At 69.7% G+C, this 56,279-nt stretch carries 51 protein-coding genes and 1 tRNA gene (2 of these 52 cut by a window edge); 33 read left to right on the top strand and 19 right to left on the bottom strand.

The genetic code is table 11. From position 1 onward, the window contains the following. The 6 genes from O9280_RS09225 to O9280_RS09250 form a co-directional block, all read left to right on the top strand. A protein-coding gene (locus O9280_RS09225) for a bifunctional (p)ppGpp synthetase/guanosine-3',5'-bis(diphosphate) 3'-pyrophosphohydrolase (protein WP_298341506.1) crosses the window boundary here: on the top strand, positions 1–953 show its end. Its footprint begins 1,213 nt before the window's first position; 953 of the gene's 2,166 nt are visible here — the last part of the coding sequence; the start codon falls outside the window, past its left edge; the stop codon is at positions 951–953. 29 nt (positions 954–982) lie between these two features. Further along, positions 983–1,366, top strand: a complete 384-nt coding sequence (locus O9280_RS09230) for a RidA family protein (RefSeq protein WP_298341509.1) — start codon at positions 983–985, stop codon at positions 1,364–1,366. A 3-nt stretch (positions 1,367–1,369) separates the two neighbouring features. Next, positions 1,370–3,478, top strand: coding sequence for an ATP-dependent DNA helicase RecG (recG, locus tag O9280_RS09235; RefSeq protein ID WP_298341512.1), 2,109 nt, complete (start codon positions 1,370–1,372; stop codon positions 3,476–3,478). Between the two features lie 64 nt (positions 3,479–3,542). Further along, a complete protein-coding gene (locus O9280_RS09240; protein WP_298341515.1) occupies positions 3,543–4,475 on the top strand; it encodes a nucleoside hydrolase in 933 nt (310 codons plus the stop codon). A 100-nt stretch (positions 4,476–4,575) separates the two neighbouring features. Next, positions 4,576–4,821 carry a type B 50S ribosomal protein L31 gene (locus O9280_RS09245; protein ID WP_298341517.1) on the top strand — a complete coding sequence of 82 codons (246 nt, stop codon included), beginning with the start codon at positions 4,576–4,578 and terminating at the stop codon, positions 4,819–4,821. Positions 4,822–5,042: 221 nt separating this feature from the next. Next, a complete protein-coding gene (locus tag O9280_RS09250; RefSeq protein WP_298341519.1) occupies positions 5,043–6,332 on the top strand; it encodes a citrate synthase in 1,290 nt (429 codons plus the stop codon). Positions 6,333–6,425: 93 nt separating this feature from the next. On the opposite strand, the gene O9280_RS09255 is transcribed toward O9280_RS09250, so the two are convergent. Next, positions 6,426–8,903, bottom strand: coding sequence for a penicillin-binding protein 1A (locus tag O9280_RS09255; protein ID WP_298341525.1), 2,478 nt, complete (start codon positions 8,901–8,903; stop codon positions 6,426–6,428). Positions 8,904–9,087: 184 nt separating this feature from the next. Here O9280_RS09255 and O9280_RS09260 point away from each other — a divergent pair, with 184 nt between their 5' ends. From O9280_RS09260 to tkt, 9 genes are all read left to right on the top strand, one after another. Then, positions 9,088–10,146 carry a pilus assembly protein PilM gene (locus tag O9280_RS09260; protein ID WP_298341527.1) on the top strand — a complete coding sequence of 353 codons (1,059 nt, stop codon included), beginning with the start codon at positions 9,088–9,090 and terminating at the stop codon, positions 10,144–10,146. After that, the gene (locus O9280_RS09265) at positions 10,146–10,823 is read left to right on the top strand and encodes a PilN domain-containing protein (protein ID WP_298341530.1); all 678 of its coding nucleotides are present in this window, start codon (positions 10,146–10,148) and stop codon (positions 10,821–10,823) included. Before O9280_RS09260 ends, O9280_RS09265 begins: the two co-directional genes overlap by 1 nt. Before the next feature lie 10 nt (positions 10,824–10,833). Continuing rightward, complete coding sequence (gene pilO, locus O9280_RS09270) at positions 10,834–11,547, top strand: type 4a pilus biogenesis protein PilO (RefSeq protein ID WP_298341533.1); 714 nt, start codon at positions 10,834–10,836, stop codon at positions 11,545–11,547. Next, the gene (locus tag O9280_RS09275; protein WP_343228742.1) at positions 11,544–12,053 is read left to right on the top strand and encodes a pilus assembly protein PilP; all 510 of its coding nucleotides are present in this window, start codon (positions 11,544–11,546) and stop codon (positions 12,051–12,053) included. Before pilO ends, O9280_RS09275 begins: the two co-directional genes overlap by 4 nt. A gap of 41 nt (positions 12,054–12,094) precedes the next feature. Then, positions 12,095–14,326, top strand: a complete 2,232-nt coding sequence (pilQ, locus tag O9280_RS09280; RefSeq protein WP_298341536.1) for a type IV pilus secretin PilQ — start codon at positions 12,095–12,097, stop codon at positions 14,324–14,326. Positions 14,327–14,434: 108 nt separating this feature from the next. Next, positions 14,435–15,601, top strand: a complete 1,167-nt coding sequence (locus O9280_RS09285) for an EAL domain-containing protein (RefSeq protein ID WP_298341538.1) — start codon at positions 14,435–14,437, stop codon at positions 15,599–15,601. 48 nt (positions 15,602–15,649) lie between these two features. Beyond that, positions 15,650–17,215 (top strand): alanine/glycine:cation symporter family protein, encoded by a 1,566-nt coding sequence (locus tag O9280_RS09290; RefSeq protein WP_298341541.1) that lies wholly within the window; start codon positions 15,650–15,652, stop codon positions 17,213–17,215. A 43-nt stretch (positions 17,216–17,258) separates the two neighbouring features. Continuing rightward, a complete protein-coding gene (locus O9280_RS09295; protein WP_298341544.1) occupies positions 17,259–18,563 on the top strand; it encodes a dicarboxylate/amino acid:cation symporter in 1,305 nt (434 codons plus the stop codon). Between the two features lie 128 nt (positions 18,564–18,691). Then, positions 18,692–20,695, top strand: a complete 2,004-nt coding sequence (tkt, locus tag O9280_RS09300) for a transketolase (protein ID WP_298341547.1) — start codon at positions 18,692–18,694, stop codon at positions 20,693–20,695. On the opposite strand, the gene O9280_RS09305 is transcribed toward tkt, so the two are convergent. From O9280_RS09305 to O9280_RS09315, 3 genes are all read right to left on the bottom strand, one after another. Beyond that, positions 20,696–22,696 (bottom strand): acetyl-CoA hydrolase/transferase C-terminal domain-containing protein, encoded by a 2,001-nt coding sequence (locus O9280_RS09305; RefSeq protein WP_298341550.1) that lies wholly within the window; start codon positions 22,694–22,696, stop codon positions 20,696–20,698. 67 nt (positions 22,697–22,763) lie between these two features. Further along, the gene (locus O9280_RS09310) at positions 22,764–23,384 is read right to left on the bottom strand and encodes an OmpW family outer membrane protein (protein ID WP_298341553.1); all 621 of its coding nucleotides are present in this window, start codon (positions 23,382–23,384) and stop codon (positions 22,764–22,766) included. A gap of 79 nt (positions 23,385–23,463) precedes the next feature. Beyond that, a complete protein-coding gene (locus O9280_RS09315) occupies positions 23,464–24,321 on the bottom strand; it encodes a S1/P1 nuclease (RefSeq protein ID WP_298341557.1) in 858 nt (285 codons plus the stop codon). 81 nt (positions 24,322–24,402) lie between these two features. Here O9280_RS09315 and gap point away from each other — a divergent pair, with 81 nt between their 5' ends. Beyond that, positions 24,403–25,416, top strand: a complete 1,014-nt coding sequence (gap, locus tag O9280_RS09320; protein WP_298341559.1) for a type I glyceraldehyde-3-phosphate dehydrogenase — start codon at positions 24,403–24,405, stop codon at positions 25,414–25,416. A 109-nt stretch (positions 25,417–25,525) separates the two neighbouring features. Continuing rightward, positions 25,526–26,035, top strand: coding sequence for a hypothetical protein (locus tag O9280_RS09325; RefSeq protein WP_298341562.1), 510 nt, complete (start codon positions 25,526–25,528; stop codon positions 26,033–26,035). 6 nt (positions 26,036–26,041) lie between these two features. Here the strand turns inward: O9280_RS09325 and O9280_RS09330 are convergent, their stop codons facing one another. Beyond that, on the bottom strand, positions 26,042–27,322 hold the full coding sequence (locus tag O9280_RS09330; protein ID WP_298341564.1) for an NAD(P)/FAD-dependent oxidoreductase: 1,281 nt from the start codon (positions 27,320–27,322) through the stop codon (positions 26,042–26,044). Then, positions 27,312–28,292 (bottom strand): L-threonylcarbamoyladenylate synthase, encoded by a 981-nt coding sequence (locus O9280_RS09335; protein ID WP_298341567.1) that lies wholly within the window; start codon positions 28,290–28,292, stop codon positions 27,312–27,314. The genes O9280_RS09330 and O9280_RS09335 overlap by 11 nt, the downstream gene beginning before the upstream one ends. A 67-nt stretch (positions 28,293–28,359) precedes the next feature. Here O9280_RS09335 and O9280_RS09340 point away from each other — a divergent pair, with 67 nt between their 5' ends. Then, positions 28,360–29,535 carry a phosphoglycerate kinase gene (locus tag O9280_RS09340; protein ID WP_298341569.1) on the top strand — a complete coding sequence of 392 codons (1,176 nt, stop codon included), beginning with the start codon at positions 28,360–28,362 and terminating at the stop codon, positions 29,533–29,535. Between the two features lie 321 nt (positions 29,536–29,856). On the opposite strand, the gene O9280_RS09345 is transcribed toward O9280_RS09340, so the two are convergent. Next, positions 29,857–30,396, bottom strand: a complete 540-nt coding sequence (locus O9280_RS09345) for a hypothetical protein (RefSeq protein ID WP_298341572.1) — start codon at positions 30,394–30,396, stop codon at positions 29,857–29,859. A gap of 59 nt (positions 30,397–30,455) precedes the next feature. Between O9280_RS09345 and pyk the strand changes: the two genes are divergently transcribed. The 8 genes from pyk (at position 30,456) to O9280_RS09385 (ending at position 42,096) form a co-directional block, all read left to right on the top strand. After that, complete coding sequence (gene pyk / locus O9280_RS09350) at positions 30,456–31,922, top strand: pyruvate kinase (RefSeq protein WP_298341575.1); 1,467 nt, start codon at positions 30,456–30,458, stop codon at positions 31,920–31,922. Between the two features lie 135 nt (positions 31,923–32,057). After that, complete coding sequence (locus O9280_RS09355) at positions 32,058–33,062, top strand: class I fructose-bisphosphate aldolase (RefSeq protein ID WP_298341578.1); 1,005 nt, start codon at positions 32,058–32,060, stop codon at positions 33,060–33,062. Between the two features lie 229 nt (positions 33,063–33,291). Beyond that, positions 33,292–34,731: an ATP-binding protein gene (locus O9280_RS09360; protein WP_298341581.1), complete on the top strand. Its 1,440-nt coding sequence runs from the start codon at positions 33,292–33,294 to the stop codon at positions 34,729–34,731. A 128-nt stretch (positions 34,732–34,859) separates the two neighbouring features. Continuing rightward, positions 34,860–35,942 carry an efflux RND transporter periplasmic adaptor subunit gene (locus O9280_RS09365; RefSeq protein ID WP_298341584.1) on the top strand — a complete coding sequence of 361 codons (1,083 nt, stop codon included), beginning with the start codon at positions 34,860–34,862 and terminating at the stop codon, positions 35,940–35,942. An 11-nt stretch (positions 35,943–35,953) separates the two neighbouring features. After that, complete coding sequence (locus O9280_RS09370; protein WP_298341587.1) at positions 35,954–39,121, top strand: efflux RND transporter permease subunit; 3,168 nt, start codon at positions 35,954–35,956, stop codon at positions 39,119–39,121. Continuing rightward, positions 39,118–39,954 carry a TrmH family RNA methyltransferase gene (locus O9280_RS09375; protein ID WP_298341592.1) on the top strand — a complete coding sequence of 279 codons (837 nt, stop codon included), beginning with the start codon at positions 39,118–39,120 and terminating at the stop codon, positions 39,952–39,954. Before O9280_RS09370 ends, O9280_RS09375 begins: the two co-directional genes overlap by 4 nt. A gap of 52 nt (positions 39,955–40,006) precedes the next feature. Then, the gene (locus tag O9280_RS09380) at positions 40,007–41,236 is read left to right on the top strand and encodes a hypothetical protein (RefSeq protein ID WP_298341594.1); all 1,230 of its coding nucleotides are present in this window, start codon (positions 40,007–40,009) and stop codon (positions 41,234–41,236) included. Between the two features lie 8 nt (positions 41,237–41,244). Beyond that, the gene (locus tag O9280_RS09385; RefSeq protein WP_298341595.1) at positions 41,245–42,096 is read left to right on the top strand and encodes a class I SAM-dependent methyltransferase; all 852 of its coding nucleotides are present in this window, start codon (positions 41,245–41,247) and stop codon (positions 42,094–42,096) included. 15 nt (positions 42,097–42,111) lie between these two features. Here O9280_RS09385 and O9280_RS09390 read toward each other — a convergent pair whose 3' ends face one another. The 4 genes from O9280_RS09390 to O9280_RS09405 form a co-directional block, all read right to left on the bottom strand. After that, positions 42,112–43,623 (bottom strand): M20/M25/M40 family metallo-hydrolase, encoded by a 1,512-nt coding sequence (locus O9280_RS09390; protein ID WP_298341598.1) that lies wholly within the window; start codon positions 43,621–43,623, stop codon positions 42,112–42,114. Between the two features lie 71 nt (positions 43,624–43,694). Beyond that, on the bottom strand, positions 43,695–44,108 hold the full coding sequence (gene mscL, locus O9280_RS09395) for a large-conductance mechanosensitive channel protein MscL (protein ID WP_298341600.1): 414 nt from the start codon (positions 44,106–44,108) through the stop codon (positions 43,695–43,697). A gap of 71 nt (positions 44,109–44,179) precedes the next feature. Continuing rightward, entirely contained in the window at positions 44,180–44,872 is a 693-nt protein-coding gene (locus O9280_RS09400; protein WP_298341604.1) for a fumarylacetoacetate hydrolase family protein, read from the bottom strand. Further along, positions 44,869–45,126: a hypothetical protein gene (locus O9280_RS09405; RefSeq protein ID WP_297867508.1), complete on the bottom strand. Its 258-nt coding sequence runs from the start codon at positions 45,124–45,126 to the stop codon at positions 44,869–44,871. Before O9280_RS09405 ends, O9280_RS09400 begins: the two co-directional genes overlap by 4 nt. 45 nt (positions 45,127–45,171) lie before the next feature. Here O9280_RS09405 and O9280_RS09410 point away from each other — a divergent pair, with 45 nt between their 5' ends. Next, complete coding sequence (locus O9280_RS09410; protein ID WP_298341605.1) at positions 45,172–45,522, top strand: Rieske (2Fe-2S) protein; 351 nt, start codon at positions 45,172–45,174, stop codon at positions 45,520–45,522. On the opposite strand, the gene O9280_RS09415 is transcribed toward O9280_RS09410, so the two are convergent. The 5 genes from O9280_RS09415 to thiS all read right to left on the bottom strand — a co-directional run bounded on the left by O9280_RS09415 (position 45,476) and on the right by thiS (position 49,668). Beyond that, positions 45,476–45,982, bottom strand: coding sequence for a hypothetical protein (locus O9280_RS09415; protein ID WP_298341607.1), 507 nt, complete (start codon positions 45,980–45,982; stop codon positions 45,476–45,478). The two genes, O9280_RS09410 and O9280_RS09415, sit on opposite strands and share 47 nt — an antisense overlap. Before the next feature lie 70 nt (positions 45,983–46,052). Continuing rightward, complete coding sequence (locus tag O9280_RS09420; RefSeq protein WP_298341610.1) at positions 46,053–47,906, bottom strand: SLC13 family permease; 1,854 nt, start codon at positions 47,904–47,906, stop codon at positions 46,053–46,055. A gap of 12 nt (positions 47,907–47,918) precedes the next feature. Further along, complete coding sequence (gene trmB / locus O9280_RS09425) at positions 47,919–48,635, bottom strand: tRNA (guanosine(46)-N7)-methyltransferase TrmB (RefSeq protein WP_298341613.1); 717 nt, start codon at positions 48,633–48,635, stop codon at positions 47,919–47,921. A gap of 5 nt (positions 48,636–48,640) precedes the next feature. Then, positions 48,641–49,450 (bottom strand): thiazole synthase, encoded by an 810-nt coding sequence (locus tag O9280_RS09430; protein ID WP_297867513.1) that lies wholly within the window; start codon positions 49,448–49,450, stop codon positions 48,641–48,643. A 17-nt stretch (positions 49,451–49,467) separates the two neighbouring features. Beyond that, positions 49,468–49,668, bottom strand: coding sequence for a sulfur carrier protein ThiS (gene thiS, locus O9280_RS09435; protein WP_298341616.1), 201 nt, complete (start codon positions 49,666–49,668; stop codon positions 49,468–49,470). Positions 49,669–49,721: 53 nt separating this feature from the next. Between thiS and O9280_RS09440 the strand changes: the two genes are divergently transcribed. The 5 genes from O9280_RS09440 (at position 49,722) to O9280_RS09460 (ending at position 53,430) form a co-directional block, all read left to right on the top strand. Then, positions 49,722–49,795, top strand: a tRNA-Gly gene (locus O9280_RS09440). Positions 49,796–49,815: 20 nt separating this feature from the next. Further along, entirely contained in the window at positions 49,816–50,292 is a 477-nt protein-coding gene (locus O9280_RS09445) for a RimK/LysX family protein (RefSeq protein ID WP_298341619.1), read from the top strand. Continuing rightward, positions 50,261–51,178 (top strand): 30S ribosomal protein S6--L-glutamate ligase, encoded by a 918-nt coding sequence (rimK, locus tag O9280_RS09450; protein WP_298341621.1) that lies wholly within the window; start codon positions 50,261–50,263, stop codon positions 51,176–51,178. The genes O9280_RS09445 and rimK overlap by 32 nt, the downstream gene beginning before the upstream one ends. Positions 51,179–51,440: 262 nt before the next feature. After that, positions 51,441–52,127, top strand: a complete 687-nt coding sequence (locus O9280_RS09455) for a response regulator transcription factor (protein WP_297867517.1) — start codon at positions 51,441–51,443, stop codon at positions 52,125–52,127. A 10-nt stretch (positions 52,128–52,137) separates the two neighbouring features. Further along, positions 52,138–53,430, top strand: coding sequence for a HAMP domain-containing sensor histidine kinase (locus O9280_RS09460; RefSeq protein WP_298341624.1), 1,293 nt, complete (start codon positions 52,138–52,140; stop codon positions 53,428–53,430). 39 nt (positions 53,431–53,469) lie between these two features. Here O9280_RS09460 and O9280_RS09465 read toward each other — a convergent pair whose 3' ends face one another. The 3 genes from O9280_RS09465 to metF all read right to left on the bottom strand — a co-directional run bounded on the left by O9280_RS09465 (position 53,470) and on the right by metF (position 55,882). Next, on the bottom strand, positions 53,470–54,387 hold the full coding sequence (locus O9280_RS09465) for a branched-chain amino acid transaminase (protein WP_298341627.1): 918 nt from the start codon (positions 54,385–54,387) through the stop codon (positions 53,470–53,472). 97 nt (positions 54,388–54,484) lie between these two features. Then, positions 54,485–55,048: a hypothetical protein gene (locus O9280_RS09470; RefSeq protein WP_298341630.1), complete on the bottom strand. Its 564-nt coding sequence runs from the start codon at positions 55,046–55,048 to the stop codon at positions 54,485–54,487. A 12-nt stretch (positions 55,049–55,060) separates the two neighbouring features. Next, positions 55,061–55,882: a methylenetetrahydrofolate reductase [NAD(P)H] gene (gene metF, locus O9280_RS09475; RefSeq protein ID WP_298341633.1), complete on the bottom strand. Its 822-nt coding sequence runs from the start codon at positions 55,880–55,882 to the stop codon at positions 55,061–55,063. Positions 55,883–56,045: 163 nt separating this feature from the next. Here metF and O9280_RS09480 point away from each other — a divergent pair, with 163 nt between their 5' ends. Then, a protein-coding gene (locus O9280_RS09480; protein WP_298341636.1) for a diguanylate cyclase crosses the window boundary here: on the top strand, positions 56,046–56,279 show its start. It continues 882 nt past the right edge of the window; 234 of the gene's 1,116 nt are visible here — the first part of the coding sequence; its start codon is at positions 56,046–56,048; the stop codon falls past the right edge of the window.

Consider the following 56,279-nt stretch of genomic DNA (forward strand, 5'->3'; position numbering starts at 1 on the left):
TCCCGGCCGAGGTGTACCTGTTCACGCCGAAGGGCGACATCCTCGCCCTGCCGCGCAACGCCACGGCGCTGGATTTCGCCTATGCGGTGCACACGAGCATCGGTGACCGGGCGGTGACCGCGCGCGTCGACAAGAAGATGGTGCCGCTGCACACGCGCCTGCAGAGCGGCCAGAACGTCGAGATCGTCACCGCACCGTCGGCAGCGCCGCGGCCGCAGTGGCTGGAGTTCGTCGTCACGTCGAAGGCGCGCACCGCAATCCGCTCGAACCTCAAGAAGCTGCAGCACGAGGACGCCGTGAGCCTCGGCCACCGCATGCTCGACCGCGCGCTGGAGGGCCTCGAGAGCTCGCTCGAACGGGTGTCGGGCAAGCGCATCGAGAAGTACCTGGCGGAGCACCGCTACCCGCGCCTCGAGGCCTTGCTGGCCGACATCGCCCTCGGCAACCGCATGCCCGCGCAGGTGGCGCAGTCGCTGGTGGCCGCGAAGGCGGGCGCATCGGCACCGGCCAGTCCGGAACGCCTGCTGATCAACGGCAGCGAACGCGGCGTGCTGACTTTCGCCACCTGCTGTCATCCGCTCCCCGGCGATCCGATCATGGGCTACCTCTCGGCCGGCAAGGGGATTGTTGTTCATCGTCGTGACTGTCCGAACGTCGAGGCCTTCGCGCGCACGCCCGAGCGCTGCCTCGTCATGGACTGGGACCGCGACGTCAAGGGTGATTTCCTCGTCGCCGTACGGGTCGAGGTGGACAACCGCCCCGGCGCGCTGGCGCAGGTCGCCGCGGCGATCGCCGAAAGCGACTCGAACATCGATTCGGTCGAGTACCGCGAGCGCGACGTCAACCTGTCGATCATGGAATTCGGCATCGAGGTGCGCGATGTCGACCACCTCGCCGAAGTGATGCGGCGCGTGCGCCGCCTGCAGGTCGTGCACGTGGTGCGCCGGCTGTAAGCTACGGGCCTCCTTCGACGAGGCCCGCCATGTCCCTCACGCCGATCACCAGCCCGAACGCCCCCGCCGCCATCGGCCCGTATTCGCAGGCCGTGCGCGCCGGCAATACGGTGTACCTGTCGGGCCAGATTCCGCTCGATCCGAAGACGATGGATCTGGTCGGCGGCGACATCGCCGTGCAGACGCGCCGTGTGTTCGACAACCTGCGCGCCGTCTGCCAGGCCGCGGGCGGCGACCTCGACAAGCTGGTCCGCATCGGCATCTATCTCACCGACCTCTCGCACTTCGCCACCGTCAACGCGGTGATGGCCGAGTACTTCCAGGCCCCGTATCCGGCGCGCTCGACCATCCAGGTCGCCGGCCTGCCGAAGGGTGCGGAAGTCGAAGTCGACGGCATCCTGATCCTCGACTGACCGATGCCGCGCACGGCCGCGCCGGCGCCCGCGCTGGCAGGAGGCGACGCGCCGGTGACGCGGCTGCCCGGCGTCGGCCCGGCGGTGGCCGCAAAGCTGGCCGAGCGCGGCATCCAGACGCTGCAGGACCTCTGGTTCCTGCTGCCGCTGCGCTACGAGGACCGCACGCGGCTGACGCCGCTCCGCGATCTGCGCCCGGGCCCCGCGCTGCAGGCGGAAGGCCGCGTTCGCCATGTCGAACGCCTGTTCCGCGGGCGGCCCATGCTGAAGGTGACGCTTGGCGACGACGAGGGCTCGCTGCTGGGCCTGCGCTTCTTCCACTTCCGCAGCCAGCAGGTGCAGGCCTTCCAGCCCGGGCGCCGCGTGCGCGTGTTCGGCGAAGTGCGGCCCGGCCAGAACGGCTGGGAAATCATCCACCCCAGCTATCGCGTGCTCGGCGACGACGAAGGCGCCGCCTTGAGCGATCGCCTCGACCCGGTCTATCCGCTGGTCGAAGGCCTCGGCCCGGGCTCGATGGCGAAGCTGGTGCGGCTGGCGCTCGACCAGCTGCCCGATGCGGCGGCGCTGGAACTGGTGCCGGTGGCGGCCTGGGCCGGGCTCGCCCTGCCTGGCCTTCGCGAAGCGCTGCTCACCGTGCATCGGCCGCCGGTCGATGCGGATGTCGGCGCATTGATGTCGGGCACGCACCCGGCGCAGCAGCGGCTCGCTTTCGAAGAACTGCTCGCGCATGGGCTCAGCCTGCGGCGCCAACGCATCGCGCTTCGCGAGCATGGGGCGTTTCCGCTGCCCGCGGCACGCGCTCCGGTCGATGCCCTTCGCGCCACGCTGCCGTTCGCGCTGACGGGCGCGCAGCAGCGCGTGCTGTCCGAGGTCGAGCGCGATCTCGCCGAGGGCGCGCCCATGCTGCGCCTGGTGCAGGGCGATGTCGGCAGCGGCAAGACCGTCGTGGCCGCGCTGGCCGCCATGCAGGCCGTCGCGGCGGGCCGGCAGGTGGCGCTGATGGCGCCGACCGAGTTGCTGGCGGAGCAGCATCTGCAGAACTTCCAGCGCTGGCTCGAGCCGCACGGCGTGCGCGTCAGCTGGCTGGCCGGCAAGGTCACCGGCAAGGCGCGCCGGGAGGCGCTGGCCGCGATCGCGGATGGCACGGCCCAGGTCGTGGTGGGCACGCACGCATTGATGCAGGGCGGCGTCGCCTTCGCGAAGCTCGGCCTCGTGATCGTCGACGAGCAGCACCGTTTTGGCGTGCACCAGCGCCTCGCCCTGCGCGACAAGGGCCTCGAGGGCGAGCGCGTGCCGCACCAGCTGGTGATGACGGCCACGCCGATCCCGCGCACGCTGGCGATGACCGCCTACGCCGACCTCGATCTTTCGGTCATCGACGAGCTGCCTCCGGGTCGCACGCCGGTCACCACGGTGGCCGTTGCGGCCGAGCGGCGCCCCGAGCTGGTGGAGCGCGTGCGCAAAGCCTGCGCCGACGGGCGGCAGGCCTACTGGGTCTGCCCGCTGATCGAGGACAGCGAGGAGATCGAGGCGCAGGCCGCGCAGACCACCTTCGAGCAGCTCTCCGAGGCGCTTCCGGAGCTGCGCGTGGCCCTTCTCCACGGGCGCATGAAGCCCGTCGAGAAGCAGGACACGATGCGTCGCTTCAAGGCCGGTGAGCTGCAGTTGCTTGTCGCCACCACCGTGATCGAGGTCGGCGTCGACGTGCCCAACGCCAGCCTGATGGTGATCGAGAACGCCGAGCGCCTCGGCCTCGCCCAGCTGCACCAGCTGCGCGGCCGGGTGGGGCGGGGCAGTGCTGCGTCGAGCTGCGTGCTGCTTTACCAGTCGCCGCTGGGCGTGATCGCCCGCGAGCGCCTCGACGTGATGCGCAGGAGCAACGACGGGTTCGTCATCGCCGAGAAGGACCTCGAACTGCGCGGGCCGGGCGAGTTGCTCGGCACCCGCCAGACCGGCCTGGCCGCGTTCCGCATTGCCGATCTCGCCCGTGACGCGCCCCTGCTGCCGCAGGTGGCCGCGCTCGCCGATGCGCTGCTGGCCGAATCGCCGGATATCGCCGAAGCGGTCATCGCGCGCTGGGTCGGCAGCGCCGCGCGCTACGCCTCGGCCTGATGTGCCTTGCCGCCGGCCGCGGCACACTGCCGGCCCGTTGACCGCCGCCTCGAGCGCCTTCCCAATGTCCGCCACCGACCGCATTCCGCTGCTGATCGACACCGACCCCGGCGTGGACGATGCCTGGGCGCTGTTGATGGCGTTCGCCAGCCCCGACCACGAGGTGCTCGGCTTGACGATCACCGCCGGCAACGTGGGCCTCGAACACACCGTTCGCAATGCACTCAAGCTCTGCGAAGTCGCCGGCGTCGATGTCCCGGTGCATCCGGGCTGCGCCGTGCCGCTGGTGTTCCCCGCCGAAGATGCCGCTTACGTGCACGGGCGCGACGGCTTCGGCGACACCGCTTACCTCGCGCCGACGCGCGTGGCCGAAGCCGAGCACGCCGCGCTGGCGATGATCCGCTTCAGCCATTCGCACCCCGGCTTGCTGCTCGTCTGCCTCGGGCCGCTGACGAACCTCGCGCTGGCCCTGCGCCTCGATCCGACCCTGCCTTCGCGCATCGGCCGTCTCGTCGTGATGGGCGGCGCCGTGACGGGGCAGGGCAACACCTCGGTGATCGCCGAGTTCAACATCGCCTTCGACCCGGAGGCGGCGCACGTCGTCTTCGAGGCCTTCCCGGCCTTTGATCTGGTCGATTGGGAAGCTGTGCTTCGCCATGGCCTTCCGCATGTCGAGGTCGAACAGTGGCTCGACGCCCCGGCGCCGAAGGCCGCTTTCTACAAGGCCATCTCCCAGCGCACGCGGGAATGGTCGGAAGGGCGGCGCGGCACGCACTGGCATTCGGCCGACGGGCTGGCCATGGCCGCCGCCCTCGAACCCGAGGCCGCGACCGGCTGGCACCGTCACGCCCTCGAGGTCGAAACCGGCGGGCGACTGGCGCGCGGCGCGACCATCGTCGACTGGGCGGACCGCTCCGGGCGTCCGGCCAAGGCGCGAATCCTCGCCGGCTTGCGGCCCGAGCGGTTCCGGCATTGGCTCCGCCTCGCCCTGGCCTGAGCCGTCCGCCTGAACGAGTCGCACCCTGAGACTTGCCCCGGCCCGCCCGACGCCGCTACACTCCCCCTCTTTCCTCGTTTCGACGCTTCTGGGACCCGCTATGAAAGATGGCATTCACCCGAACTACCAGCCGGTCGTGTTCCAGGACGTGACCTCCAGCTTCTCGTTCCTCACCCGCTCCACGCTCGCCTCCAAGGAGACGATCAAGTGGGAAGACGGCGAGACCTACCCGCTGATCAAGATCGAAATCTCCTCGGCTTCGCACCCGTTCTACACGGGCAAGAGCAAGCAGATCCTCGATACCGCCGGCCGCGTCGACCGCTTCCGCAAGCGCTACGGCAAGTAAGCCGCCGTCCGCGCCCTGCGCGCGGTCGCGTCACCCCGAAGGCCGGCTCTGCCGGCCTTCGTCGTTTCCGGGCTACGACTTTGGTCGAAGGCCTTCGCGTGCCCCGCACACCGTCTCCGGGCCCTATGCGATACTTGTGAAGACCGGGACGCGCCGCGTCCAACCCGTTTTCATGCGGCGCGCCGCCGTCCGGCCCGCGCCCCGCCCCAAGGAGTGCGAACGTGACCGAACCCACCAGCGTGACCCTGACCGCCGGCGACAAGACCGTGTCCCTGCCGGTGCACCGCGGCAGCCTCGGCGCCCCCTGCGTCGACATCGGCAAGCTGGCCAAGGACACCGGCCACTTCACTTACGACCCCGGCTTCATGGCCACGGCCAGCTGCCGCAGCTCGGTGACCTACATCGACGGCGACGAGGGCGTGCTGCTCTACCGCGGCTACCCGATCGAGCAGCTCGCCAAGCATTCGAGCTTCCTCGAAGTCGCCTACCTGCTGATGCACGGCAACCTGCCGACCCGCCAGCAGTTCGATGGCTTCGAGCACGAAGTCACGCACCACACGATGATGCACGAGGCGCTGAAGACCTTCCTCGGAGGCTTCCGCCACGACGCGCATCCGATGGCTATGCTCTGCGCCATGGTCGGTTCGCTCTCGGCCTTCTACCACGACACCCTCGACCTCGAAGACCCGGAGCAGCGCCGCCTCGCCGCCGTGCGCCTGATCGCCAAGGTCCCGACGATCGCCGCCGCCTGCTACCGCCAGTCGATCGGCTGGCCGATCCGCTACCCGCGCAACAACCTCGAGTACACGACGCGCTTCCTGCACATGATGTTCGAGGTGCCGAGCGAGCCGCTGCAGCTCAAGCCGGTGGCCGCGAAGGCGCTCGACCTGCTGTTCATCCTGCACGCCGACCACGAGCAGAACGCCTCGACCTCGACCGTCCGTCTGGTCGGTTCGACGGGTGCCAACCCCTATGCCTGCGTCGCCGCTGGCATCGCCGCCCTCTGGGGGCCGGCGCACGGTGGTGCGAACGAAGCGGTCCTCAAGATGCTCGAGGAGATCGGCCGTCCGGAAGACGTCGCCAAGGCCGTCGAGAAGGCGAAGGACAAGAACTCGGGCTTCCGCCTGATGGGCTTCGGCCACCGCGTTTACAAGAACTTCGACCCGCGCGCCACGATCATCCGCGAGATGTGCCACAAGGTGCTCGCCGAGCTCGGTGTCGACGACCCGATGCTCGAGGTCGCGATGCGCCTCGAGGAGGCCGCACTGAAGGACGAGTACTTCGTGCAGCGCAAGCTCTACCCGAACGTCGACTTCTACTCCGGCCTGATCTACAAGGCCTTGGGCATCCCGACCGAGATGTTCACGGTGATGTTCGCCTTGGCTCGCACCTCGGGCTGGGTGAGCCACTGGTTGGAGCAGCAGGTCGATCCGGAAGCGAAGATCGGTCGTCCGCGCCAGATCTACACCGGCGCCACGCCGCGCGACTACGTCGCCTTCGACAAGCGCTGAATCCCGTCGCGCGGCCCCGCGCCGCGCCCCGGCGGAAACGACCAAGCCCCGCGATCGCGGGGCTTCGTCGTTCCAGCCTTCGGCGCGCCTTGCTCAGAACACGTCGAAGGCTTCTTCCTGCACCTCGCCGGTTTCGACGCCGAAGCCACTCGCCATCATCCGGTCGTAGTCTTCGGTCTTGACGTAGTCGGTGCGCCCGCCGGGCGTGCCATCCGGCAGCAGGCCGCCGGTCGCCGGGTTGATCGTCACCGTCAGCAGGCCCGCCGGCGGTGCCGGGTTGGCCACGGGGACATCCGTGAGCGCGGCGCCCATGTAGCCGATCCAGATCGGCAGCGCCGCGCGGCCGCCGTACTCGCCGCGGCCCAGCGGGGTGAAATCGTCCTTGCCCACCCACACGGTCGTCGCCAGGTCGCCACCGAGGCCGGAGAACCAGGCGTCGCGGTGGTCGTTGGTGGAGCCGGTCTTGCCGCCGATGTCGGCGCGGCCCAGCACCTTCGCCGCGGTGCCGGTACCGCGGTTCACCACGTCGAGCAGCAGCGAACGCACCAGGAAGGCCGTGCGCGGGTCGATGGCCCGCGCGGCCGTGGCCTGCTCCGGCGGGCCGGGCACGTCGTGGCGGGCGTCAGCGTCGGCGGTCGCGGCCGTGGCGTCCGTGGCCACCGTCGCCGGCGCGGCCGCCGGGGCCACCGCGCCGAAGTTGAAGCCATCGACCACGGCGGGCTGCGCCGCGGTGCCGCCCGTGGGTCCGGCGCAGGTCGGGCAGGCGCGGGCCGGATGGTGTTCCATCACGACCACGCCGTTGCGGTCCTCGACGCGGGCGATGAACCAGGGGTCGATGCGGTAGCCCCCATTGCCGAAGGTCGCGTAGCCGCGCGCCACCGACATCACCGTCAGCGACGAGGTGCCGAGCGACATCGACAGGTTGGGCGGCAGGCTTTCCGGCGCGAAGCCGAACTGGGTGATGTAGCGCTGGGCGAACTGCACGCCGATGGCGTCGAGCAGGCGCACCGACACGAGGTTGCGCGATTGCACCATGGCTTCGCGCAGACGCATCGGGCCTGCGAAGTCTTCCTTGTCGTTCTGCGGGCGCCAGACGTTGCCCGCGCGGTCGCGGAACACCACGGGCGCGTCCATCACGATCGTCGCCGGCGTGTAGCCGCGCTCGAAGGCCGCCGAGTACACGAAGGGCTTGAAGCTCGAGCCCGGCTGGCGCTGGGCCTGCGTGGCGCGATTGAACTTGTTCTGCGAGAAGCTGAAGCCGCCCACCAGGGCGCGCAGCGCGCCGGTCTCGGCTTCCAGCGACACCAGAGCCGCCTGCGCTTGCGGCAACTGCACGAGCTGCGGCTGGCCGTCCTTGTCGAGGCGGAAGCGCACGACGTCGCCGGGCTTCAGCACCTGGGCCGGCGTGCGGCCGGTCCAGCGCAGCCCAGCGGCGGGGAGGTCCAGCGCGGCCTCATCGGCGGTGCGCAGCACCGCGCGGGCTGCGTCCACTTCCTGCACCACCGCGCGCTGCAGGTCGGGGATCGTCGGGAAGCGGGCCAAGGCGCCGCGCAGGCCCGCGGCGTCGAGAATGGCGAAGTCCTCGATGCGCCCTTCGGCACCCCGCCAGCCGTGTCGCTGGTCGTACTCGATCAGGCCGTTGCGCACCGAGGCGACCGCGGCGTTCTGGTCGGCCGACTTCAGCGTGGTCACCACCTTGTAGCCGCCGGTCAGGGCGTCGGCGCCGAAGCGCTCTTCCATGGCCTGCCGGACCATCTCGGCCACGTAGGGCGCGTCGACCTCCACCGGCGGCTCATGCGGCTTGGCGTTGTTGGGCTCCGCCAGCGCGGCCTCGTACTCGGCCCGGTCGATGATCCCCAGCTCGAGCATCCGCGGCAGCACGTAGTAGTTCCGGCGCTCCATCGCACGGGCCGGGTTGCTGATCGGGTTGGCGCTGGACGGGAACTTCGGAATGCCGGCGAGCGTGGCGGCCTCGGCGATGCTCAGTTCGTCCAGCGACTTGCCGTAGTAGTACTCGGCCGCGGCGGCCACGCCGTAGGCGCGGTTTCCGAAGAAGATCTTGTTCAGGTAGAGCTCGAGGATCTCGTCCTTGGTCAGCTCCTGCTCCATCTTGATGGCCAGCAGCATCTCCCGGAACTTGCGGACGTAGCTGTATTCGTTGCTCAGGTAGAAGTCGCGCGCCACCTGCTGGGTGATGGTGCTGCCCCCGGGCACGCGCGTCCGGTCGGTCGACAGGATCAGCCAGACAGCGCGGAAAATACCATTGAAATCAAGGCCTTGGTGCTCATAGAAGCGGGCGTCCTCGGCGGCGAGGAAGGCCTGCTTGACCCGCTCCGGGATGGTGTCGATCGGGGCCGGGTAGCGTCGCGTCTCACCGTACAGCGCGATCAGCTTCCCATCGGCGGAATGGATCGACAGCGGCAGTTGCAGCTCGATCTGGCGCAGTTCGCGCACGTCCGGCAGTTGGGGCCAGGCGGTCCAGATGACCGCGCCGACGGCGAGGAGGCCCAGCAGGCCGAAGGCCAGACCGGCCAGCAGGAGGCGTCGCAACCAGCGCAACCAAGGGCGCATCAGGGGGTGTCTCAAGGCGGGGAGGGCGGAGTATACCGGGGGGGCGGGACCGCGCCGGGGCAGGGTCCGGCCGGCTTCGGGCAGGGTGGGCCGTTAAGGAGGCGTTGCGGTTGACACAGTTTTCTGTTTTTAATGTTCCGGCGCATTAATCTCACGTAAGCGCCCGTGGGAAGGGGAGAAACCGATGGGTTTGTTCAGTCCATCCAGGGTTCCGCTGGTCGGGATCGACATCAGTTCGACGGCGGTGAAGCTGCTCCAGCTCAGCCAGGTTGGCAACCGTTACCGGGTCGACCACTACGGCGTGGAGGCCCTGCCGCCCAATGCCGTGGTCGAAAAGAACATCGTCGAAGTCGAGGCGGTGGGTGAGGCGATCAAGCGCGCGCTCAACCGTTCGGGCAGCAAGGTCAAGCACGCGTCCGTTGCCGTGTCGGGCGCCGCGGTGATCACCAAGGTGATCAGCATGTCGGCGGACCTCGACGACGATGCGATGGAAGACCAGGTGCAGCTCGAGGCCGCCAACTACATCCCCTTCCCGATCGACGAAGTCAGCCTTGATTTCGAAGTCCTGGGCCCGGTGCCGTCCAGCCCGGAGAACGTGCACGTCATCCTCGCCGCGTCGCGCACCGAGAACGTCGAGCTGCGCCAGCAGGCCCTGGAGCTCGGCGGATTGACGGCGAAAGTCGTCGACGTCGAGGTCTTCGCCCTCGAAAACGCCTTCAAGCTCGTCGCCGACCAGCTCGGCGTCGGCAAGGACGCGATCGTCGCCCTCGTCGACATCGGGTCGACGATGACCACGCTGAACGTGATCCGCAACGGCCGCAGCATCTACGCCCGCGAGCAGGTCTTCGGCGGCAAGCAGCTCACCGACGAGATCATGCGCCGCTACGGCATGAGCTACGAGGAAGCCGGCGCCGCCAAGCGCCAGGGCGGCCTCCCGGAGAGCTACGAGCCGGAAGTGCTCGAGCCGTTCAAGGAAGCGATGGTCCAGCAGGTCAGCCGCCTGCTGCAGTTCTTCTATGCCGGCTCGGAGTTCAACCGCGTCGACCAGGTCGTGCTGGCCGGTGGCTGCGCCTCGATCGCCGGCGTCGACCGCATGGTGGAGGAGCACCTCGGCATCCCGACGGTCATCGCCAATCCGCTGGCCAACATGGGCCTCGGCCCGCGCGTGCAGGCGCACGCGCTGCAGCAGGACGCGCCCTCATTGATGATCGCCTGCGGCCTGGCCCTGAGGAGCTTCGACTGATGGCACGCATCAATCTTTTGCCGTGGCGCGCCGAGCGCCGCAAGCAGCGCCAGAAGGACTTCGCGACGATGCTCGGCGGTGCGCTGATCGCCGGCGTCGCGCTGGTGTTCGCCGGGTCCTCGTACTACGACGGGCAGATCGCAGGGCAGACGGCGCGCAACGACCTCCTCAAGCAGCGCATCGCCGAAGCCGTGGCGCAGAACGAGGAAATCAAGACCGTCGAGGCCCGCAGGGCCAGCCTGCTGCAGCGCAAGGACGTCATCGAGGAATTGCAGGCCGATCGCTCGCAGAACGTCCGGCTCTTCGAAGAGCTGGTGCGCACCATCCCCGACGGCGTGCGTCTGGTCACCATCAAGCAGGTGGGACAGGAGCTGACGCTGGCCGGCCGTTCGCAGTCCGAGTCGCGGGTCAGTGCCTACATGCGCAACCTCGAGGCCAGCGGTCTGATCAACAACCCCCGGCTGAGCATCATCAAGGCCGGCGATGCCACGCAGGCGGCGCCAGCTTCGCCTGCGGATCGCTCGCTGCCCTTCGGTTTCGAGATGACCGTGACCCTCCGCTCGACGAGCGAAGAGGCGGAAGCGGAAGAGGGCGCCACGCCGGATGGCGTCGTGCCGTCCAACGCGCCCTCGGCCGTCCCCAGCAACGTGCCCGCGGCCGCGGCCCAGGCCTCCTGAGGATCCGATCATGGCCAAGAGCAAGTTCAAACTCAGCGACATCAACAACCTCGATTTCAACAACACGGCGGGTTGGCCGCAGGAAGCCAAGATCGGTGCCGGCGTCCTTGCCGCGCTGCTCGTCGCGTTCCTCGGCTGGTACCTGGTGATCCGCGACAAGCAGACCGCGTTGGAAGGCCTCGAGGCCGAAGAGATCACGCTGCGCGGGGATTACGAGAAAGAGGCGGCGAAAGCGGCCAATCTCGAGCCCCTCAAGGCGCAGCTGGAGCAGATGGAGCAGATGCTCAAGCAGATGCTGCGCCAGTTGCCGTCGAAGACGGAGATGCCCGACCTCATCGTCGATATCTCGCAGACGGCGCGCGCCACCGGCATCAACAACGAGCTGTTCCAGCCCGGCGCCGAGGTCTTGAAGGACTTCTATGCCGAGCAGCCCATCACGCTCGAGATGAATGGCACCTACCACCAGTTCGGCCGGTTCGTGAGCGGTGTCGCATCGCTTCCCCGCGTGGTGATCATGACCTTCCACGACATCTCCCTCGCGCCGAAGGAGTCCGCCGCCGGCGCTCCTGCACTTCCGCCGGGCACGCTCGGCCTCAAGGGCACGATCAAGACCTACCGCTACCTCGATGAGAACGAACTCGCGGAGCAGGCGAAGGGCCAGGCGAATCCCGCCCAAGGAGGTGCAGCGACTCCTGTCGCCGCCGCCGCCGGAGGTGCGCCATGAACGCGCGCATTCTGAAGGTCGGTGTTCTCGTCGTCGTGGCCTTGGCCGCGACGGGTTGCGGCCGCAGCACGGCCGATCTCGAGGCCTGGGTGGCGGAAGTGAAGGCCCGCCCGGCGCCGCCGCTCGATCCGCTGCCGCCGCTGCGCACGTTCCCGCCGGTGGAGTACACCGCCGACACGCTTCGTGATCCGTTTTCCGCGCCGGTCGGCAATCGGGATGCCGCTGGCCCGCGGCCGGATCCGAACCGTCGCAAGGAGGCCCTGGAGGCCTTCCCGCTCGACGCGCTGCAGATGGTCGGCACGATCGGCACCGGTGCGGACACGATCGCGCTGGTCCTCGCGCCCGACAAGGTCACGTACCGCGTGCGGGTGAACAACTACCTGGGGCAGAGCGATGGCCGCGTGGCCTCGGTTGCCCCCGAGCGCATCGAGATCGTCGAGCTGGTGTCCGACGGTGCCGGTGGATGGCTCGAACGACAGGCCAGTCTGGCCTTGGATGACAAGTGATGGGGACGCGCATGACTACCTCGACGACTGAAGGCGCACAGATGAGCACGAAGAAAATCGCGGCCCGTGCCGCTCTGGCCGCCTGCCTGCTTTGGACGGCGGCGTTCCCGGCCCTCGCGGCCAACACCTTGAAGGATGTCCGCTACGCGGCCGGCAGCGGCGGCAAGGTGGACATCACCTTCGAATTCGAGCAGCCGGTCGGCGCAGTGAACGCGTTCACCACGGACGTGCCGCCACGCATCGCCATCGACTTCCCGGAGACGGACAACGGCTTCGACGCGCGTCGTCTAGCCGTCGGGTCTGGTGCCGCTTCGGCGGTCTCGGTCGTCGAAGCCGGTGGCCGCACGCGCGCCGTCGTCGACCTGTTCCGCAACGCGGGTTACACGACTCGCAGCAACGGCAACCTGTTGGTCCTGTCCCTCGAACCGGGTGCCGCGGCCTCGTCGGCCACGGCCGTCGCGGCGTCGCCTAACCCGGCCAAGCGACTCGATTCCGGTATCCGCGTCTCCGCGGTGGATTTCCGCCGCGGCGAGGACGGCTCGGGCCGGGTCATCCTGCGCTTCAACCAGGAAGGCGCGCAGGCCAGCCTGCGCCGTGATGGCGACCGCCTCTATGTGGACGTCGAGAATGCCCAGTTGCCGGTCGACCAGGCCCGACGCCTCGATGTCACCGACTTCGCGACGCCGGTCACGCGCCTCGACCCGACGTCGAAGGACGGTGGCACCCAACTCGCCATTACGACGGAAGGCCTGTACGAGACCAGCGCCTATCAGACTGGGAACGAGTACGTGCTGGAAGTGACCCCGAAGGGCTCGGCCACTGCGGCCGTGGGCCAGGTCGGTGCCACTGCCCAGCCGCAGCGCTACGCCGGCAAGCCGGTGACCTTCAACTTCCAGGACGTGCCGGTGCGCACCATCCTGCAGCTGGTCGCCGAAGAATCGGGACTCAACATCGTTGCCGCCGATACTGTCCAGGGCAACCTGACGCTCCGCCTGATCAACGTACCGTGGGACCAAGCCCTCGATGTGGTGCTGCGCGCCAAGTCGCTGGACAAGCGCCGCGACGGCAACGTCGTGTGGGTGGCGCCGCAGGCCGAGATCGCCGCGTTCGAGAAGGCGCGCGAGCAGGCTCGGATCGACCTCGAAGGCAAGTCGGAACTCGTCAACGAGATCATCGCGATCAATTACGCCAACGCCGAGGAAATCGCGACACTCTTGACGGACGGGAGCAAGTCGGGTGGCGGGGGCGGTTCCGCCGGTGGTAGTGAAGAGAGCGGATTCCTGTCGGGTCGGGGTAGCGTCAGCTTCGATACCCGTTCCAATACTCTGTTGATCGCCGATACCGCGAGGAAAGTCGAAGCGATCAAGTCTCTGGTTGCGGTGTTGGACCGCCCCGTCGACCAGGTGCTCATCGAAGCCCGCATCGTCATCGCTCAGGAGAGCTTCGCCCGCGAAGTCGGCGCGCGCTTCGGCCTCAGCGGCCAGGAAAGCGACGTCGTGGTGTCGGGCAGCACGGAGAGCAACCGCAACTACCTGAACGGCGTGGCGAATGCCAATGCAGCCTTGGCGCGCTACCAGTTCGAACTGGATCTCTACAATCAGGCGATCGCGAACGGCGAGACGGCGACGCGTCCCACGTTGCCGAACACGCCACTTCCGACCTTTACCAACATCCTCAGCACGCGTTTCGCCAACAATACGGCGTCGGCGCTGGCCTTCACCATCCTCGGCAACGAGCTCGACCTCGACATCGAGCTGCAGGCACTACAGGAGGAAGGCCGTGGCGAGGTGGTCGCCAACCCGCGCGTCATCACCGCCAACCAGCGCGAGGCGATCATCAAACAGGGCGACGAGATCGGCTACGTGACCATCTCCGGGACCGCCGGCGCTCAGACCGCGACCGTGCAGTTCAAGGAAGCGCTGCTGGAGCTGAAGGTCACGCCGACCATCACCCAGGACAATCGCGTGTTCCTGGCGCTGGGCGTCAAGAAGGACGAAGTCGCCGGCTTCATCGGCGTGCCGGGTGGCGGCAGCGTCCCGCAGATCACCAAGCGTGAGGTGACGACCGCGGTGCTCATCAACAACGGCCAGACGGTCGTGGTGGGTGGCATCTACGAGTTCGAGAAGCGCGAGGACCTGTCGAAGGTGCCCTTCCTCGGCGACATCCCGGGCTTGGGCAACCTCTTCCGCAACAAGTCGCGAGAGAGCGAGAAGGCGGAACTGCTGATCTTCGTCACCCCGCGCATCCTGCAGGTCGCCGGCGCAAGCCGCTGATCGACCGGGCCAGCCGCTCCTCGCCGGGCGGGAAGGGAAAACGGGGCTTCGGCCCCGTTTTTCGTTGTAGGGTGCCGTCGTGGCGCCAAGCGATGACGGAGGCAAGCGATGAGCGCGGAAATCCGACTGCAGCCTGGGGAGGTGCTCTTCCGCGAGGGGGATCCGCCCACCACGGCCTTCATCCTCGACGAGGGCCAGGTGGAGATCCGAGCGACGCAGCGCGGCCGGCAGGTGGTGCTGGCCTTGCTGGGGCCGGGGGCGATCATCGGGGAAATGGCGATCATCGATGCCGCGCCGCGCACGGCGACGGCTGTTGCCCTCTCGACCTGCCGGCTTATCGCCTTGGACCGGACCCGGATCGCCGAACGCATCCAAGCCGCCGACCCGGTGATCCGCGCGCTGTTGCAGGGCACCCTGCAACGTTACCGCGGTGCCTTGGCCGCCCTGCAGGGCGGCACGTCCCGTGCGGCGTCGGTCGAGCAGTCGGACGAGGCGGTGGGCGTCGGCAAGATGCGGCTGGAGTCCCAACTTCGTGCCGCCCTTGAGGTGGGTGGCCTCGATGTCCGCTACCAGCCGCTGCTGGAGGTCGCGTCGGGACGGATCGCCGGTTTCGAGGCCCTGGTACGTTGGACGCACCCGGAGCGCGGCCCGATCTCCCCGGCCGAGTTCGTCGCGCTCGCCGAGGAGACCTCGTTGATCGTACCGGTGGGCGAGTACGTGTTCGACATCGCCTGCGCGGCCGCCCGGGATTTCATCGATGCGGCCGGTCGCCCGCTGTTCGTCGCCGTGAACGTCAGCGCGCGCCAGCTGCGCGAGCCGGGCTTGTTGGAGCGCGTCATCGCGCGGGTGGATGCGGCCGGGTTGCCGCGGGGCAGCATCAAGATCGAGATCACCGAGAGCCAGGCGATGGACCCGGTGCTGATGCAGGGGTTCATCGCGCTCTGCCATGGCCATGGCGTGAAGGTGGCGCTCGATGACTTCGGCACGGGGTATTCGCACCTCACGCAGATGCACCTGCTGCCTTTCGACACCATCAAGATCGACCAGGGCTTCGTCCGCAACATGCTGGACGACACGCGCTCGATGGCGATCGTCGAGACCATCGTGGCGATGGCGAAATCGCTCGATGCCTCCATCGTGGTCGAAGGCATCGAAAGCGAGGCCGAACTGGCCGTGCTCAAGCGCCTCGGATGCGATTACGCGCAGGGTTGGCTGGTGGGCAAGCCGCAGACCCGTGACGAATTACTCACACGTGCTGAGGATTTGTTCACATAGCCGGCTGTTAGCCTCGGCGTTTCGTGTTGGAAGCGGACCGAGGACGGAATGACGACGATGGACGCGGCCTTCGGGCCGGTGGTGGGGCCGGATGCGGCGGCGCTGGGCGGGATCGCCGCCGCCGGCCTCGACGAAACGATCAACCGCGCGGTGGAGCCGATCGCGAACGCGGTCGGTGGCGCGATCTTCTCGCGGGCCTGCGTCGGCGACGGTCTCTCCTTCTCGATGAGCGGGGCCTGCGGTACGGGTGAGACGGCCATCCCGCTGATCGTCGCCTGGCTGCTGCTGGGCGGCGTGGTGTGCACGCTGTACTTCCGCTTCATCAACTTCCGCGGCTTCATGCAGGGTTTCCGCCTGATGCGGGGCCACTACTCGGAGCCCGGAAGCCCCGGCGAGGTCTCGCACTTCCAGGCGCTGACGTCGGCCGTCTCGGGCACGGTCGGCTTGGGCAACATCGCCGGTGTGGCATTGGCAATCACCATCGGCGGCCCGGGTGCCGCCTTCTGGATGATCGTGGCCGGCCTGCTCGGCATGAGCACCAAGTTCGCCGAGTGCACGCTGGGGGTGAAGTACCGCCAGCAGAACCCGGACGGCACCGTCTCCGGCGGTCCGATGTACTACCTGTCGCGGGGCATCGCCGAGCGCTACCGCTCGCTGGGGGGCTTCGGCAAGGCGCTGGCCGCGTTGTTCGCGGTCTGCGCGATGCTCGGCGGCATCGGTGCCGGATCGATGTTCCAGGCCAACCAGGCCTTCGCGCAGTTCCACAAGGTCACCGGGGGCGTGGATGGCCCGCTTGAGGGCATGGGTTGGCTGTTCGGCATCGGCATCGCCACGCTCGCGGGCCTCGTCGTGCTGGGCGGCATCACCCGCATCGGCCGGGTCACCGAGAAGCTGATCCCCGCCATGATCCTCGTGTACCTCGTCGGCTGCGGCGCTGTCCTCGTCGTCCATATCGACGCGCTGCCGGGTGCGATCGGGCTGATCGTTTCCTCCGCCTTCAGTGGCGAGGCGGCGGCCGGTGGCGTGATTGGTGCGCTGCTCGCGGGTTTCCAGCGCGCGGCCTTCTCGAATGAAGCCGGGCTCGGTTCGGCGCCGATCGCGCACTCGGCGGTGAAGACCAAGCACCCGGCCACCGAAGGTCTCGTGGCCTTGTGGGAGCCCTTCATCGACACGGTGATCGTCTGCACGGCGACGGCCTTGATGGTCGTCGTCACCGGTGCGTGGAAGATCGAGGGCATGGAAGGTGTGGCGATCACCTCGACCGCGTTCGCGACGGTGTTCGACTGGTTCCCTTACGTGCTGACCGTGGCGGTGTTCCTGTTCGCGTTCTCGACGATGCTGACCTGGGCCTACTACGGCGCCAAGGCGGCGACCTACCTCACTGGCGAGCGTCGTTGGGTGACGAACACCTACATCCTGCTGTATCTCGCCGCGGCGGTCGTCGCCTGCACGATGGATCTGGCCCAGCTGATCAACCTCTCGGACGGCCTGATCTTCCTGATGGCCATTCCGAACCTGATCGGCGTCTACCTGCTGCTGCCGGTGGTGCGCGAGGAAGTGGATGGCTACTTCGCGAAGCTGAAGTCGGGCGAGATCCGCCCGACGTCGGGCTGAGGCCGCCTCGATGGGTGTCGGCAACGGGAGCGCAGCGGGCGGCATGGCCCTGCACACAAAGATGCTGATCGGCTTCGCCGTCGGCGCCGTCGCGGGTGGGCTGGCGTTTTCGTTCGGGCAGGCGGTCGATGCGGAGGGCGTGCAGCAAACCTTGCCGTGGCTGGCCGCGACGCTGAAGTGGGTCACTCAGCCGATCGGGTCGATCTTCCTCAACCTGCTGTTCATGCTGGTGCTGCCGCTGGTGTTCTCGGCGCTGGTGCTGGGCGTCGTCGAAATCGGCGACCCGAAGGCGCTGGGGCGCATCGGCCTGAAGACGCTGGCCTTCATCCTCGTCGTCACCGGCATCGCCGTGACGATCGGTCTCGTCGCGGTGAACGTGTTCCAGCCGGGCGTGGGCATCGATCCAGCGGTCGGCCAGAAGCTGATCGCCGAATCGTCGACGCAGGCCGCCGGCATCGTCGAACGCGGCGAGGCGGCCTCGGCGATGCAGGTGCTGCTGTCGATCGTGCCGCGCAACCCGCTGCAAGCCGGCGTCGAGGGCAACCTGATCGGCGTGATGTTCTTCGCCCTGCTGTTCGGCATCGCCGCGGCAACGCTGCAGACCGACGGCGTCCGCACCTTCGTTGGCACGCTGCAGGGCGTTTACGACATCACCCTGCTGCTGATCAACAAGGTGATCCAGCTGGCGCCGTATGCCGTCGCCGCGCTGCTGTTCAACCTGATCGCGGTGAAGGGCTTTGCGGCCTTGCTGCCCTTGGCGAAATTCGTCGCCGTTGCGGTTGGCGCTCTCGCCGTGCACATGTTCGTGGTGTTCCCGCTGCTGCTGTGGTTCATCGGCCGGATGAACCCGATCGAGTTCTTCAAGAAGGCCGAGCCGGTGATCCTGACGGCCTTCTCGACCTCCTCAAGTTCGGCCACCTTGCCGAGCACGTTGCGCGTGGCCGAGGAGGTGCTGGGCACGCCGAAGCGCATTGGCCGCTTCGTCTGCACGCTGGGTGCGACGGCCAACATGAACGGCACGGCCTTGTTCGAGGGCGTGGTGGTGCTGTTCCTCGCGCAGTTCTTCGGCATCGAGCTGGGCTTCGGCCAGCAGGTGCTGGTGCTGCTGATGTGCATCCTCGGCGGCATTGGTGCGGCCGGGGTGCCGGGCGGGTCGCTTCCGGTGATCGCATCGATCCTCGTGATGTTCGGCATCCCGCCAGAGGGCATCGCGCTGATCCTCGGTGTCGACCGCTTCATCGACATGTGCCGCACGGCCGTCAACGTCACCGGCGATCTGGTCGGGACCGTCGTGGTGTCGCGCGGCGAACCGGCCGACGCACCGGACACCGCCCCGCAGCCCGCCTGAGGGCGGTACCAGCCTCGATCTGAGCCTTCAAGGGCGACGTCGGCGCCCCGGCGATGGGACAATGGGGGGCCGCGCCTCGTGCTTCGGGGTCGTCGGCCTCCCTTTCCGCCTCCTGCCCAGGCCTGCCGATGACCCGTCCCGCCCGCCGCGACCTCGCGAACGCCGTCCGTTTCCTTGCCATCGACGCGGTCGAGGCCGCCAAGTCGGGCCACCCCGGCATGCCCATGGGCATGGCCGACATCGCCGAGGTGCTGTGGAACGACCACCACACGCACAACCCGGCGAATCCGAAGTGGCCGGACCGCGACCGCTTCGTGCTGTCGAATGGCCACGGCTCGATGCTGCACTACGCTCTGCTGCACCTCGCCGGCTACGACCTGCCGCTCGATGAACTGAAGCGCTTCCGCCAGCTGCATTCGAAGACCGCCGGCCATCCCGAGCGGCACATCACCCCGGGTATCGAGACCACCACCGGCCCGCTGGGGCAGGGCATCGCCAACGCCGTGGGCATGGCGCTGGCCGAGCGCCTGCTGGCGCAGCGCTTCAACCGCGATGGCCACGCCGTCGTCGACCACTTCACCTGGTGCTTCCTCGGCGACGGCTGCCTGATGGAAGGCATCTCGCACGAAGTCTGCTCGCTGGCCGGCACCTGGGGCCTCGGCAAGCTGATCGCCTTCTGGGACGACAACGGCATCTCCATCGACGGCGAGGTGCAGGGCTGGTTCACCGACGACACCGCCAAGCGCTTCGAGGCCTACGGCTGGCAGGTGATCAAGAACGTCGACGGCCATGATCCCGAAGAAATCCAGCAGGCCATCGCGACGGCCAAGGCCGAGACGCAGCGCCCGACGCTGATCTGCTGCCGCACGCACATCGGCTTCGGCTCGCCGAACAAGCAGGGCAAGGAAAGCAGCCACGGCGCGCCGCTGGGCAAGGACGAGGTCGCCCTGACCCGCGAGGCCCTGAAGTGGCCGCATGCGTCGTTCGAGATCCCCGCCGAGATCCGCGGCGCGTGGGACGCGCGCGAGCGCGGCGCCAAGGCCGAAGCGGCGTGGAACGCCCGCTTCGCTGCCTACAAGGCCGCGCACCCGGAACTCGCCGCCGAGTTCGAGCGCCGCATGGCCGGCGAGCTGCCGGCGGATTTCGCGCAGGCCGCCAAGGACTACATCGCCAAGCTGCAGGCCGAAGGCCCGGTCGTGGCCTCGCGCAAGGCCTCGCAGATGGCCATCGAGGTCTTCGCCCCGCGCCTGCCGGAGCTGGTGGGTGGCTCGGCCGACCTCGCGCATTCGAACCTCACGACGTGGAAGGGCCAGAAGGCCGTCACCACCACGGACGCCGACGCCCGCTACGTGCACTACGGCGTGCGCGAATTCGGCATGACGGCGATCGGCTCGGGCCTCGCGCTGCATGGCGGTTTCATCCCGTTCGACGCGACCTTCCTCGTGTTTTCGGACTACGCGCGCAACGCCGTGCGCATGAGCGCCCTGTTGCCGGTGCGTTCGATCCACGTCTACACGCACGACTCGATCGGCCTCGGCGAGGACGGCCCGACGCACCAGCCCATCGAGCACCTCGCCTCGCTGCGCCTGATCCCGAACCATGATGTCTGGCGCCCCGGTGATGCGGTGGAGTCGGCGATGTCGTGGGCCTGCGCGCTGCAGCGCGTCGACGGCCCCTCGAGCCTCGTGTTCTCGCGCCAGAACCTCGCCCACCAGCAGCGCACGGCCGAGCAGGTGGCCGACATCGCGCGCGGCGGCTACGTGCTCAGCGATCCGGCGTCGGCGAAGTTCGACGTGATCCTGGTCGGCACCGGTTCGGAGCTGGAGCTAGCCCGCCTCGCCGCGGTGAAACTGGCCGAGGAGGGCATTGCTGCCCGCGTGGTCTCGATGCCCTGCTTCGAGGCCTTCAAGCGCCAGCCGCTGGAGTACCGGGAGGGCGTGCTGCCGGCGTGGTGTCGCAAGCGCGTGGTGGTGGAAGCCGGCAGCACCGAGCACTGGCGCGCGATCGCCGGCCTCGACGGTGCCGTGATCGGCATCGACCGCTTTGGCGAGTCCGCACCGGGCGACGTGCTGATGAAGTATTTCGGCTTCACCGTCGAGCACGTCGTCGCGGCGGCGAAAGCCCTGCGCTGATCAGCTCGGGCGCGTCGCCCTCAGGGCGGCGCGCAGCAGTTTCCGCTCCAGCGCCTCGCGCCAGGCTTCGCGGCCGTCGTAGTCCATGCGGGCGATGGCCGCGTCTTCGCGGGCGTCGGCGGTCGATTCGTCAAGCCAAAGTGCGCCCCACAGCGCCCGCGCCTTGCCGCTGCGCGTGGCGGTGTCGCGCTTCAGCCGGCCGAGCGCCCGCACGAGGTCCTGTTCTACCGTGGTGAAGTCGCTGCCGATCGGGTACTCGGGCAGCAGGCCTTCGCGACGGAAGGGCGCCAGCGTGGCTTCGATTGCCTCGGGGGTGTTGCGTGCCCATGTGGTCGGATCCGCGCGGTCGAGCTTGCCGGCGGCGACGGCCTTCGCTGCGAGCGCCGGCATGAAGCGCCCATCGCCGATGGCGAGCATCGCGCGGATGCAATCGGCATCGCCTTGGTCGCGCAGGTCGGCGATGCCGTACTCGCTGATCGCGATGTCGCGCAGGTGGCGCGGGATCGTGGTGTGCCCGTAGTGCCAGAGCAGCGAACTGGAGACATCGGCGCCGCTCTCGCGCACGGCGCGGAACAGCAGGACCGAGCGCGCGTCCGGCAGCGCATGGCCCATCGCCACGAAGTTGTATTGCCCGCCCACGCCGGAGACCACGCGGCCGTCGGCGAGGCCATCCGACACGGCGGCGCCCAGCACCGTCTGCATCATCGTCGTGTTGATGAAGCGCGCATGCCGGCGTTGGACGGTGCGCAGCGGCGCGTCGTCGGTGCCGAGCTGGTTGATCTCGCTGATGCGCGTCATGCGCAGCCGGAAGGGGCTGTCGGCGCTGCCGATGCGCTGCAGCCAGCGGTAGAGCTCGCGGCTGCCGAGGAAGAAGCCGCCGTGCAGTGTTTCGCCCTGCGCCTCGCGCAGCGCGAGGTCGGCGGGCGTCGCGGTGCCGGCATCGAGTCGACCCTGCGCCGCGGCATCCGGAACGACGGCGCGTTTCAGCACGCCGGCCTCGGCCAGCACGCGGAAACCGTCCATCACCATTTCGCTGCAGCCGAACAGGCCGCGCTCGAAGGAGGCGAGCCCGCCGTTCTCGCCTACCAGACGCGAGGTCGCGGCCTCAGGCCACAGCGCGTCGACGATCCGCCGGTAGTCGGCGTTGCGCGTCTGCCGCAGCACGAGGGCGTGGGTGAGGGCATCCGACAGCGCGCCGATGCCGATCTGCAGCGTGCCGCTGTCTTTCACCAGCGTGCTGGCGTAAAGCCCGATGGCGAACTCCGCGAGCGACACCGGCTGGCGTGGCACGGCGAAGAGCGGCGGCAGCGGGGCGGGTTCGAGGACGATGTCGAAGAAGCCGGCATCGACCGAGGCGCCGCGTTCGATGTAGGGCAGGTCCGGATGCACCTCGGCCACCATCAGCGGGCGCGGCAAGTCGCGCGCCGCCAGCGCGTCGATCAGGTCGAAGGTGAGGTCGGGATTGCAGGACAGCGAGAGCCGGCCATCCGGGCCGCGCGCCACGGCCTGCACGATGATGTTGCAGCCACGCGCGGCGATGCCGCGCGCCGCGTGCGTGTAGTTGAGGCTGGCGTAGTGCTGCTGCGCTTGCCGCGAGCCGAGCAGGGCGCCGGAGGGCAGGTAGAACTCCTGCACCTCGATATTGGGCGGCAGGGCGTCGCGCTGCTGCGCGAGGAACCACGCCGGGTCCTCGAAATCCGCGCCGAAATGGCGGTCGACGAAGGGGTCAAGGAAGCGGCGTTCCAGCCCGGACCTCGCCCTCGGCCGCGACAGCGATAGGGCGCTGAGGATCGTGAGATGCCGGCTGGCGTCGGTGGCGATGCGCGAACACAGCGCGTTGAGCACGCGGTGCGGCTTGCCGAGTCCGAGGGGCGCGCCGACCACCAGGCGGTGGCCGGCGTGCGTGAGCATGCGCTCGATGGCGCCATCGAGCGCCGCATCAGGGGTGGGCGCTCCCGCGGGAGAGACGCGGGAGGCCCGGTGCAACAAGGGGTCGCTCATGGCTCGCGGTGGCGTCGTCCCGGGAAGGACACAGCGTATCCCGTGCCGGCGTGCCGCGAGCCGTCGATCAGAACGTGGTGCCGAGCATCAGGCTGACGACGAGCGGATCGACGTTCGCCGTGCCGATGCTGGCGCCGTTGAGGCGTGCGTCGGCATCGATGTCGATCCAGCGCACGTCGGCGGTGGCGTGCCAGTTGTCGCTGAAGTTCCACAGCAGGCCGGCCTGGGCGGCGAGGCCCCAGCTGTTGTCGAGGTCGACGCGCGTACCGGCGACCGGGCCGCGCTCCTGTTCATCGAACACCAGCGTGTAGTTCACGCCCGCGCCAACGAACGGGCGCACCGCGGCGTCGCGGCCACCGAAGTAGTACTGCAGGCTCACGGTCGGCGGCAGGTGCTTGAAGTCGACCGAGCGGGCGCCGTTGAGCGTCGCGGTGTGGCTGAAGGGCGCGGCGGCGAGCACTTCGACGGCGACGTTGTCGGTGAGGTAGCGGCCGATCGTGAAGCCCAGCGTCGTCTCGCTGTCGATGTCGAGCGCGAGCGTGCCGGCAAGCGTGCCGTTGCCCGAGGTCGGGTTCACGTTGGTGGCGCCGGCACGCAGGAACCAGTCGTCCGAGGCGTGGGCGGAGCCCGCGGCGAGGGCAAGGGCGGCGGCGAGGGCGGCAATCGGGGCAAGGCGGAAGCGGTTCATCTCAGGACTCCTGTGGACAAGGCCGTTGTGCGGTCCCGGCCATCCTGCGACGAGTGCCTCGAGGCCCCGTTGATGTCGATCAACGGCGCGTTTGATCCATGTCAATCGGCGCGACGAGCGTGGTTTCCAGCAGTGTGGCGAGGCGTTCGGCGGCTTGGCGCATGCGCGTTTCGGCCAGCGGCCGATGCTGGTCGAGGTAGCCGCGGCCCACCGTCCGCCGCTCCGGATAGAGCGCGTGGTCGTGGATGGCCTGGCAGCTTTCCAGCGCCCAGCGTTCCTCGGGCCGCACCAGCGCCGACGTCGTGTCGGCGGGCAGCGCGGGGCCGCCGCGCAGCTGCCGCGCGTAGGCCTCGGGCTCGAGGCCCGCGTGCTTCACCATCGCGCTGTCCCAGAGGCTGTGCAGGTTCCAGCCTTGGCGGTCGAAGCGCAGCTGCGTCTGGTTGCCGCCACGGTCGAATCCGAACCCGGCGTGGAAGGGCTGGTGCACGTCGCCGACGAAATGCACGAGGAACTTCAGCGCGTCGCGGCGCTCCGCGTCGCTGCGGGAGCGGTCGGCGAGGATCGCGCGCTGGGCGGCAATGGCGCCGACCACGCAGTCGCCGCCGGGGCAGTCGCGCGCGGCGTCGTAGGTGCAGGGGTCGGTGCGCGGAAGGTTCACCCAGTGCCAGCGGCCGGTATGGCGCCACGCCGGGTCGTCGCGCAGTGTGTCGGCCCAGGTGGACACCCCAGCGAGGGTCGGCTCCGGCTCCCCGGCGAGCAGGCGCTCTACTTCGGCCCGTGCGGGCGGGCTGAGTTCCGATTCGGCGAGCATCCCGACGACGCGGTGCCCGTCGAAGCCCCAGGCCACCGCCGTGTGGGGCAGCAGCGACAGCAGGACCAGGCCTGCCGCCAGCAGGGCGGGGGATCGGCGGACGAATGGGCGTGCAGGGGCGGGCATGGGGACGGTAGGGTGGGGCGGGCCGCGGTAAGGGCGGGTAAACTAGCGCGCTTCCCCCCTCAACGCCCACAGGAGCGCTCCATGGCCATCAAGGTCGGCATCAACGGTTACGGCCGCATCGGTCGCAACGTCCTCCGCGCGCTGTACGAGTCGCAGCGGAACGGCGAGATCCAGATCGTCGCGATCAACGACCTCGGCGACGCCGAGACCAATGCCCACCTGACCCAGTACGACACGGCCCACGGCAAGTTCCCGGGCACCGTGTCGGTGGACGGCGGCGACCTCGTCATCAACGGCGACCGCATCAAGGTGTTCGCCGAGCGCGACCCGGCCAAGCTGCCGTGGGGCGCGAACGGCGTCGATGTGGTGCTCGAGTGCACCGGCATCTTCACCTCGAAGGCCAAGGCCGGTGCGCACCTTGCTGGTGGCGCCAAGAAGGTCGTGATCTCGGCCCCGGGTGCGGCCGATGTCGACGCCACCGTCGTCTACGGCGTGAACCACGGCGTGCTCAAGAGCTCGGACACCGTCATCTCCAACGCCAGCTGCACCACCAACTGCCTCGCGCCGCTCGCCAAGGTGCTGCACGAGAAGGTGGGCATCGTCCACGGCCTGATGACCACCATCCACGCCTACACCAACGACCAGGTGCTGACGGACGTCTATCACTCCGACCTGCGCCGCGCCCGCTCGGCCACGATGAGCCAGATCCCGACCAAGACCGGCGCCGCCGCCGCGGTCGGCCTGGTGCTGCCGGAGCTCAACGGCAAGCTTGACGGCTTCGCCATGCGCGTGCCGACGATCAACGTCTCGGTGGTCGACCTGTCCTTCGTCGCCGCCCGCGCCACGACGAAGGAAGAGATCGACGCCGCCGTGCTCGAGGCCTCGAACGGCGCGCTGAAGGGCATCCTCGGCATCAACACGAAGCCGCTGGTGTCGGTCGACTTCAACCACGACCCGCGCAGCTCGATCTACGACAGCACGCAGACCCGCGTCATGGGCGGCACGCTGGTGAAGGTGCTCAGCTGGTACGACAACGAGTGGGGCTTCAGCAACCGCATGCTGGACACCACGCTGGCGCTGATGGCGGCGAAGTAAGCCGCCTCATCGCGGTGGAATGCGAAGGGCCGGCGAAAGCCGGCCTTTTCCTTTGGGGCGTCCATGCCGGCCGCTTCCCTTTTCGGCGGCGACGTTCCAGCATCGACGCATGGCCGACATCGAGATCCGCCTCGAACGCTTGGAGCAGCTCTACGACCTGCTCGACCCGGCGCCGTTCCGCGACAAGGCGCTCGATCGCGCCGCCGAGGCCTACCTGCTGGAGTGCGCGGAGGACGCGCCGGGCGACGAGCCCTTGCGGCTCCGTGTCTGCGTGCCCCCGGCCCTGGTGGCGCGCGAAGCCGAAGTGGCCGGGGCGGTGCACGCCCACTTCGAATGGCTGTGGGCGCGCGCCGACAAGCGGCGCGCCGCACGCGCGCGCATGCACCGCTTCGCGATGCTGCTGGGCGTCGTCGTGCTGCTCGCTGCGCTCGGCCTGCGGGGCCTGTTCGCCGAAGGCGGCGGCATCGCCGAGGTGCTGCGCGAGGGGCTGCTGATCCTCGGTTGGGTGGCGCTTTGGCGGCCGGTCGAGTGGGTCCTCTTCGACACCTGGGAGCACCGCCAGCGGCGATCCGCGCTCAAGCGCCTGGCCACGGCCGAGGTTCGGCTGGTGGATGGCTGAGCGGCGTCAGGGCGCGTCGTCGCGCGGCGAGAACACCCGCGCATGCCGCTGCATGGTCCAGTACTGCGAGGCCCAGTCCATCAGCACGACGAGCCGGTTGCGGTAGCCGATCAGGAACACGATGTGCGCGAACAGCCACAGCCACCACGCGGGCAGGCCGCTGAAGCGCATTCCGCCGATGACGCCGATGGCGCGATGCCGGCCGATGGTGGCCATCGAGCCGTAGTCGCGGTAGCGGAACGGTGTCGTCGCCATGCCGCGGAGATGGGCAAGGATGTTCCGCGCCGCGTGCTGGCCCATCTGTTTCGCGGCCGGCGCGATGCCGGGCACCGGCTGGCCATCGATGCTCAGCGCGGCGAGGTCGCCGATGACCTGCACCTCGGGATACGCGGGTAGCGACAGATCGGCCTGCACCGGCACGCGGCCCGCGCGGTCGGGGTCGATGCCGGCCGCCTTCGCCAGCAGCGCACCGAGGGGCGAGGCCTTCACGCCCGCGCCCCAGACGACGTTCCGCGTCGGCAGTCGCTCGCGTGCGCCCTCGCGCTCGACGTCGACGCCCTCGGCATCGATGCCGACGACCTTGGCCCCCAATCGCACGCGTACGCCGAGGCTTCCCAACTGGCGCCTCGCGCTTTCGGACAGGGCCTCCGGGTAGGCGGCGAGCACCCGTGGGCCGCCCTCCAGCAGCAGGATCTCGGCGCTCGCCGGGTCGATGCCGCGGAACTCGCCCGGCAGCGTGTGGCGCGCGATCTCGGCCAGCGTTCCGGCCATCTCGACGCCGGTCGGGCCGCCTCCGATCACGACGAAGCGCAGCAGGGCGCGGCGCTCGGCGGCGTCGGTGCTGCGCTCCGCCTGCTCGAAGGCCTCGAGCAGGCGCGCGCGGATGCCCTGCGCGTCGGCCAGGGTCTTCAGGCCTGGCGCATGCGTGGCCCAGTCGTCGCGGCCGAAGTAGGAATGCGTGGCGCCGGTGGCGACGACCAGCTGGTCGTAGCCGAGCATGCCGCCGTCGCCGAGCCTCACCACGCGTTGTGCAAGGTCGATGTCGACCACGTCGCCCATCAGCACCGTGACGTTGCGCTGGCCGCGCAGGATGTGGCGGATCGGCGCCGCGATCGACGGTGCGGCGAGACCCGCCGTGGCGACCTGGTAGAGCAGGGGCTGGAAGAGGTGGTGGTTGGTTCGGTCGACGAGGGTGACGTCGACCGGGGCGCGCTTCAGGGCCTTGGCGGCCGCGAGGCCGCCGAAGCCGCCACCCAGGATCAGGACGCGCGGGCGATCAGGTGCCATCGGCGTCGCGCGGCGCGGCGGCGCGCTTCAGCCGGTCGTTCACCGCCGCCCAGGCCGCGGTGTGCGGCGGCAGCTCGGCCAGCAGCACGTCGAAGCCGCGCGCATCGAGCCGGCGCAGCGCAGCGTAGAGCGCGTGGCCGTAGCCGGCGAGGTCGCTGGGCAGCACTTCGCCGTCGATGTCCTTGAAGGGCTGGCCACGCAGCAGGGCAGCGACCTTCTGCCCGCGCTTGGCGAGTTCGTGGAAGCGCGCGACGAGCGGTGCGCGCGCGAGAACCTCGACGCTGGCGCGCGGCGCGTAGTGCGAGGCCAGCGTGCCGGAGGCGCGGGGGCTGTCGCCGTCCTTGCCCTCGGCGACAGGGCCGATCACGGCTTCGATCTCGGGGCGACTGATCTTGCCGGGGCGCAGGATGCGCGGCGTCTCGGTCGACAGATCGACGATCGTGCTTTCCAGCCCGATCTCGCATTCGCCGCCGTCCAGCACGATCGGCACGGCGTCGCCAAACTCCTCGCGCACGTGCGCCGCAGTGGTCGGTGAGAGGCGACCAAAGCGGTTGGCGGAAGGCGCAGCCACGCCGCCCTCGAAGGCACGCAGCAGGGCCTGGGCCACCGGGTGCGCGGGCACGCGCAGGCCCACGGTGTCCTGACCGCCGGTGACTTCGTCGGGCACGTTCGCCGCGCGCGGCAGGATCAGGGTGAGCGGGCCCGGCCAGAAGGCTTCGGCCAGCGCTTCGGCGGCGTCTGGCCAGTCGCCGGCCCAGCGCGAGGCCGTGACGGCGTCGGCCACGTGGACGATCAGCGGGTGGTCCGAGGGCCGGCCCTTCAGTTCGTAGATGCGTCGGATGGCCGCCGGGTCGTGGGCGTCGGCGGCAAGGCCGTACACCGTCTCGGTGGGGAGGCCGATGGGCTCGCCGCGGCGCAGGGCCGCGAGGGCGTCGTCGAGGGTCGCAGCGCGCAGGGCTTTTCCGTCCATGCGGCCATGCTAGCCGCGCCGCCGACGATGCGACAATGCGCGTCTTTCCCATCGCCCCGGAGCCCCCATGGCCATCCTCCGCATGACCGACCTCGACCTTGCCGGCAAGCGCGTCCTGATCCGCCAGGACCTTAACGTGCCGATCGACGACGGCAAGGTGACCTCCGAGCAGCGCATCACGGCCTCGCTGCCGACGATCCGCCTCGCCCTCGAGAAGGGCGCCGCGGTGATGGTGACCTCGCACCTTGGCCGCCCGAAGGAAGGCCAGTGGACCGCCGAGGATTCGCTGGCGCCCGTGGCCGAGCGCCTGTCGGCCCACCTCGGCCGCCCGGTGCCGCTGGTGCGCGACTGGGTGGACGGCGTGGCCGTGCAGCCCGGCGAGGTGGTGCTGCTCGAGAATTGCCGGATGAACGTCGGCGAGGGCAAGGACGATGCGGCGCTGTCGGCCAAGTACGCCGCGCTCTGCGATGTCTTCGTCATGGACGCCTTCGGCACCGCGCACCGCGCCCAGGCCTCGACCCACGGCGTGATCCGCGCGGCCAAGGTCGCCGCTGGCGGCCCGCTGCTGATGGCCGAGCTCGACGCGCTGGCCAAGGCCCTCGCGCATCCGGCGCGCCCGCTGCTGGCGATCGTGGCCGGCTCCAAGGTCAGCACCAAGCTCGAGCTGCTCGGCAGCCTCGTCGACAAGGTGGACCAGCTGATCGTTGGCGGCGGCATCGCCAACACCTTCATCGCCGCGGCGGGCCACAAGGTCGGCAAGTCGCTGGTCGAGATGGACCTGCTCGACACCGCCCGCGCCATCGTCGAGAAGGCCCGCGCCCGTGGCGCCTCCATTCCGCTGCCTGACGACGTCGTCGTGGCTCCGGCCTTCGCCGCCGATGCCCCGGCCACGGTGCGCGCGGTGGATGCGGTGGAGGACGGCGACATGATCCTCGACATCGGCCCGAAGACCGCGGCCCGGTACGCCGAGCTGATCGCCAAGGCCGGCACCGTGGTGTGGAACGGCCCGGTGGGCGTGTTCGAGTTCGACGCCTTCGGCAAGGGCACCGAGGCGCTGGCCCGCGCCATCGCCGCCTCGAAGGCCTTCTCCATCGCCGGCGGCGGCGACACGCTGGCCGCCATAGACAAGTACGGCGTCGAGGCGGAGGTGAGCTACATCTCGACCGGCGGTGGCGCCTTCCTCGAGTTCCTCGAAGGCAAGACCCTGCCGGCCGTGGCTGCGCTGGAAGCGCGGGGCGGCTGACCACGAACTCTAGGCGGACTCAACGCGCCAAGGCCGGCGCGCGCGGCTGGCCCGCCCCGTCACCGGAACGGGGTTAGATCCCGGCTGTCCGGCCGAAGGCGACATCCCTGTCGCTCGGCAGGATCGCGCATCCTGCGCGACCGCTTCGCGGCGGGCGCCTGGACACCGCGCCGGGGCTCCTTATTCGCCGCGCGCGCCGGCCTTGGCGCGTGCGCTGCGAGTTCGCGGCGGGGTGTGGCGAGAGGCTGCTAGCCCTGACGTCCAAGCCAAGCGGCTTCGTCTGTCGCAAGGCGATTGATCATTCCGATGTCGCCCGGGAATCTAGATGCGCGTCGCGTCGCGCAGCATTCGCGCCAGGGCCACGGGATCCTCTGGTGTCCACAGCAGGACCCCGGCCTCGCCGGCATCGATCCGCAGCGCGGGCCCAAGGCGGGTAACGGCGCAGAACACCGGCTTGCCGTTGCCGTCGGACTGCCAGCCCATCGCATCGCCGGTGGACCAGCGCGACGTGCCCTGCAGCGGTTTGGGCAGGGCCTCGCGGGGCAGGGCGGCGAGGTCGAGTTCGACGATCCGTGCTGCGCGCAGCGCGTCGCGGTCCAGAACGAACGCCCTGTGCGCAGCCTCGACCCGCAACGTGCCGTCGATGAGCGTAGCCAGCGGCGGTCGCGACAGCACCCAGGCCAGCAGGCAGGACACACCGGCGCCCGCACCGGCGAGCGCCACGGCGAGGCCGATTTGTTCGCCACGGGTGATCCAGGCGATGGCCACGCCCATCAGGAGCGCATCGAAGGCGAGGAACAGCGCGCCGGCCAAGGCGAGGCGTCGTCGGCGTCGCGCCGGGGGGAATGCAAACGTAAGCATGATTGGGCGTCCGGGAATGCTGATAGGTTAGACGGCACTCCCTTCCATGCCGCGTGACCATGAGCCAGCCGCTGCGCCGCACCAAAATCCTTGCCACCTTGGGTCCGGCCACCGATGCGCCGGGCGTCATCGACGCGCTGCTGGCCGCTGGCTTGAACGCCGTTCGCTTGAACTTCTCGCATGGCACCGCCAGCGACCACGCGCAGCGCATCGCCGCGGTGCGCGCCGTGGCTTCGCGGACGGGCCGCGAGATCGGCGTGCTGGCTGACCTGCCGGGTCCGAAGATCCGCATCGAGAAGTTCGCCGAAGGGAAGGTGCTGCTCAAGGCCGGTCAGGCCTTCGCCCTCGTGTGTCGCGACGATGCCCCTCCGGGTGACGCCACGCAGGTGGGCTGCAGCTACCTCGGCCTGCCGCGCGACGTCGGGCCGGGCGACACCCTGCTGCTCGACGACGGCCTCATCAGCCTGCGGGTCGAGAAGGTGGCCGGCGACGTCGTCCACACCGAGGTGATGACCGATGGCGCGCTGTCGAACCGCAAGGGCCTGAACCGCCTCGGCGGCGGCCTCAGCCTCGGCGCGCTCACCGACGAGGACCGCGGCCACATCGCCACCGCCGCGAAGCTCGGCGTCGATTTCATCGCCGTCTCCTTCTGCCGCTCGGCGGCCGACATCGAGCTGGCCCGCGAGTTGGCGCGTGCCGCCGGTTCCGATGCGCAGATCGTCGCCAAGATCGAACGCGCGGAAGCCATCGAGAACCTCGTCGAGATCGTCGAAGCCGCGGAAGTGATCATGGTCGCGCGCGGCGACCTCGGCGTGGAGATCGGCTACGCCGAGCTGCCCGGCCTGCAGAAGAAGATCATCCGCGAGTCGGTGGCGCGCAACCGCATCGTCATCACCGCCACGCAGATGCTGCAGTCGATGGTCGACAACCCGATCCCGACCCGCGCCGAGGTGCTCGACGTCGCGAACTCCGTCATCGACGGCACCGACACGGTGATGCTGTCGGCCGAGACGGCCAGCGGCCTGTATCCGGTGAAATCGGTCGAGGCCATGGCCAGCATCTGTCTCGGCGCCGAGCGCCAGTTCCGCCATGACACCGATTTCGAAGCCGCCCGCCGCGGCCTCACGCGCGCCGACGAAGCCATCGCCATGGCCACGATGTTCCTCACCGAGCACATCGAGCTGAAGGGCATCGTCGCGCTCACCGAGTCCGGAGGCACGGCCCGCCACCTGTCGCGCTTCCGCTCGCAGGTACCGGTGTTCGCGCTGAGCCGCTTCGACGAGGCTCGCCGGAAGATGTCGCTGATGCGCGACGTGTTCCCGATCCACTTCGACACCCGCGGCCTGTCGCCGGGCGTGGCGGCCCGCTCGGCGGCCAAGCAGCTGCACGACCTCGGCCTGCTCGACGCCGGAGACCGCATCATCGTCACCAACGGCGACTCGATGGAGCGCCGCGGCGCCACCAACACCCTGCGCCTGCTCGAGATCGGCGTCGGCGGGCATGTCGAGGGGCTCGGCGAGCTCTGAGCCGTCGCAAGCCGCCGGCCAGCCGGCGGGGCGTGCGCCGGCCCTCTCCGGGGCGCTTGCTGAAATCGATTGGAACGGCCCTTCGGGGCGCTCGGCTATAATTCCCAGTCTTTCCCACCCGCCGAGCCCCCGCTAATGAGCATCGAAGAACTCGCTGACATCGCCCAGGCCATGGTCGCCCCCGGCAAGGGCATCATCGCCATCGACGAATCCACCGCCACCATTGGCAAGCGATTCGACTCGGTCGGCATCGCCAACACGGAAGAGAACCGTCGCGCCTACCGCGAGATGCTGCTCACCACGCCGAACCTGTCCGACTACATCTCGGGCGCCATCCTGTTCGACGAGACCCTTCGCCAGAGCACCAAGGACGGCGTGCCGTTCGCCAAGGTGATGATGGACGCCGGCATCCTCCCCGGCATCAAGGTCGACACCGGCGCCAAGCCGCTGGCCGGCTGCCCGGGCGAGACGGTGACCGAAGGCCTCGACGGCCTGCGCGAGCGCCTGCAGGAGTACGCCAAGCTCGGCGCGAAGTTCGCCAAGTGGCGCGCGGTGATCTCGATCGGCGAGGACATCCCGACCGGCACCTGCATCGAGTCGAACGCCCATGCGCTCGCCCGCTATGCGGCCCTGTGCCAGGAAGCCGGCATCGTGCCGATGGTCGAGCCGGAAGTGCTGATCGACGGCGACCACGACATCGACACCTGCTACGACGTCACCGAAGCCGTGCTGCGCAGCCTGTTCTCCGCGCTGTACGAGCACAACGTGATGCTCGAAGGCACGATCCTGAAGGCCAGCATGGTCATCTCGGGCAAGGCTTGCGAAGAGCAGGCCGATGCCGAGGAAGTGGCCGCGCAGACCGTCCACTGCCTGAAGGCCACCGTGCCGGCGACCCTCCCGGGCATCGTGTTCCTCTCGGGCGGCCAGAGCGACGAGCAGGCCACCCGCCACCTCAACGAGATGAACCAGCTCGAGGGCAACCCCTGGCCGCTCAGCTTCAGCTACGGCCGCGCCATGCAGGCCGCTGCGCTGAAGATCTGGGGCAAGGACCCGTCGAGCAACGTCGCGGAAGCCCAGAAGGTCGTCTACGCCCGCGCCAAGGAAAACGGCCTGGCCGCGCTGGGCGAGTGGGAAGGGTAAGCACCCGTCGCTCAGCGAGCAGCGCTCGCTGACGGGTACGAACGCCCGCCGCGCTGCGGCGGGCTGGAGGCGGGAAGGCATGATTTCCCGCCTGTGCAACGCCGGCCCTCGGGCCGGCGTTGTCATTGCTGCGCCACGGCATGCCCTGGGCGCGGGCTCGGCTATCCTGATTCCCGTTGAGGTTCCAACGGCCGCCTCCCCCCGACGGCCCGATCGCAGGATTCGGGACATGCAGGACAGCAGCAAGGCGTCATCCGACGAGCAGAGGGAGCGGTTGTTCCAGGCCCGCGGCACGGCGCGCGGCATGCAGGCCATCGCCGCGCTGCTGCTGCTGAATGCCGTGATCGGTCCGCTGTCGTTCTATGTGACCACGGGGGCCCTGAGGCTCAGTCCGGCCCTCGTGGGCGGCGTGGTGGGCGTGGTGGTGCTGGCCCTCGTGCACCGCGGATCGATCGGCGCTGCGATGCGGGTGTTCATCTGGGGCGGCACGCTGATCCCGATCTGGGGCCTCTACCGCGGCTACGGCCTGCTCGACGGCAACCTGTTGTTCCTGCCGGTCGCCGCCATGGGTGCCGGCTTCATGCTGGGCACCCGGCACGCGGTGGCGGTGGGCGTCGTGGCGACGGTTGCCGTGCTCGGCCTGCTCTGGCTCGAACTCTCGGGGCGGGGCTTCATGCCGCCGCCGATGGACACGCGCATCCCGCACGCCATCAGCGCGATCTTCGCGGTCGTGCTGGGGGCGATCGTCGGCGCCCGGAGCACGCGCGCGTACCGTGACCAGTACGAGCAGACGCTGGCCCTATCGCGCGGCCTCGAGGCCAACGTCCAGGCCCGCACGGCCGAGCTCAACGACGCGCTGCGCAACCTGACCCGCGCGCAGGACGAACTGGTGGAATCGGGCACGCTGGCCTCGCTCGGCGCGATGGTGGCGGGCGTCTCGCACGAACTGAACACGCCGATCGGCAACGCGCTGATGGCGTCGACCACGGTGCACGCAGACCTCGAGGCCCTCGAGCAGCGAATGGCGACGGGCCAGCTCACGCGCAGCGAGTTCGCCGCATCGCTCGCCCATGCGGTCGAAGCCAGCCGCCTCTGCACGGCATCGATCGAGCGCGCCGCCGAGCTCGTCGCGAGCTTCAAGCAGGTGGCCGTCGACCGGGCGTCCGAACGGCGGCGCGAGTTCGATCTGGGCGAACTCGTCGAGGACATCCTCGCCACCCTGCGCCCCGGCCTGAAGACCCAGCCCTGGGTGCTTCGTGCCGACGTGCCCCGGGAGGTCCGCATGGACAGTTTCCCGGGCCCGCTCGGACAGGTGCTCACCAACCTCGTGCAGAACGCGCTGGTCCATGGCTTCGAAGGTCGCGAGGAGGGCGTCGTGCAGGTCTCGGCGAGCGAAGACGGCGACGCGGTGCGCATCGTGGTGGCCGATGACGGCATCGGCATGGCGCCGGGCACGCTCGCGCAGATCTTCCATCCGTTCTTCACCACCCGCCTCGGCCGCGGCGGGTCGGGGCTGGGGCTCTCGATCTGCCACCGGATCGTCGCGCGCGTGCTCGGCGGCGAACTCAGCGCGCAATCGCGGCCCGGCGAGGGCAGTCGCTTCGAGATCCGGTTGCCCCGGGTGGCTCCCACCGATCATGCTGGCGCGTCCGAGGGCGGAAAGCGCTGAGTCCAGCGCCTTCGCGCAATGCAGCGTTGCAAGTTTGCTACGGCTGTCGATGCGACGCTGACGGCCCTTGCGGCATCCTAGCGGGCTACCGCCGACCGTCCAGGCCGGCGTCGATGGAAGGAACGTGCATGAACCTGCGAAGTGGACTGCTGCTGGCCGCGGCCATCGGTCTCGTGGCTTGCGGTGGCAATGCGGGGGGCGGCCCGGGCGGCCCGGGCGGCGCCGGCGGCCCACCGGCCGTGGTGACGACGCAGCCCGCGGCGATGGTCACCTGGACCGACCGCCTCGACGCGATCGGCACGGCACGCGCCAGCGAGTCCATCGCCATCACTTCGAAGCTGTCCGAACGCGTCGAGCGCGTGCGCTTCGAGAGTGGGCAGCGCGTCGAAGCCGGGCAGGTGCTGGTGGACCTCGACGTGGGCGGTGACGTCGCCGACCTCGATGCGGCGCGCACCGCCGCGCGGGAAGCGCAGCGCCAGTTCGACCGGCAGCGCCAGCTGGCCGAGCAGAAGCTCATCCCGACCAGCCAGCTCGATGCCCAGCGCGCCGCGCGCGACGCTGCCCAGGCCCAGGTGCAGCAGGCAATGGCGCGTGTCTCCGACCGCGCGATCGTGGCGCCGTTCGCCGGCGTGCTCGGCCTGCGGGAAGTCAGCACCGGCCAACTCCTCGGCCCGGGCACGACGATCACCACGCTGGATGCCATCGACACGATGCAGGTCGATTTCTCGGTGCCGGAAGTGCACCTCGCGAAGCTGAAGGACGGCCTCGTCGTCGAGGCCCGCAGTGATGCCTGGCGCGGCGAGGTGTTCTTCGGGCGGATCCTGAGCGTCGATTCGCGCATCGATATCGCGACGCGCTCCGTCACCGTCCGGGCCGCCGTCGAGAACACCGAAGGCAAGCTGCTGCCCGGCATGCTGCTCACCCTCTCGGTGCTGCAGGCCGAGCGCGAGGCGCTGGTGGTGCCGGAAATCTCGGTGCAGCAGAACGGCTCCCTGAGCTTCGTCTACCGCGTCGATGCCGAGGGCGTGGCGCAGATGGCGCCGGTCAAGCTCGGCGCCCGCGAGGCTGGCCGCGTCGAAGTGCTGGAAGGCCTCGCCGCCGGCGACCGCGTGGTGGTGGATGGCACCGTGAAGCTGCGACCGGGCCAGAAGATCCGCGAGGCCGCGCCGGCCGACGAATCCGCCGCGGACGCGCCTCCGGCGCGCGGCTGAGGAGACCGACCATGGTGCTCTCCGACCTTTCGATCCGTCGCCCTGTGCTGGCGACGGTGATGAGCCTGCTGCTGATCGTGATCGGCCTGATCGCGTTCTCCCAGCTGACGCTCCGCGAGTTGCCGGACATCGATCCGCCGGTCGTCTCGGTGCAGGTCGACTACCCCGGTGCGTCCGCGGCGGTGGTCGAAAGCCGCATCACGCAGGTGCTCGAGGATGCCGTCGCCGGCATCGAGGGCGTCGACCTGATCGAGAGCTCCTCGCGCAACGGCCGCTCCGACGTCAGTCTCGAGTTCACGCTGAGCCGTGACATCGAATCCGCCGCGAACGACGTGCGTGACGCCGTCAGCCGCGTCATCGACCGGCTGCCGGAAGAGGCCGATCCGCCGCAGGTCGCCAAGGTCTCGGCCGACGCCGAGCCGATCATGTTCCTCTACGTCGCTTCGGCCGAGCGCGACATCCTCGGCTTGACCGACTACGCCGAGCGCTACCTGCTCGATCGCTTCTCCAGCATCTCCGGCGTCGCCAGTGCACGCCTTGGCGGCGGCCAGCGCTACGCGATGCGGGTGTGGCTGGACCGCACGGCCCTTGCGGCCCGCGGCTTGACCGTCAACGACGTCGAGAGTGCCCTGCGGAGGGAGAACGTCGAACTGCCGGCCGGCCAGCTGGAATCCTCCACCCGCGACTTCGTGCTGCGCATGTCGCGCGCTTACCAGACCCCCGCGGACTTCTCGGCCCTGGTGCTCGCCAATGGCCGCGACGGCACGCCGGTGCGCCTCGGCGACGTCGCGCGCGTCGATCGCGAGGCCGCCGAACGCCGGGCGTGGTTCCGCGGCAACGGCGAACCGCAGGTCGGCTTCCAGATCATCAAGACGTCGACCGCCAACTCGATCGACGTGGCCCGCGCCGTCCGCGCGGAGCTCGATGCGATCAACGCGACGCTGCCGCCCGACATCTCGATGGGCGTCGCCTTCGACTCGACGCAGTTCATCGAGGTGTCGGTCTTCCAGGTGTGGAAGACGCTCGGCGAGGCCCTGGTGCTGGTGCTGATCGTGATCTGGCTGTTCCTCGGCAGCGTGCGCGCGGCCCTCGTCCCGGCCGTGACCCTGCCGGTGTGCCTGACCGCGGCCTTCATCGCCCTGTGGGCCTTCGGCTTCTCGATCAACCTGCTTACGCTGCTGGCGATCGTGCTGTCGATCGGACTCGTCGTCGACGACGCCATCGTGGTGCTGGAGAACTGCCAGCGTCGCGTGGACCTTGGCGAACCGCGCCTCGTCGCCGCGCGCCGTGGCACGCGCCAGGTGGCGTTCGCGGTGATCGCGACGACCGCCGTGCTGATCGCGGTGTTCGTTCCGGTCGCTTTCCTCGAAGGCAACAACGGGCGACTGTTCCGCGAGCTGGCGGTGGCGCTGGCCGGTGCGATCGCGATTTCGGCCTTCGTCGCCCTGACCCTGACGCCCATGATGTGCTCGCTGCTGCTCGAGCCGCATCGCCCCGAGTCCGGCACCTTCGCGGCGAAGGTCGATGGCGTGCTGTCCCGCGTCACGGCCGCCTACCGGCGTTCGCTGGAGCGCCATGTCGGCCGCACCGGCGTCTTCGCGGCCATTGTCGTCGCGGCGATGGGGCTCAGCGTGCTGCTGTTCCGCATCGTGCCGAGTGAGCTGGCGCCGCCGGAGGACCGCGGTTCCTTCTTCGTCTCGGTGGCTGGCCCGGAGGGTGCAGGCTTCGACTACACGGTGAAGCAGATGCAGCAGGTCGAATCGATCCTGCTCGACAACGCCAAGGAAGAGGGTGCGATCCACCGCGTCATCGCCCGCGTGCCGGGTGGCTTCGGCGGCGGCCAGCAGGACATGCACACCGGCAACGCGATCGTCCTCATGAAGCTCTGGGACGAACGCGACGTGACCACCAACGACGTGGTCAACGACCTCCGGGGCCAGTTGGCCGCGGTGCCGGGCGTCGTCGCGCGGCCGATCGCCCGTTCGGGCCTGACGCGTTCGCGCGGCGGCCAGCAGTTCCAGGTCGTCCTCGGCGGCCCCGACTACGGCGAACTGGCGCAATGGCGCGACGCGCTGCTCAAGGAGATGGAGTCGAACCCGCAGATGTTCGGCGCCGACTCGGACTACAAGGAAACGCGCCCGCAGCTGCGCATCGACATCAACCGCGAGCGCGCCGCCGCGCTCGGCGTCTCGGTGCAGGATGTCGGCCGCACGTTGGAGACGATGATGGGCTCGCGCCGCGTCGGCACCTATGTCGATGGCGGCGAGGAATACGACGTGATCCTGCAGGCGCAGTCGGACGACCGCGCCACGCCGCAGGACCTCGATGGCCTCTACGTCCGGTCCTCGGCTGGCCAACTGATCCCGATGGCGTCGCTGGTGACTTTCCGCGAACTGGCCGAGCCGGGCAGCCTGAACCGCTTCAACCGCCTGCGTGCCATCACCATCTCCGCTTCGCTCGCCCCCGGCTACACGCTGGGCGAAGCGACCACCTGGGTGGAGGACGCCGCCGCCCGCGTGTTGCCACCGAACGCCCAGCTCGGCTGGAAGGGTGAAGCCCGCGAGGCCCAGCAAAGCAGCGCGGCCATCCTGTTCGCCTTCGCGATGGCCCTGCTGATCGTCTATCTGGTGCTCGCGGCGCAGTTCGAGAGCTTCGCCCATCCCTTCGTGATCATGCTCACCGTGCCGCTGGCGGTGCTCGGTGCGTTGTTCGGGCTCTGGAGCATGCACCTGCTGTCCTTGGTCGGGCTCTGGGGCCCCGGGGCGAGCATCAACCTGTTCAGCCAGATCGGTCTGATCATGCTGGTCGGTCTTGCGGCGAAGAACGGCATCCTGATCGTCGAGTTCGCCAATCAGCTGCGCGACGAGGGACGCAACGTTCGCGAGGCCGTGATCGAGGCATCGTCGATCCGCCTTCGCCCGATCCTGATGACCTCGATCGCGACCGTCGCCGGCGCCTTGCCGCTGATGTTCGGCGGCGGCGCCGGTTCCGCGTCGCGCAACGCCATCGGCATCGTGATCGTGTTCGGCGTCGCGCTGTCGACCTTCCTCACGCTGTACGTGATCCCGGCGCTCTACCAGCGCGTGGCGCCCTACACCACGGCGCCGGAAGCCCGTGGCCGTGAACTCGACCGCCTCGAAACCCTGCATGTCGACGTCGACGGCGAGGCCAAGGCGTGAACCGTCCGCCGCGCGCGCCGTGGCCCGGTCGCCGTTCGCCGCCCGAGCGGGCGGAGCGGGCTGATCGGCCGGAGGACGCCGCGCGCCCGCGTCCGCCGCGCAACGACGACGAGGTGCGACTGTTCGGCTTGAATGCCGTGATGGCCGCGTTCGCCGCGCGTCCCGGTGACTTGCGCAAGCTCTGGCTGCTGGCGGAGCGGATGGGCGAACTGCGCGACGTGATGGCGTGGTGCGTGGCGAACCGCCGCGGCTACACCGTCGTCGACGCCGACGAACTGGCCAAGGTCGCCGGCACGCAGCACCACGAGGGCGTGGTGATGGCGATGCGCCGTCCCGACGAGCTCGGGCTCTCGACCTTCCTGCGCGACCTTCCGGCGGGCCCCTGCCAGCTGCTGTGGTTGGACGGCGTCGGCAATCCGCACAACTTCGGCGCGATCCTGCGTTCGGCCGCGCATTTCGGCGTCGCCGCGGTGCTGCTTCCCAAGGACTCGCCGCTGGCCCTTTCCGGCGCCGCGGTGCGCGTGGCCGAGGGTGGTGCGGAAGCGGTGCCCATCGTCCGCTTGGGCCGCAGCGACAACGCCACGCAGCAGTTGCAGGGCCTGGGCTTCCAGCTGCTGGCCACCGTGGTGCGCGGTGGCGACGACCTCTACGCCTTGCCGCTGCCGCCCCGCTGCGTTTGGGTGCTGGGTGCGGAAGGCGAAGGCCTCGACCTCGCCTTGGCGGCCGCCTGTTCACGCAAGGTGGGCATTCCCGGCAGCGGCCGCGTGGAAAGCCTGAACGTCGCCTCCGCGACGGCCGTGCTGCTGGCCGAATGGTGCCGCCAGCGGCGTTGAGGCTTGGGCATACTGCGGGCCGTTCGCCGTCCACGGCTCTGGCCCCGCCCCCATGACCGCCCTGATCCGCCTCGTCCTGCTGTGCCTGCTGCTTGCTTCGCCGCTGCACGCCGCCGAGCGCACGCGTTACGACATCGACTACCGCGTCGCCTTCGTGCCGGCACAGGGCGTGGCCGACGTCGCGATGACGCACACCCCCGGTAGCGGCCGCGCGACCCACCTTGAAGTGCGCTTCGACCCGTCGCGCTACTCGCAGGTGCGCGCCCAGGGCGGCACCTTGAGGAACACCGGCGACCGCTGGACGTGGGTGCCCGATCCGCGCCGTGCCTCGACGCTGCGCTGGCGCTACAAGGTCGACCACCAGCGCCGCGGCGGCGGCTACGACGCCCGCCTCACGCGCGACTGGGTCATCGTCCGCGGCGACGACCTCGTCCCCTCGATGTCGGTGCGCACCACTTCGGGCTCCGATTCGTCCGCGCGGCTGTTCTTCGACCTGCCGCCGGGCTGGACCAACGTGGACACGCCCTTCGTGCACACGCGCGACCGCAAGGGCTTCGTGGTGGTGAATGCCGAGCGCCGCTTCGACCGTCCGGTGGGCTGGATGATCGCCGGCTCCGTCGGCACGCGCCGCGAGTTCATCGACGGCATGGAAGTGAGCATCGCCGGCCCGGTGGGCGATCCCGTGCGCCGCAACGACGCGCTGGCCTTCCTCAACCTCGTGGCGCCGGAAATGCGCGCTGCCTTCGGCGACCTGCCCTCGAAGATCCTGATCGTCAGCGCCGGCGATCCGATGTGGCGTGGCGGTCTCTCCGGCCCGCGCTCGCTTTACCTGCACGCCGACCGGCCGTTGATCAGCGAGAACGGCACGTCCACGCTGGTGCATGAACTCGTCCACCTCGTCACCCGCATCCGCGGCGCCGAAGGCGACGACTGGATCGCCGAGGGTAGCGCCGAGTTCTACTCGATCACGCTGCTCAACCGCGCGGGCCTGCTCAGCGACCAGCGCCGCGACCGCGCGTTCGAGTGGATGCAGAACCACGGCCGCAATGTGCGCACGCTCACCGGCGTGCGCAGCTGGGGGCCGCAGACCGCGCGCGCCGTCGGCCTGTTCCGCGAGCTCGACCGTGAGATCCGCCGTGCGACCAACGACGACAAATCACTCGACGATGTCATGCACCAGCTCGTCGATGTCCGCGAGGTGTCGCGCGAAGACCTCGCGGCCGCGGTCGAGGACGTGATGGGCCGTCCGTCGCGGGTGCTCGACACGCCGCTGCTGCGCTGACACTGGGCATGGTCCCCTCGGTCGCCTTCGAGGCCTGGGACGGTTGGGGCGCGTGGCAGGCGACACGGACCGCTGAGGACGAACGCTTCAACGAGGCCTACCGGACGCGCTTGGCCGCGGTGAGGAAGGCGCGCGAAGGGGGCTTCGAGGCGCGCTGCAGCGCCTGCGGTCGTGTCGGACGGTTCCGCATCGATCCGATGGTGAAGGTCGATGACGAAACCCATCGCGAGAAGCTCGTTTGCCCGAGCTGCCGGCTGCCCGGACGGAATCGTGCCGCTCTGGCCGTCCTCGACCACGAGGGACTGGGGCCCGAGGCCGCCGTCTACGCGACGGAGCACGGTACACCGCTGATTCCGCGTTTGCGCCAGCGGGCCCGCCACGTGGCCACCAGTGAGTTTCATCCCGAGCGCCGTCCGCGGTTGCGGCGCCTGCGCCAGTGGATCCGCCATGGCGCGACGGCGCACGAGGACCTTCGTGCCCTGTCGTTTCCCGATGCGGCATGGGATGGCGTGGTATGCCTCGATGTGTTCGAGCACATCCACGAGGTCGACGCGGCATTCGCTGAATGCGCGCGCGTGTTGCGGCCCGGTGGCGTATTGGTGGCGACTGCGCCCTTCGACGAGAACGCCGAGGCGGACCGCCGCCTCGCGACGCTGGGCAAGGACGACGTCCTCGAGTGGTGGGGCCCCGAGGAGTGGCACGCCGACCCGCTAGGCGGGCGGGTGCCGTGCTTCCATCGCTTCGGCTGGGCGGTGCTGGCTCGCCTGCGCGCGGCCGGCTTCCGCGAGGCGCAGTTGTGCCGTGTCGACGCACCGGGTGAGGCCCTGTTCGGCCTCTGGGTGATCCGCGCGCGGCGCTGAGGCCGCGCGCTTCATTCAGCGCGCGGCGCCCTCCCGTCGCGGGTCCGCCGCCGGCGGCGTCGCCGGCTTCTGCGCTTCGCCGAGATCCACCGAGGTTTCCGCCGCGAGGTAGGCAAAGGCCGCGTAGGCCGCCACTTGCTGGTCCAGCGCCTTCGGATCGATCTTGTCGAGCGTGTCGTCCGGCGTGTGGTGGTAGTCGAAGTAGTCCGTGCCGTCTTGCGCCAGCTGTGCCCAGGGCACGCCGAGCATCACCAGCGGCCCGACGTCGGGGCCCGGCCCGCCGATGCCGTGTTCGGTGGCGATGCCGAGCGGTGCGAGCACGCGACCGATCGCGTCGATCACCGGCTTCGCTTCCGGCGAGGTGCTCGAACGCAGCGCGTAGATGCGCCCGGCGCCGAAGTCGCTTTCCGCGGCGATCTGGTAACGGGGCCAGTTGGCACCGACCTGCTTCGCGTGCTCGCGCGCGCCGAGCAGACCGTTCTCTTCGGCAGCCCACGCAATCACGCGCACGCTGCGACGCGGCGCTTCCGGCAGTGCGGCGATCGCGGCGCCCGCGGCCATCGTGATCGCCACGCCGGCGCCGTCGTCGAGCGCGCCGGTGCCTTGGTCCCAGGAATCGAGGTGCCCGCCGATGACGACGAACTCCTCGGGCGTCTCGCGGCCGGTGATGTCACCGATGACGTTCCAGCTCTGGCCGATGCCGGCCGTGACGGCGGCGAGGTCGAGGCGCACGCGCACGGTTTCGCCGCGCGCGATCAGGCGGCTGATCTGGTCGGCGTCCGGGCTGGAGAGCGCAGCGGCCGGGATCTTCGGCGCGTCCTCGGCATAGCGCATCTGGCCGGTGTGGGCGAAGCGCTTCGAGCTGGTGCCGATGGAGCGGATCAGCAGCGCCGATGCGCCCTTGCGTGCAGCGATGGAGGCGCCACCACTGCGTGCGCCCACCGCCGGCCCGTAGCCGGAGCCGTCCCGCGCGCGGCCCATGCGGTAGGCGACGAAAGCGATCTTGCCCTCGAGGCTCCCGTCCGGCACGGCCTGCAGTGCGGCGAGATCGGGGAAGGCCACGACCTCGGCTTCGAGCGGCGCGCCGTTGGTGCCCACCGAGCCGCCGAGCGTGGTCACTTCGAGCGGCTGCGCATGCGCGCCGACGATGGCGCCGGACTCGTGCCCACGCAGCCAGTAGGGGAAGCTCACCGGCTCGCACCACACGGTGTCGAAGCCCAGCGCCTTCATCTTCGCTTCGGCCCAGGCGACACCGCGGTGGTCGGCCTCGGTGCCGGCGAGGCGCGGGCCGATGGTGGTGGTGAGCTCATCGACGATGTCGAAGGCCGGGCTGCCGCGCAGCGCCGCATCGCGCAGCGTCTCAGCGGTGCGCAGGTCGTCGGTGTCGAGGCCGGTCGGGCCATCGACCGGCTGCGCGGCGACGGTGCCGGAGAGCGCCAGCGACAGCGCGAAGGCCAAGGGCAGCAGCGCGGCGCGCAGCGGGGTCGACGGGGACAGCGTGCGGCGGGCAAGCAGGGACTGGCGCATGGGCACTCCGGAAAAAGCGACGCCGGCACGGGGCCGGCGTCGAGGGTCGATCGGGCGAATCGATTCTGCCGTCAACGCGACTTCAGCGCATCGCGGATTTCGGTGAGCAGCTTCACTTCGTCGCTGGGGCCGGCGGGCTCCGGGGCCGGCGCCGGGGCGCGCAGGCGGTTGATGGCCTTGACCACCATGAAGATCGCGAAGGCGACGATAGTGAACTGCACGACCGAATTGATGAACAGGCCGTAGTTGATGGCCACTTCCTTGATTTCCGGCGCCGTGGTGGTCGCGGCGACCTGCTCCACGAGCACCCACTTGAGCGCGGAGAAATCGACGCCGCCGATCAGCCAGCCGATGGGCGGCATGATCACGTCGCTGACGAGGCTGGAAACGATCTTGCCGAACGCGCCGCCGATCACGACGCCGACCGCGAGGTCGACGACGTTGCCGCGCATCGCGAATTCCTTGAACTCGGACACCATGCCCATGACGAATGCTCCGCAGGAGTGAGGGGATGCTGCCGGGGCAGCGGATGGATGCTACGTCGAGCGCCGGCGGGTCAAACGACTTCGCCGCCCAGGTCCGCGATGCCTTCGAGCACCGCCCGGTAGCGGTCGCCGGGCTGCAGCGCGGCCACGCCGGCCGGCGTGCCCATGAAGACGAGATCGCCCGCGCGCAGGCGGAACAGCGTTGAGAGGTGCACCAGCACATCGTCCACGCCAAAGATCATCTCGCCCAGCGTCGAGGCCTGGCGGCGCTCGCCGTTGATCTCGAGCCACAGGGCGGTGTCCGGCGCGGGATGGCCGATGTCGTCGACGTGGCGCAGCGCCGAGACCGGCGCGGAGGCGTCGAAGCCCTTCGAGACATCCCAGGGCAGGCGCTTGTCCTTGGCGATGGCCTGCAGGTCGCGGCGCGTCAGGTCGAGGCCGATGCCGTAGCCACAGACCAAACCGAGGCCCTGGCCGGGGGCCAACGGGCCGTCGGCATCGCGCCCAAGCGCCACCACCATCTCGACCTCGTGGTGCAGGTCGCGGGTGCCGGACGGGAAGGGCAGGCGCGGGTGCAGGTGCACCGCGTCGGCCGGCTTCATGAAGATCACCGGGGTGCCGCGCTCTACCGGGGCGCCCATTTCCTTGGCGTGGTCGGCGAAGTTGCGACCGACGCAGTAGATCCGGTGGACGGGGAAATCCTGGTCTCGCCCGGCGAAGGGGACGCGTGGCACCGGCGGTGCCGGGAACAGGTCGGCCCTCATCGGGCCTGCGGCACGGCGCGCGGGGCGACCACGCGGTACTCGGCCTCGAGCACGTCGCCCGGGGCCTTGGCCTTGCGGGCGCGCATCAGGCGCTGGGCGGCACGGAAGGCCAGCATGCCGAGGCCGACGAAGACGCCGCCCACCAGCAGGACGAGCAGGAAGGCCACGCCCAGCAGGGCGAAGCCGATGCGCAGCAGCGGGTTGCGGGGACGCGTGGGACGGAGGCGGTGCAATCGAGCGAAAATTCCGGGCATGTCCGAAATGCGACACTGGGCGGGGCGCCGAGTATGGAGGCAGGGATGGGGCAGGGCGTAAGCGAAGCGTTAATCGAGCCGGCGACGGTACCGGAAGGCGTCCTGGTGTCCCTGGAGCTCGAGATCGGCGGGGAGCCGGTGTCCGCGCTGGCGCTGCGTCGCGGCGAGGCCCTGCAGGTCTGGCACAACGTCTGCCCGCATGCCGGCCGGCGGCTCCACTACGCGCCCGGGAAGTTCCTGATGCACGGCGGACGGCTGGTCTGTGCCGCCCACGGGGCCCAGTTCTCGCTGGACGACGGGGCTTGCGTCGATGGCCCGGGACGCGGCGGCCGACTCGCCCCGCTCGAGGTCAGTCCTGCGGCGAACGGTTGGACGGTGCGTCAGGCGGCGTCATGAAGGCCTCCAGCCGGCTGTGCTGGGCCAGCCAGATCAATCCGCCGTAGAGCAGGGCACAGACACTCAGTAACACCAGAGCCGGCACCACGTTGCCGAGCAGGGTGTCCATCGCTTCCTCCAGATCCACCGGAATCAGCCCGGACACCAGCATGGCCACGACGCCGACGCTGGCGGCCAAGGAGATCCCCATGCCGGCCCACCGATAGCGATGGCGCGTGGTTTCCCGCAGCAGGGAACGGCTGAGCAGGGCGAGGACGATGAATGGCGCCAGCAGGGCGGCCTCCATCAGCATCAACTTCAGCCCGTAGATCGCGGCATGGGTGCCCGAGGTCGGTGCGGCGATGAAGTGGCGCAGGTCGTCGCCCGCGTTCGCCAGAAGCAGCACGCTGGCCGCGGCGGCACCGCTGCCCAGAAGCAGCACTTCGGCACGTCGCAATCGATCGCTGAGCTTGCGGACCACGGGCGCCCCGGCCAGACGACTTCACGTCAGTTTCACGACCCTATCATGGCGAAGGCCCGCTTCGTCACCTTCAGGAGAGCACGGGGATGAGCAGGTTCACGGCCCCGACCGTGATCAGCAGGTAGGCCAGCATCAGGGGCAGGCCGGTGCGCAGGTAGTCGCGGGCCGTGTAGCCGGCGGGGCCGGCCACCATCGCCAGCACCGGGTTGGACGCGGAAAGGAAGTTGTTCGAGGCGGAAAGGGCGGCGATGAGCGCGAAGGCGGCCGGGTTGCCGTTCGCTGCGAGGGCCAGGTTGATGGCCATCGGCACCATGATGACGGTCGCGCCGACATTGCCCACGACCAGGCCGAACAGCGCCGTCAGCAGGCCCAGGGCGAGCTCCAACGCCCACACCGGGGTGCCGTCGCCGAGGCGCGCCAAGGTGTGCTGTGCGATCCAGTTCGCCGCGCCGGTCGAATCCATCGCCCAGCCCAGCGGGATCAGGCAGGCCATCAGGAACACGGTCTTCCAGCTGATGGCCTGGTAGGCCTCGTCCATGTCGAGCACGCCGGTCACCAGCAGCGCGGCGGCGCCCGCCATCAGCGCGAGCGGCACGGGCACCAGGGTGCTGAAGGCGAAGAGCATCGTGGTGATGAAGATGCCCACCGCCCACCACAGCTTGTGGGGCCGCTGCTCGGCCGTGGGGTAGTCGGTGACGACGATGAAATCCCGCGACTCCGCGGCTTGGGCGAGGTCGGTCCACACGCTGTGGAACACCAGCAGGTCGCCGGCGCGCAGCGGGATGCGGCGGATGTCCTCCCGCCACACCTGGTTTTCGCGGTTGATGGCCAACAGGCTGATGCCGGCGCGCTTGCGCAGCCGGAGCTCCTCGGGGCGGCGGCCGACGAAGGTCGAGGTCGGCGGGATCACCGCCTCGGAGATGCCCGCGCGCGACGGATTGAACAGGTCGGCGAAGTGGCGGAGCCGGTTGGAGACGCGCAGCAGGTTCTTCTGCGCGTAGTCATTGATGGCCTGCTTGTCGCCCATCACGCCGATGACGCTGCCCACCCACAGGCGTTCGTCGGCGGGCGGGGCGAGGCGCGTCTCGTTGCCGGTGACCAGCGCGAGGAAGAGCGGCGCGTCGCGCTGCTGTTCGGCGTCGCCCACCGACATGCCGACCAGCGGGCTGTCGGCGGTGAGGGTCAGCTCGTACAACTCGCCGGCGATGCCGTAGGTCTGCGCGAAGTAGCTGTCGGTGCGTGCCGGCGCGACGCCCTTCAGTGCGTCATCCGGCAGCCAGCGTTTCGCGCCGAAGTGCCAGTAGGCGAGGGCCGTCGCCACCAGCAACAGGCCGATCGGCAGGGGCGCGAACATTGGCAGCGGGTCGAGTGCGGCGACGCCCGGCGGCAGGTTGCGGTTGGCGGAAGCCAGCAGGTCGTTGAGCAGGATCAGCGGCGAGCTGCCGACCATCGTCAGCGTGCCGCCCATGATCACCGCCGCCGCGATGGGCAGCAGCATCCGCGACAGGGCGATGCCGGTGCGCCCGGCGAGCCGCGAGGCCACCGGCAGCATCAGCGCGGTCACGGCGGGGTTCTGCATGAAGGCAGAGAGCAAGGCGGCGAAGCCCGAGCCCAGCAGCAGCAGCCGGGATTCCATCCCTTTCGACCAGCGCAGAAGGTTGACCGCCACGCGATTCAGCACGCCGGTGCGGTCGAGGCCGGCACCGAGCACCATCGTGGCCATCAGGCTGATCACTGCGTTGCCCGAGAACCCATCGAACAGGCGGCTGGCCGGCACGATGCCGAAGAGACCGAGAGCCACCAGCACCACGAGCGCTGTCGCGTCGGCGCGGATGCGCTCGAGCATGAACATCGCCATGGTGAACCCGACCAAGCCCAGCACGACGACCATGTCGGTGCTCAGGGCGAGGGCGGAGTTCTCCATGCGTTGCCGTCCTCAGCCGATGCGCTCGAAGAGCAGGTCCCAGACGCCGTGCCCGAGCTTCAGGCCGCGCGTCTCGAAGTGCGTCTGGCGCCGCCATGGCGGGCATTCGATCGTGCCGCCGACACCCGCTCGGTTGCGCAGTGCCGGCTCCGCCCCGCAGACCTCGAGCATCTGCTGGGCGTAGTCCTCCCAGTCGGTGGCGAGGTGGAGCTGGCCGCCGGGCTTCAACTTGCGCGCCAGCAGGGCGACGAACTCCGGCTGCACGAGGCGGCGCTTGTGGTGGCGCTTCTTGTGCCAGGGGTCGGGGAAGTAGATGCGCACTTCGTCGAGGCTGCCGTCGGCGACCTCGTGGTGCAGCACTTCCACGGCGTCGTGGCAGTAGGCCTTGAGGTTGGTGACGCCGAGCTCCGCTGCGCCCTGCAGCAGTCGGCCGACACCTGGCGCGTGCACTTCGAGGCCGACGAGGTTCTTTTCCGGCTCGTTCTGCGCGGCGAACAGCAGCTGCTCGCCGTTGCCGAAACCGATCTCCAGCACCAGCGGTGCCGAGCGGCCGAAGGCCGCATCGAAATCGCGCACTGCGCCGGCGTAGTCGAGGCCGAAGCGCGGCCACTGCTCGTCGAGCGCGCGCTCCTGCCCTTGCGTGAGCCGGCCCTGGCGCAGCACGAAGCTGCGCACCTGGCGCTGGCCCGGCACTTCGGTGAACGGCTTCTTGAGCGTCTTCGGCTCCACGGCGATCAGAAGAACAGGCCGTCGGTGGGCGAGGAGGCCGAGGCGTAGCGCTTGCGCGGGATGCGGCCGGCGAGGAAGGCCTCGCGGCCCGCTTCGACCGCCTTGCGCATGGCCGAGGCCATCAGCACCGGGTCGCGCGCTCCGGCAATCGCGGTGTTCATCAGCACGCCGTCGCAACCCAGCTCCATCGCCACGGCGGCATCCGAAGCCGTGCCCACGCCGGCATCGACGAGGATCGGCACCTTCGCGTTGTCGACGATCTCGAGCAGGCTCCACTTGTTTTGGATGCCGAGGCCCGAGCCGATCGGCGCGGCCAGCGGCATCACCGCGACGCAGCCGATCTCCTCGAGGCGCTTGGCCTGGATCGGATCGTCGGTGCAATAGACCATCACGTCGAAGCCGTCGGCGACGAGGATCTCCGCGGCCTTCAGCGTCTCCGGCATGTGCGGGTAGAGCGTCTTCGGGTCGCCCAGCACCTCGAGCTTCACCAGCTTGTGGCCGTCGAGCAGTTCGCGCGCGAGGCGGCAGGTGCGCACCGCGTCGTCGGCGCTGTAGCAGCCGGCGGTGTTCGGCAGGATCGTGTAGCGGTCCGGCGGCAGCACGTCGAGCAGGTTCGGCTCGTTGGCGTTCTGCCCGATGTTCGTGCGGCGGATCGCGACGGTGACGATCTCGGCGCCGGCGGCCTCGGTGGCGCGGCGGGTCTCGTCGAGGTCGGTGAACTTGCCCGTGCCGGTGAGCAGGCGCGAGCGGTAGGTCGTGCCGGCGATGACCAACGGGTCGTCGCGGCGGGCGGCGTGCGGGGCGGGGGTCGTCATCGCGCCATTATGGCGCGTCAACCGCCGCCGAGCGCGTGCACGATCTCGATGCGGTCGCCGTCGTTGAGCCGGTGTTCGGCGTGGCGACCGCGGGGGACGATGGCGCTGTTCACCTCCACCGCGACGCGGCGGCCGGCCAGGCCAGCCTGCTCGAGCAGCGCGGCCAGCGTGAGGGCCGCTTCGACGGTGCGGGATTCGCCGTTGAGATGGATCTGCATCGATGGGCCTGCGTTGCAGTGCGAGCGCGCCAGTGCCCATAATCGGCTCCGTCGCGGGTGTCGTCTAATGGTAAGACAACAGCTTCCCAAGCTGTGAACGTGGGTTCGATTCCCATCACCCGCTCCACCTCGCCCCCGAACCCGCCCATGCCCGATCCTGCGACCTCCGTGGTGCTCGGCTGGCGCGAGTGGCTCGCCCTTCCCGACCTTGGCATCCGCGCGATCCGCGCGAAGGTGGACACCGGCGCGCGCAGCTCGGCGCTGCATGTCGATGTCCTCGAGACCGCATTCCGCGACGGCGTCGAATGGGTGCGCTTCCACCTCGGCAGCGATGGCGTGTTCGACTCCGCCCTCGACGGCGAATGGGCCGAAGCGCCGGTGCTCGACCGCCGGATGGTCACCGACTCCGGTGGCCACCGCACCGAACGCATCTTCATCCACACCACGCTGCAGCTCGCGGGCGAGGCGTGGCCGATCGAAATCAACCTGTCGCAGCGGCGGAACATGCTGTTCCCGATGCTGCTCGGCCGTACCGCGATGGCGGGACGCTTCCTCGTCGATCCGCAGCGCTCCTTCGTTCTGGGTGAACCCGATGCCGACCAAGATCGCCCTACTGTCGCGTAATCCCGCGCTGTACTCCACGCAGCGGCTGGTCGAAGCCGCCCGCGAGCGCGGCTGCACGGTGCGCGTGCTCGACCCCCTGCGCTGCGCGCTGCGCGTGGCGCCCGGCGCCTTCGAGGTGCGCTACAAGGGCGCCGTGCTGCCGAAGTTCGACGCGGTCATCCCGCGCATCGGCCACTCGGTGACGTTCCATGGCACGGCCGTGCTGCGCCAGTTCGAACTGATGGGCGTGGCCACGCCGAGCAGCGCCGACGCCATCCTCCGCGCGCGCGACAAGCTCCGCTGCCACCAGACCCTCGCCGCCGTGGGCATCGACCTGCCGGTGACGGCCTTCGGCGACAGCCCCGACGACACGTCGGCGCTGCTCGACATGGTCGGCCCGGCGCCGCACGTGGTGAAGCTCAATGAAGGCACGCAGGGCAGTGGCGTGGTGCTGGCGCAGAACGAGTCGGCGTCGCGCAGCGTCATCGAAGCCTTCCGCGGCCTCTACGCGAGCTTCCTCGTGCAGGAGTTCATCGGTGAGGCGAAAGGCGCCGACCTGCGCTGCTTCGTGGTGGGCGACCGGGTGGTGGCCGCCATGCAGCGCCACGCCGCCCCGGGGGACTTCCGGGCCAACCTGCACCGCGGCGGCAAGGCGGCCCTGGTGCGCCTCGCCGAGGCGGAGGAAACCGTCGCCGTGAAGGCCGCGCAGCACCTTGGACTGGGCGTGGCTGGCGTCGATCTGCTGCGATCACGCCGCGGACCGCTCCTATTGGAGGTGAACTCGTCTCCGGGGCTGGAAGGGATCGAGGCGGCCTCCGGGGTCGATATCGGGGGTGCCATCCTCGACCACGTGCTGTCGCTGGTGCCGACGAGAACGAACCGGCGGCGAGCAGTTCGAAAAACTTAACCCTTCGTGGCCAGCGGATTAACGGACACTTAACCTTGCCGGGCCTAGGCTTATCGCCGACCGTCACTCCCGTCAGCGCCCAGGCGCTTGAGGCGGATTACGGTAATCGGGGCAGTAGCTTGTTTGGCCCGTGCCGGCACATGACCTGTGTCGGCCGGGCCTTTCTTTTTGCCTGCAACTTGGTCCCTACTGTCGCCAAACTCAGCCGTTCTTCAGTCAACTGCTGATATTCCTCCGTAGCCATCCGTCGTAGGACATTCCCGTGCGCGTACTCGTCATCGAAGACAACCGCGACATCGCCTCGAACCTCGGCGACTACCTCGAGGACCGCGGCCACACCGTCGACTTTGCCGCTGATGGCGTCACCGGTCTGCATCTCGCGGTGGTCAACGACTTCGACGCGCTCGTGCTCGATCTGAACCTGCCGGGCATGGATGGCCTCGAGCTCTGCCGCCGCCTCCGCCAGGACGCGCGCAAGCAGACGCCGGTGCTGATGCTCACCGCGCGCGACTCGCTCGACCACAAGCTGACTGGTTTCGACGCCGGCGCCGACGACTACCTCGTCAAGCCCTTCGCGTTGCAGGAAGTCGAAGCCCGCCTGCAGGTGCTCGCGCGCCGCGGCAAGGCCGCGCAGCCCCGCGTGCTGCACGTGGCCGACCTCGAATTCAACCTCGACACGCTCGAAGTGCGCCGCCAGGGCAAGCTGCTGCAGCTCAATCCGACTGCGTTGAAGATTCTGCAGGGCCTGATGGAAGCCTCGCCGGCCGTGGTGCCGCGCCAGGACCTCGAGACCCGCGTCTGGGGCGAGGAGCTGCCCGATTCCGACTCGCTGCGCGTGCACATCCACGGCCTGCGCGCGGCGATCGACAAGCCCTTCGACAAGCCGCTGATCCAGACCCGCCACGGCATCGGCTACCGCATCGCCGACCCGGAAGCGGCGGCGGGCTGAGCCCTTGGCGATGCGCTACCGGCGCCGGCTGCGGAGCCGGTTGATCGTTTCTTTCGGCCTGCTTGGCTTCGCGCTGACGGCCACCTTCGCGCTCGCCACGCTGTACCTGCGCGAGCGCCTCGAGAACCAGCTGATCGGCGATTTCCTCACGCAGGAAGTCGCCGCCTTCGTGCAGTTCAAGCGCGACTACCCGCAGCCCGACGCGCAGTACCAGCTCTCGGACAACAAGATCGAGATCTACTACCGCCGCCCCGATGGCCCGAACACGCCGCCCACCTGGCGCAACCTGCCGGACGGCGTGCACGACCTCGTCGAGCCGACCGCGCGCGGCGGCACGCGCCACTACAAGCTGGCCGTGCAGCGCGACGGCGAGTTCGTCGCCTTCATGCGCTACAGCTACCAGCAGGAGGCGCTGAGCCAGCGCCAGCTGGCGTATGCGCTGGTGGGCGCGGTGCTGGTGTTCTCCCTCCTCTCGCTGGTGCTCGGCCTGTGGTCGTCGCGCCGCGTGATGAAGCCGGTCTCGGAACTGGCGCGACGCATTGGCGACCTGCGCGACAGCCGCGATCGCAAGCGTCTCGCCGAGCGCTTTGCCGATGACGAAGTGGGCCAGCTCGCCGCGGCCTTCGATGACTACGCCGACCGCCTGAGCCAATCCAATCGCCGCGATCGCGAGTTCAACGCCGACGTCAGCCACGAGCTGCGCACGCCGCTCGCCGTGATCCGTGGCGCGGCGGAACTGCTGCTCGCCAAGCCCGAACTCGACGAGAAGACCCGCACGCGCTTGCAGCGCATCGATCGCGCGGCGCAGCAGTGCACGGACCTCACGGTCGCCCTGCTGATGCTGTCGCGCAACGAGCGCGGCCGTGGCCACACCGACATGCGCAAGCTGGCGGGCCAGCTCGCCGAGGCCAATCGGGCGCAGCTCACCGGCAAGCCGGTCGAGATCCGGGTGGAAGGCTTGGAAGACGTTTACGTCGATGCGCCGGAAGCCGTGCTGGCGGTGGCGCTGGGCAACCTCGTCGGCAACGCCTGCAAGTACACCCAGCAGGGCGAAGTGCGCATCGAGGTGTCGGCGGAGCAGGTGCGGGTGTTCGACACCGGGCCGGGCCTGTCGGCGGAAGATGCCGCGCGCCTGTTCGAACGCGGCTACCGCGGCAGCAGTGCAGGGGGCACCAGCGGCGGTGGCATCGGCCTTTCGATCGTCAGCCGCCTGTGCGACCTGTACGGCTGGGACGTGGGCGTCGCGCCGCGGCCCGAGGGCGGTGCGGTGGCGACCCTCGTTTACGGCCAGAGCGAAGGCTGAGCCTGGCGCGCCCTGCGAGGGCGCGCCGGATGTCCTGGATCAGACGTACTCGAGCCAGCCGCGGGTGTCCTTCGTGCGGCCGTCGAACAGGCCGAAGAACAGGTCCTGGATGCGGCGCGTCACCGGGCCGGGCTTGCCGGCGCCGACCTGGCGGCCATCGACGCTGCGGATCGGCGTCACTTCGGCGGCCGTGCCGCACATGAAGAGCTCGTCGCACAGGTACAGGTACTCGCGCGGGATGTCGCGTTCGACCACCTTCATGCCAGCGTCCTGCGCCAGCGTGATCAGGGTGTTGCGGGTGATGCCGTTGAGCAGCGCCGCCGACACCGGCGTGGTGTGCAACTCGCCGTTCATCACCAGGAAGAGGTTCTCGCCGGCGCCTTCGCTGAGCAGGCCGGTGCTGGCCAGGGCGATGCCTTCGCCGAAGCCGAGGCGGCGGGCTTCGCGGGCGATCAGCTGGCCCGAGAGGTAGTTGCCGCCAGCCTTGGCGCCCGCGGGGATGGTGTTCGGGGCGAAGCGCTGCCACGAGGACACGCAGGCGTCGATGCCCGCTTCGAGCACGTCGGCGCCGAGATACGGGCCCATGTGCCATGCGGCGATCGCCATGTCGGTGGGCGTGTCGGCCGACAGCCCGAAACCGCCGAGGCCGCGATAGGCGATCGGGCGCAGGTAGGCCTTCTGCAGTTCGTTCGCCTTGACGACGTCGCGGCAGGCCTGGGCCAGCGTCGGCACGTCGTAGGGCATCGGCATGTCGTAGATCTTCGCCGAGGCATAGAGGCGCTGCAGGTGCTCGGTGAGGCGGAAGATCGCCTGGCCATTCGGCGTGGCGTAGCTGCGGATGCCTTCGAACACCGACGAGCCGTAGTGCAGGCCGTGCGCCATCACGTGGACGGTGGCTTCGGCCCAGGGCTTGATCACGCCGTTCTGCCAGATGAAGGGCGGGTACTGCTGGCTCATCGCGGAGACCTCGGGAAACGGGGAAAGTGGAGAGTGAACGAGTCGCATCGGGGCGAATCTGACCCGCATTGTAGCGGGGGTGGCTCCGAGGCTCGGCTCAGTCGGCGAACCACCAGCAGCCGGCAGCGCGCACCAGCCGGAATTCCGTGGTTTCGCCGGTGCCAAGGCCGTCGGGCGAATGCACGATGCGCAGCCGGTCGGGCGGCGCTTCCGCCGCCTCCGCCGCGAGTTCGGCGTCGTCGCTGCCTTCGGCGCTGTGGGCGGTGCTGGCTTCGATGAAGCGCGAAGCGGCAATGGCTTCGAGGCGCGGCATCACCACCTCCGCCGCGGCCCCGGACCGGCCTCGCCAGTCGTAGAGCGCGGCGAGCCGGTTGCCATCGGCGGCGGCCAGTGCCTCCTCGACGGCGACCAGGAGCGCTTCGGGCGTCCGCGCGCAATCGCGAACCACCGGGGCATCGGCGGGCAGGGTGTCGGGGTTGGGCGGTGCGGTGCGCGCCGGGCGGGCGTCGAGCGCCTCGCAGGCGCGATCGGTGTAGACGGCGTTGCCCTCGGCGTCGACGCAGCGGTTCAACGCGCCCGGATCGGCCTGCGCCCGCGTAGGAGCGGGCCCGAGGGCGAGCAGCAGGAGGCTGGCGAGGAGCGGGGCGCGCGCGGCGGGCATGGCCCGTGAACGCTAGCGCAGGCGCTCCAGCACGGCCAGCGTCGGCTTCGCGAGGTTCAGCGTGTAGAAGTGCAGCTCCGGTGCGCCGCCGGCCAGCAGGCGACGGCAGAGCTCGGCCACCACGTCCGCGGCGTAGCTGCGCAGGCCTTCGACGTCGTCGCCGAAGGCGGCGAGGCGCTTGCCGAACCAGCGCGGGATCTCGGCGCCGCAGCCTTCGGAGAAGCGCTTGAGCTGCGTGTAGTTCGAGATCGGCATGATGCCGGGCAGGATCGGCTGGGTGACGCCGGCCGCGCGCGCCGCATCGACGAAGCGGAAGTAGGCGTCGGCGTTGTAGAAGTACTGGGTGATCGCGCTGTCGGCGCCGGCGGCCATCTTGCTGGCGAAGTGCTTGAGGTCGGCGAGCGCGTCGTCCGCCTGTGGGTGCACTTCCGGGTAGGCGCCCACTTCGATGTGGAAGGCGTCGCCGAACTCGGCGCGGATCAGCCGCACCAGGTCCTCGGCGTAGCGCAGTTCGCCGAGCGAGCCCATGCCGGAGGGCAGGTCGCCGCGCAGCGCGACGAGACGCGTGCAGCCCATGGCCTGGTAGCGCCGCAGCAGCTCGATGATCTCGGCGCGCGTGCCACCGACGCAGGACAGATGCGGGGCGGCGTCGAGGCCGTGCTGCTCGCGCAGGTGGCGGATCGTCTCGGGGGTGTAGCTCAGCGTCGAGCCGCCCGCGCCGAAGGTCACGGACACGAAGCGCGGAGAGAACGCCTTGAGCTTCTCGACCGTGCGGTCGAGCTGCAGGCGCTGTTCGTCGGTCTTGGGCGGGAAGAATTCGAAGGAAACGGCCATCGGGCGGGCGGTCCTGGGCGGTGTTCGGGGTCGAAGCGAAGTGTATCGCTTTGTCGCGATGAAAGGATGTCTGGAAATTCCTGTGTCGGCCCGCGGTTGCTGGCGTCGTCTCGGCGACTGGCGGCCGCAAAGCCCGGATAATCCGCCGATGAATCCCCCCCGCATGACCACGATTACCGCACTCCGACGGGCGGCGACGCTGGCCTCGGCACGGCAGCGCGTGGCCGACCTTCGCGAGCGCTCCCTGCTGGGTGGCGTGTTTTATGTGTTCTCGTGGACGCTGATCGTCCTTCACAGCGAGGCGCTCACGCTGCGTCTGCCCTGGGTGCTCGCGGCGGGGTTTGGCCTCGTCCTGCTGGGCGCGTTGCGCTTCCTGCCCAGTCCGGAGCTCTCTGAT

The organism is Silanimonas sp. (assembly GCF_027531545.1).
In the GTDB taxonomy this organism is placed as follows: Bacteria; Pseudomonadota; Gammaproteobacteria; order Xanthomonadales; family Xanthomonadaceae; genus Silanimonas.

Coding starts and splice junctions, on each gene's coding strand:
- O9280_RS09430 (WP_297867513.1), bottom strand. CDS start 49,450: ATGACGACCCCCGCCCCGCACGCCGCCCGCCGCGACGACCCGTTGGTC.
- O9280_RS09345 (WP_298341572.1), bottom strand. CDS start 30,396: ATGCTTACGTTTGCATTCCCCCCGGCGCGACGCCGACGACGCCTCGCC.
- metF (WP_298341633.1), bottom strand. CDS start 55,882: ATGGCCGTTTCCTTCGAATTCTTCCCGCCCAAGACCGACGAACAGCGC.
- O9280_RS09245 (WP_298341517.1), top strand. CDS start 4,576: ATGAAAGATGGCATTCACCCGAACTACCAGCCGGTCGTGTTCCAGGAC.
- O9280_RS09335 (WP_298341567.1), bottom strand. CDS start 28,292: ATGGACGGAAAAGCCCTGCGCGCTGCGACCCTCGACGACGCCCTCGCG.
- O9280_RS09405 (WP_297867508.1), bottom strand. CDS start 45,126: ATGCCCGGAATTTTCGCTCGATTGCACCGCCTCCGTCCCACGCGTCCC.
- O9280_RS09465 (WP_298341627.1), bottom strand. CDS start 54,387: ATGAGCCAGCAGTACCCGCCCTTCATCTGGCAGAACGGCGTGATCAAG.
- O9280_RS09410 (WP_298341605.1), top strand. CDS start 45,172: ATGGGGCAGGGCGTAAGCGAAGCGTTAATCGAGCCGGCGACGGTACCG.
- O9280_RS09275 (WP_343228742.1), top strand. CDS start 11,544: ATGAACGCGCGCATTCTGAAGGTCGGTGTTCTCGTCGTCGTGGCCTTG.
- O9280_RS09230 (WP_298341509.1), top strand. CDS start 983: ATGTCCCTCACGCCGATCACCAGCCCGAACGCCCCCGCCGCCATCGGC.
- gap (WP_298341559.1), top strand. CDS start 24,403: ATGGCCATCAAGGTCGGCATCAACGGTTACGGCCGCATCGGTCGCAAC.
- O9280_RS09260 (WP_298341527.1), top strand. CDS start 9,088: ATGGGTTTGTTCAGTCCATCCAGGGTTCCGCTGGTCGGGATCGACATC.
- O9280_RS09295 (WP_298341544.1), top strand. CDS start 17,259: ATGGCCCTGCACACAAAGATGCTGATCGGCTTCGCCGTCGGCGCCGTC.
- O9280_RS09360 (WP_298341581.1), top strand. CDS start 33,292: ATGCAGGACAGCAGCAAGGCGTCATCCGACGAGCAGAGGGAGCGGTTG.
- O9280_RS09240 (WP_298341515.1), top strand. CDS start 3,543: ATGTCCGCCACCGACCGCATTCCGCTGCTGATCGACACCGACCCCGGC.
- O9280_RS09290 (WP_298341541.1), top strand. CDS start 15,650: ATGACGACGATGGACGCGGCCTTCGGGCCGGTGGTGGGGCCGGATGCG.
- pilQ (WP_298341536.1), top strand. CDS start 12,095: ATGAGCACGAAGAAAATCGCGGCCCGTGCCGCTCTGGCCGCCTGCCTG.
- rimK (WP_298341621.1), top strand. CDS start 50,261: ATGCCGACCAAGATCGCCCTACTGTCGCGTAATCCCGCGCTGTACTCC.
- O9280_RS09255 (WP_298341525.1), bottom strand. CDS start 8,903: ATGCGCCCTTGGTTGCGCTGGTTGCGACGCCTCCTGCTGGCCGGTCTG.
- O9280_RS09460 (WP_298341624.1), top strand. CDS start 52,138: ATGCGCTACCGGCGCCGGCTGCGGAGCCGGTTGATCGTTTCTTTCGGC.
- O9280_RS09470 (WP_298341630.1), bottom strand. CDS start 55,048: ATGCCCGCCGCGCGCGCCCCGCTCCTCGCCAGCCTCCTGCTGCTCGCC.
- tkt (WP_298341547.1), top strand. CDS start 18,692: ATGACCCGTCCCGCCCGCCGCGACCTCGCGAACGCCGTCCGTTTCCTT.
- O9280_RS09340 (WP_298341569.1), top strand. CDS start 28,360: ATGGCCATCCTCCGCATGACCGACCTCGACCTTGCCGGCAAGCGCGTC.
- O9280_RS09325 (WP_298341562.1), top strand. CDS start 25,526: ATGGCCGACATCGAGATCCGCCTCGAACGCTTGGAGCAGCTCTACGAC.
- pyk (WP_298341575.1), top strand. CDS start 30,456: ATGAGCCAGCCGCTGCGCCGCACCAAAATCCTTGCCACCTTGGGTCCG.
- O9280_RS09315 (WP_298341557.1), bottom strand. CDS start 24,321: ATGCCCGCCCCTGCACGCCCATTCGTCCGCCGATCCCCCGCCCTGCTG.
- O9280_RS09310 (WP_298341553.1), bottom strand. CDS start 23,384: ATGAACCGCTTCCGCCTTGCCCCGATTGCCGCCCTCGCCGCCGCCCTT.
- recG (WP_298341512.1), top strand. CDS start 1,370: ATGCCGCGCACGGCCGCGCCGGCGCCCGCGCTGGCAGGAGGCGACGCG.
- O9280_RS09445 (WP_298341619.1), top strand. CDS start 49,816: ATGCCCGATCCTGCGACCTCCGTGGTGCTCGGCTGGCGCGAGTGGCTC.
- O9280_RS09370 (WP_298341587.1), top strand. CDS start 35,954: ATGGTGCTCTCCGACCTTTCGATCCGTCGCCCTGTGCTGGCGACGGTG.
- O9280_RS09305 (WP_298341550.1), bottom strand. CDS start 22,696: ATGAGCGACCCCTTGTTGCACCGGGCCTCCCGCGTCTCTCCCGCGGGA.
- O9280_RS09285 (WP_298341538.1), top strand. CDS start 14,435: ATGAGCGCGGAAATCCGACTGCAGCCTGGGGAGGTGCTCTTCCGCGAG.
- O9280_RS09330 (WP_298341564.1), bottom strand. CDS start 27,322: ATGGCACCTGATCGCCCGCGCGTCCTGATCCTGGGTGGCGGCTTCGGC.
- O9280_RS09365 (WP_298341584.1), top strand. CDS start 34,860: ATGAACCTGCGAAGTGGACTGCTGCTGGCCGCGGCCATCGGTCTCGTG.
- O9280_RS09400 (WP_298341604.1), bottom strand. CDS start 44,872: ATGAGGGCCGACCTGTTCCCGGCACCGCCGGTGCCACGCGTCCCCTTC.
- O9280_RS09390 (WP_298341598.1), bottom strand. CDS start 43,623: ATGCGCCAGTCCCTGCTTGCCCGCCGCACGCTGTCCCCGTCGACCCCG.
- O9280_RS09385 (WP_298341595.1), top strand. CDS start 41,245: ATGGTCCCCTCGGTCGCCTTCGAGGCCTGGGACGGTTGGGGCGCGTGG.
- O9280_RS09265 (WP_298341530.1), top strand. CDS start 10,146: ATGGCACGCATCAATCTTTTGCCGTGGCGCGCCGAGCGCCGCAAGCAG.
- pilO (WP_298341533.1), top strand. CDS start 10,834: ATGGCCAAGAGCAAGTTCAAACTCAGCGACATCAACAACCTCGATTTC.
- O9280_RS09355 (WP_298341578.1), top strand. CDS start 32,058: ATGAGCATCGAAGAACTCGCTGACATCGCCCAGGCCATGGTCGCCCCC.
- thiS (WP_298341616.1), bottom strand. CDS start 49,668: ATGCAGATCCATCTCAACGGCGAATCCCGCACCGTCGAAGCGGCCCTC.
- mscL (WP_298341600.1), bottom strand. CDS start 44,108: ATGGGCATGGTGTCCGAGTTCAAGGAATTCGCGATGCGCGGCAACGTC.
- O9280_RS09420 (WP_298341610.1), bottom strand. CDS start 47,906: ATGGAGAACTCCGCCCTCGCCCTGAGCACCGACATGGTCGTCGTGCTG.
- O9280_RS09380 (WP_298341594.1), top strand. CDS start 40,007: ATGACCGCCCTGATCCGCCTCGTCCTGCTGTGCCTGCTGCTTGCTTCG.